The organism is Thermodesulforhabdaceae bacterium (assembly GCA_037482015.1).
Lineage (GTDB): Bacteria > Desulfobacterota > Syntrophobacteria > Syntrophobacterales > Thermodesulforhabdaceae > JAOACS01.
Window position 1 is genome coordinate 115,344 of record JBBFKT010000004.1, and the last position, 57,099, is coordinate 172,442.

The 57,099-nt window shown below is 43.1% G+C and carries 52 protein-coding genes and 1 tRNA gene (1 of these 53 cut by a window edge); 37 read left to right on the forward strand and 16 right to left on the reverse strand.

Annotated elements, in window-relative coordinates:
- The 4 genes in view from WHS38_07000 to WHS38_07015 are tightly spaced (at most 52 nt apart) and all read left to right on the forward strand, a layout consistent with a single transcriptional unit that may run on beyond the window.
- On the forward strand, positions 1-537 hold the final stretch of the coding sequence (locus tag WHS38_07000; GenBank protein MEJ5300719.1) for a 1-deoxy-D-xylulose-5-phosphate reductoisomerase. The gene continues 675 nt to the left of window position 1, outside the view; only the last 537 of its 1,212 coding nucleotides appear in the window; its start codon lies beyond the left edge, outside the window; the stop codon is at positions 535-537.
- Between the two features lie 52 nt (positions 538-589).
- Positions 590-1,702, forward strand: a complete 1,113-nt coding sequence (gene rseP, locus WHS38_07005) for an RIP metalloprotease RseP (protein ID MEJ5300720.1) — start codon at positions 590-592, stop codon at positions 1,700-1,702.
- Positions 1,699-2,403, forward strand: coding sequence for a tRNA (adenosine(37)-N6)-threonylcarbamoyltransferase complex dimerization subunit type 1 TsaB (tsaB, locus tag WHS38_07010; GenBank protein MEJ5300721.1), 705 nt, complete (start codon positions 1,699-1,701; stop codon positions 2,401-2,403). Before rseP ends, tsaB begins: the two co-directional genes overlap by 4 nt.
- A 12-nt stretch (positions 2,404-2,415) precedes the next feature.
- On the forward strand, positions 2,416-3,018 hold the full coding sequence (locus tag WHS38_07015; GenBank protein MEJ5300722.1) for a hypothetical protein: 603 nt from the start codon (positions 2,416-2,418) through the stop codon (positions 3,016-3,018).
- On the opposite strand, the gene WHS38_07020 is transcribed toward WHS38_07015, so the two are convergent.
- The 6 genes from WHS38_07020 to WHS38_07045 all read right to left on the reverse strand — a co-directional run bounded on the left by WHS38_07020 (position 2,947) and on the right by WHS38_07045 (position 10,259).
- The gene (locus WHS38_07020) at positions 2,947-3,996 is read right to left on the reverse strand and encodes a GDP-mannose 4,6-dehydratase (protein MEJ5300723.1); all 1,050 of its coding nucleotides are present in this window, start codon (positions 3,994-3,996) and stop codon (positions 2,947-2,949) included. The two genes, WHS38_07015 and WHS38_07020, sit on opposite strands and share 72 nt — an antisense overlap.
- A 63-nt stretch (positions 3,997-4,059) precedes the next feature.
- Positions 4,060-6,519 carry an endopeptidase La gene (gene lon, locus WHS38_07025; protein MEJ5300724.1) on the reverse strand — a complete coding sequence of 820 codons (2,460 nt, stop codon included), beginning with the start codon at positions 6,517-6,519 and terminating at the stop codon, positions 4,060-4,062.
- 22 nt (positions 6,520-6,541) lie between these two features.
- Positions 6,542-7,801, reverse strand: coding sequence for an ATP-dependent Clp protease ATP-binding subunit ClpX (gene clpX / locus WHS38_07030; protein MEJ5300725.1), 1,260 nt, complete (start codon positions 7,799-7,801; stop codon positions 6,542-6,544).
- 281 nt (positions 7,802-8,082) lie between these two features.
- A complete protein-coding gene (gene clpP, locus WHS38_07035) occupies positions 8,083-8,703 on the reverse strand; it encodes an ATP-dependent Clp endopeptidase proteolytic subunit ClpP (GenBank protein ID MEJ5300726.1) in 621 nt (206 codons plus the stop codon).
- A gap of 5 nt (positions 8,704-8,708) precedes the next feature.
- Positions 8,709-10,055: a trigger factor gene (gene tig / locus WHS38_07040; GenBank protein MEJ5300727.1), complete on the reverse strand. Its 1,347-nt coding sequence runs from the start codon at positions 10,053-10,055 to the stop codon at positions 8,709-8,711.
- A gap of 121 nt (positions 10,056-10,176) precedes the next feature.
- Positions 10,177-10,259: transfer RNA gene (locus WHS38_07045), tRNA-Leu, on the reverse strand.
- An 88-nt stretch (positions 10,260-10,347) separates the two neighbouring features.
- Here WHS38_07045 and WHS38_07050 point away from each other — a divergent pair.
- The 3 genes from WHS38_07050 (at position 10,348) to WHS38_07060 (ending at position 12,499) form a co-directional block, all read left to right on the forward strand.
- Positions 10,348-10,905, forward strand: a complete 558-nt coding sequence (locus WHS38_07050) for a shikimate kinase (GenBank protein MEJ5300728.1) — start codon at positions 10,348-10,350, stop codon at positions 10,903-10,905.
- A 162-nt stretch (positions 10,906-11,067) separates the two neighbouring features.
- Positions 11,068-12,291, forward strand: coding sequence for a TRC40/GET3/ArsA family transport-energizing ATPase (locus WHS38_07055; protein ID MEJ5300729.1), 1,224 nt, complete (start codon positions 11,068-11,070; stop codon positions 12,289-12,291).
- On the forward strand, positions 12,257-12,499 hold the full coding sequence (locus tag WHS38_07060; GenBank protein ID MEJ5300730.1) for a hypothetical protein: 243 nt from the start codon (positions 12,257-12,259) through the stop codon (positions 12,497-12,499). Before WHS38_07055 ends, WHS38_07060 begins: the two co-directional genes overlap by 35 nt.
- 242 nt (positions 12,500-12,741) lie before the next feature.
- Here WHS38_07060 and WHS38_07065 read toward each other — a convergent pair whose 3' ends face one another.
- The 3 genes from WHS38_07065 to aroQ all read right to left on the reverse strand — a co-directional run bounded on the left by WHS38_07065 (position 12,742) and on the right by aroQ (position 15,392).
- Complete coding sequence (locus WHS38_07065; protein ID MEJ5300731.1) at positions 12,742-13,578, reverse strand: hypothetical protein; 837 nt, start codon at positions 13,576-13,578, stop codon at positions 12,742-12,744.
- 65 nt (positions 13,579-13,643) lie between these two features.
- Positions 13,644-14,930 (reverse strand): AmpG family muropeptide MFS transporter, encoded by a 1,287-nt coding sequence (locus WHS38_07070; GenBank protein MEJ5300732.1) that lies wholly within the window; start codon positions 14,928-14,930, stop codon positions 13,644-13,646.
- Positions 14,931-14,954: 24 nt separating this feature from the next.
- Complete coding sequence (gene aroQ / locus WHS38_07075; protein MEJ5300733.1) at positions 14,955-15,392, reverse strand: type II 3-dehydroquinate dehydratase; 438 nt, start codon at positions 15,390-15,392, stop codon at positions 14,955-14,957.
- Positions 15,393-15,481: 89 nt separating this feature from the next.
- On the opposite strand from aroQ, the gene WHS38_07080 reads away from it, so the two are divergent.
- From WHS38_07080 to groL, 20 genes are all read left to right on the forward strand, one after another.
- Positions 15,482-16,357, forward strand: a complete 876-nt coding sequence (locus WHS38_07080; protein ID MEJ5300734.1) for a hydroxymethylglutaryl-CoA lyase — start codon at positions 15,482-15,484, stop codon at positions 16,355-16,357.
- A 48-nt stretch (positions 16,358-16,405) separates the two neighbouring features.
- Positions 16,406-16,606, forward strand: a complete 201-nt coding sequence (locus tag WHS38_07085; GenBank protein ID MEJ5300735.1) for a heavy metal-associated domain-containing protein — start codon at positions 16,406-16,408, stop codon at positions 16,604-16,606.
- 157 nt (positions 16,607-16,763) lie between these two features.
- On the forward strand, positions 16,764-17,171 hold the full coding sequence (locus WHS38_07090) for a CBS domain-containing protein (GenBank protein ID MEJ5300736.1): 408 nt from the start codon (positions 16,764-16,766) through the stop codon (positions 17,169-17,171).
- Entirely contained in the window at positions 17,164-17,790 is a 627-nt protein-coding gene (locus WHS38_07095) for a TIGR00153 family protein (GenBank protein ID MEJ5300737.1), read from the forward strand. The genes WHS38_07090 and WHS38_07095 overlap by 8 nt, the downstream gene beginning before the upstream one ends.
- A gap of 16 nt (positions 17,791-17,806) precedes the next feature.
- The gene (locus WHS38_07100) at positions 17,807-18,745 is read left to right on the forward strand and encodes an inorganic phosphate transporter (GenBank protein MEJ5300738.1); all 939 of its coding nucleotides are present in this window, start codon (positions 17,807-17,809) and stop codon (positions 18,743-18,745) included.
- Between the two features lie 15 nt (positions 18,746-18,760).
- On the forward strand, positions 18,761-19,681 hold the full coding sequence (locus WHS38_07105) for a sulfite exporter TauE/SafE family protein (GenBank protein ID MEJ5300739.1): 921 nt from the start codon (positions 18,761-18,763) through the stop codon (positions 19,679-19,681).
- Positions 19,682-19,935: 254 nt separating this feature from the next.
- Complete coding sequence (gene def / locus WHS38_07110; GenBank protein ID MEJ5300740.1) at positions 19,936-20,454, forward strand: peptide deformylase; 519 nt, start codon at positions 19,936-19,938, stop codon at positions 20,452-20,454.
- Positions 20,441-21,397 carry a methionyl-tRNA formyltransferase gene (gene fmt, locus WHS38_07115; GenBank protein ID MEJ5300741.1) on the forward strand — a complete coding sequence of 319 codons (957 nt, stop codon included), beginning with the start codon at positions 20,441-20,443 and terminating at the stop codon, positions 21,395-21,397. The genes def and fmt overlap by 14 nt, the downstream gene beginning before the upstream one ends.
- 2 nt (positions 21,398-21,399) lie before the next feature.
- Positions 21,400-22,347 (forward strand): DUF116 domain-containing protein, encoded by a 948-nt coding sequence (locus WHS38_07120; GenBank protein ID MEJ5300742.1) that lies wholly within the window; start codon positions 21,400-21,402, stop codon positions 22,345-22,347.
- The gene (rsmB, locus tag WHS38_07125; GenBank protein MEJ5300743.1) at positions 22,344-23,714 is read left to right on the forward strand and encodes a 16S rRNA (cytosine(967)-C(5))-methyltransferase RsmB; all 1,371 of its coding nucleotides are present in this window, start codon (positions 22,344-22,346) and stop codon (positions 23,712-23,714) included. The genes WHS38_07120 and rsmB overlap by 4 nt, the downstream gene beginning before the upstream one ends.
- 22 nt (positions 23,715-23,736) lie before the next feature.
- Positions 23,737-24,417 carry a ribulose-phosphate 3-epimerase gene (gene rpe, locus WHS38_07130; protein MEJ5300744.1) on the forward strand — a complete coding sequence of 227 codons (681 nt, stop codon included), beginning with the start codon at positions 23,737-23,739 and terminating at the stop codon, positions 24,415-24,417.
- A 152-nt stretch (positions 24,418-24,569) separates the two neighbouring features.
- On the forward strand, positions 24,570-25,121 hold the full coding sequence (nuoE, locus tag WHS38_07135; GenBank protein MEJ5300745.1) for an NADH-quinone oxidoreductase subunit NuoE: 552 nt from the start codon (positions 24,570-24,572) through the stop codon (positions 25,119-25,121).
- Between the two features lie 34 nt (positions 25,122-25,155).
- The gene (locus tag WHS38_07140; protein MEJ5300746.1) at positions 25,156-27,105 is read left to right on the forward strand and encodes an NADH-quinone oxidoreductase subunit NuoF; all 1,950 of its coding nucleotides are present in this window, start codon (positions 25,156-25,158) and stop codon (positions 27,103-27,105) included.
- Between the two features lie 5 nt (positions 27,106-27,110).
- Complete coding sequence (locus tag WHS38_07145; GenBank protein ID MEJ5300747.1) at positions 27,111-27,776, forward strand: 2Fe-2S iron-sulfur cluster-binding protein; 666 nt, start codon at positions 27,111-27,113, stop codon at positions 27,774-27,776.
- A 5-nt stretch (positions 27,777-27,781) separates the two neighbouring features.
- Positions 27,782-28,396 (forward strand): deaminase, encoded by a 615-nt coding sequence (locus WHS38_07150; GenBank protein MEJ5300748.1) that lies wholly within the window; start codon positions 27,782-27,784, stop codon positions 28,394-28,396.
- A 32-nt stretch (positions 28,397-28,428) separates the two neighbouring features.
- A complete protein-coding gene (locus WHS38_07155) occupies positions 28,429-29,928 on the forward strand; it encodes a thymidylate synthase (GenBank protein ID MEJ5300749.1) in 1,500 nt (499 codons plus the stop codon).
- 77 nt (positions 29,929-30,005) lie between these two features.
- The gene (locus WHS38_07160; GenBank protein MEJ5300750.1) at positions 30,006-30,680 is read left to right on the forward strand and encodes an HAD family hydrolase; all 675 of its coding nucleotides are present in this window, start codon (positions 30,006-30,008) and stop codon (positions 30,678-30,680) included.
- Positions 30,681-30,716: 36 nt separating this feature from the next.
- Positions 30,717-31,574, forward strand: coding sequence for an alpha/beta fold hydrolase (locus WHS38_07165; GenBank protein MEJ5300751.1), 858 nt, complete (start codon positions 30,717-30,719; stop codon positions 31,572-31,574).
- 219 nt (positions 31,575-31,793) lie between these two features.
- A complete protein-coding gene (gene groES / locus WHS38_07170; GenBank protein MEJ5300752.1) occupies positions 31,794-32,084 on the forward strand; it encodes a co-chaperone GroES in 291 nt (96 codons plus the stop codon).
- A 29-nt stretch (positions 32,085-32,113) separates the two neighbouring features.
- Positions 32,114-33,730 (forward strand): chaperonin GroEL, encoded by a 1,617-nt coding sequence (gene groL / locus WHS38_07175; protein ID MEJ5300753.1) that lies wholly within the window; start codon positions 32,114-32,116, stop codon positions 33,728-33,730.
- Between the two features lie 96 nt (positions 33,731-33,826).
- Here groL and WHS38_07180 read toward each other — a convergent pair whose 3' ends face one another.
- From WHS38_07180 to WHS38_07190, 3 genes are read right to left on the reverse strand one after another with little or no spacing between them, the layout of a single operon-like run.
- Positions 33,827-36,157 carry an FAD-dependent oxidoreductase gene (locus WHS38_07180; protein MEJ5300754.1) on the reverse strand — a complete coding sequence of 777 codons (2,331 nt, stop codon included), beginning with the start codon at positions 36,155-36,157 and terminating at the stop codon, positions 33,827-33,829.
- A 15-nt stretch (positions 36,158-36,172) separates the two neighbouring features.
- Positions 36,173-37,807, reverse strand: a complete 1,635-nt coding sequence (locus WHS38_07185) for a glutamate synthase-related protein (protein MEJ5300755.1) — start codon at positions 37,805-37,807, stop codon at positions 36,173-36,175.
- Positions 37,771-38,901 carry a glutamate synthase gene (locus tag WHS38_07190; GenBank protein ID MEJ5300756.1) on the reverse strand — a complete coding sequence of 377 codons (1,131 nt, stop codon included), beginning with the start codon at positions 38,899-38,901 and terminating at the stop codon, positions 37,771-37,773. Before WHS38_07190 ends, WHS38_07185 begins: the two co-directional genes overlap by 37 nt.
- A 474-nt stretch (positions 38,902-39,375) precedes the next feature.
- On the opposite strand from WHS38_07190, the gene glnA reads away from it, so the two are divergent.
- Positions 39,376-40,788, forward strand: coding sequence for a type I glutamate--ammonia ligase (glnA, locus tag WHS38_07195; protein ID MEJ5300757.1), 1,413 nt, complete (start codon positions 39,376-39,378; stop codon positions 40,786-40,788).
- A 268-nt stretch (positions 40,789-41,056) separates the two neighbouring features.
- On the opposite strand, the gene WHS38_07200 is transcribed toward glnA, so the two are convergent.
- Complete coding sequence (locus tag WHS38_07200) at positions 41,057-42,700, reverse strand: glutamate synthase-related protein (GenBank protein ID MEJ5300758.1); 1,644 nt, start codon at positions 42,698-42,700, stop codon at positions 41,057-41,059.
- A gap of 828 nt (positions 42,701-43,528) precedes the next feature.
- On the opposite strand from WHS38_07200, the gene WHS38_07205 reads away from it, so the two are divergent.
- From WHS38_07205 to WHS38_07215, 3 genes are all read left to right on the forward strand, one after another.
- Positions 43,529-46,789 carry a PAS domain S-box protein gene (locus WHS38_07205; protein MEJ5300759.1) on the forward strand — a complete coding sequence of 1,087 codons (3,261 nt, stop codon included), beginning with the start codon at positions 43,529-43,531 and terminating at the stop codon, positions 46,787-46,789.
- A 20-nt stretch (positions 46,790-46,809) separates the two neighbouring features.
- A complete protein-coding gene (locus WHS38_07210; protein ID MEJ5300760.1) occupies positions 46,810-47,001 on the forward strand; it encodes a hypothetical protein in 192 nt (63 codons plus the stop codon).
- A 283-nt stretch (positions 47,002-47,284) separates the two neighbouring features.
- Positions 47,285-47,581, forward strand: coding sequence for an antibiotic biosynthesis monooxygenase (locus WHS38_07215; protein ID MEJ5300761.1), 297 nt, complete (start codon positions 47,285-47,287; stop codon positions 47,579-47,581).
- A gap of 182 nt (positions 47,582-47,763) precedes the next feature.
- Here the strand turns inward: WHS38_07215 and WHS38_07220 are convergent, their stop codons facing one another.
- Complete coding sequence (locus tag WHS38_07220; protein MEJ5300762.1) at positions 47,764-48,372, reverse strand: TetR/AcrR family transcriptional regulator; 609 nt, start codon at positions 48,370-48,372, stop codon at positions 47,764-47,766.
- Positions 48,373-48,667: 295 nt separating this feature from the next.
- Here WHS38_07220 and WHS38_07225 point away from each other — a divergent pair, with 295 nt between their 5' ends.
- From WHS38_07225 to porB, 4 genes are read left to right on the forward strand one after another with little or no spacing between them, the layout of a single operon-like run.
- Positions 48,668-49,216, forward strand: coding sequence for a pyruvate ferredoxin oxidoreductase subunit gamma (locus tag WHS38_07225; GenBank protein ID MEJ5300763.1), 549 nt, complete (start codon positions 48,668-48,670; stop codon positions 49,214-49,216).
- 38 nt (positions 49,217-49,254) lie between these two features.
- Positions 49,255-49,548, forward strand: coding sequence for a 4Fe-4S binding protein (locus tag WHS38_07230; protein MEJ5300764.1), 294 nt, complete (start codon positions 49,255-49,257; stop codon positions 49,546-49,548).
- A complete protein-coding gene (porA, locus tag WHS38_07235) occupies positions 49,548-50,723 on the forward strand; it encodes a pyruvate ferredoxin oxidoreductase (GenBank protein ID MEJ5300765.1) in 1,176 nt (391 codons plus the stop codon). Before WHS38_07230 ends, porA begins: the two co-directional genes overlap by 1 nt.
- Positions 50,724-50,726: 3 nt before the next feature.
- Positions 50,727-51,716 carry a pyruvate synthase subunit PorB gene (gene porB, locus WHS38_07240; GenBank protein MEJ5300766.1) on the forward strand — a complete coding sequence of 330 codons (990 nt, stop codon included), beginning with the start codon at positions 50,727-50,729 and terminating at the stop codon, positions 51,714-51,716.
- Between the two features lie 66 nt (positions 51,717-51,782).
- On the opposite strand, the gene WHS38_07245 is transcribed toward porB, so the two are convergent.
- Positions 51,783-52,193 carry a threonyl-tRNA synthetase editing domain-containing protein gene (locus WHS38_07245; protein MEJ5300767.1) on the reverse strand — a complete coding sequence of 137 codons (411 nt, stop codon included), beginning with the start codon at positions 52,191-52,193 and terminating at the stop codon, positions 51,783-51,785.
- Positions 52,194-52,270: 77 nt separating this feature from the next.
- On the opposite strand from WHS38_07245, the gene WHS38_07250 reads away from it, so the two are divergent.
- Complete coding sequence (locus WHS38_07250; GenBank protein ID MEJ5300768.1) at positions 52,271-52,984, forward strand: TerC family protein; 714 nt, start codon at positions 52,271-52,273, stop codon at positions 52,982-52,984.
- A gap of 15 nt (positions 52,985-52,999) precedes the next feature.
- Positions 53,000-55,525, forward strand: a complete 2,526-nt coding sequence (locus tag WHS38_07255; protein MEJ5300769.1) for a mechanosensitive ion channel domain-containing protein — start codon at positions 53,000-53,002, stop codon at positions 55,523-55,525.
- On the opposite strand, the gene WHS38_07260 is transcribed toward WHS38_07255, so the two are convergent.
- Positions 55,504-56,748, reverse strand: coding sequence for an MFS transporter (locus WHS38_07260; protein MEJ5300770.1), 1,245 nt, complete (start codon positions 56,746-56,748; stop codon positions 55,504-55,506). The two genes, WHS38_07255 and WHS38_07260, sit on opposite strands and share 22 nt — an antisense overlap.
- Between the last annotated feature and the right edge of the window lie 351 nt (positions 56,749-57,099).

Consider the following 57,099-nt stretch of genomic DNA (forward strand, 5'->3'; position numbering starts at 1 on the left):
ACTCTCATGAATAAAGGCTTGGAACTGATTGAAGCTCATTGGCTTTTTAGACTACCACCAGATCGTATAGACATTCATATCCACCCGGAAAGCATTGTGCATTCTATGGTTGAATACATAGATGGCTCGGTTTTGGCTCATCTTGCAGTTCCGGATATGAGAATCCCAATAGCCTATGCCTTATCCTATCCTGATCGCCTTCCAATTCAGATCCCGAGATTGAATCTTTTTGAGGTCGGGAAGCTTACCTTTTTGCCACCAGACGAAACCAGGTTCCCATGTCTTGGTCTAGCCAAGGATGTTTGCAGGCAAAAGGGCACCTTACCGGCAGTGCTCAACGCAGCAAATGAAGTAGCGGTTGAAGCTTTTCTGGAAGGTCGTATAAGTTTTTATGGTATTCCCAAACTGATAGAACATGTCATGAATGAACATCTAAAGCTTCATGGAAATATCGAGCCTACAAGTCTAGATGCGATTTTGCAAGTAGATGCATGGGCAAGAAATGAAGCCAGATCGTATGTGGCCAGGAAGTTTTAGTGATATGAACGTAATAGACGTTAAAGTTACTTATTAAAAGGGGTGGTTTTAAATGATGGTAACAATTTTTTCCGCCATTGTAGTGATTGGCTTGTTAATATTGGTTCACGAACTTGGGCATTTTATTGTGGCAAAGAGGACAGGAGTTCTCGTAGAACGCTTCTCTATAGGTTTTGGGCCCGTTCTATTTGCTGTCAAGCGAGGCGAGACGGAATATTGTATTTCGGCTATTCCTTTTGGTGGTTACGTAAAGATGCTTGGGGAAGGAAATGTTGAAGAAGTCCATCCTTCCGAATATCACCGAAGCTTTGCTCACAAGCCCGTTTGGGTGCGTATGGCTATAGTAGCAGCGGGTCCCGTAGCTAACATTCTTTTAGCTTTTTTGTTTTTTTGGTGGGTTTATACAATTGCTGGTGTTCCTTACCTGCTTCCAGAAATTGGAGAAGTATCTCCTGGCTCCCCTGCCCAGCAGAGTGGAATCCAGAAGGGTGACTTGATACTTAAAGTCAACGGCAAAGACGTGAAGATCTGGAACGATGTGGCTGATAAAATTCAGTCGTGGCGTGAGGGTGAAGAGCCAATCGAGTTCATAATTCAGCGTGGTGATGAGCTTATTGCAGTAAAGGTTACACCTAGAATTCAAGAAACCAGCAATCTGTTCGGAGAAAAGGTTCTTAAACCGATGATTGGTGTGATGGCATCTGGTCGAGTTAACATTGAAAAAATAGGACCGTTCAGAGCATTAGGAAAAAGCGTGGAACAGATTGCAAATGTGACCTGGCTTTTCTTTGTGACTCTTGGAAAGCTTATTCAAGGCATATTGCCTTTTAATACCATAGGTGGTCCTATTCTTATCGCTCAAATGGCGGGACAACAGGCTCAGGCGGGACTTTTCCCCTTTCTTAACTTTATTGCTCTCCTCAGTCTTAACCTTGCTGTTATTAACTTGCTCCCATTCCCTGCTCTGGACGGAGGTTATATAGTGTTGTTCACGATTGAAGCCTTAATCAGGCGGAGAATCCATGAGAAAGTTGTAGAACGCATTCAGAAAATCGGGTTTGCCCTGCTTATTGTGCTTATGGTAGCTGTGTTCTACAACGATATTGTAAGAATATTTCCCTGGATTCCGGGATTTTTGGGTTTTACCGGGGGACAACCTAAATGAAGCTATTGGCAGTGGATACTTCCACATGGGTGGAAAGTGTGGCAGTGCTTGATAATGGCGATCTCCTCGCAGAGAAAGTGGTGTTAGTTAGGGAAACTCATAACCGGCGGCTTCTTGAAACCATAGACAAAACAATTTCCGATGCTGGAATTTCTCTCAAAGATATTGATCTTTTTGCCGTCGGTGTTGGTCCCGGGAGTTTTACAGGTATCCGTATTGGTATAACCACGGTAAAAGCTCTGGCGTGGAGTCTAAATAAGCCTATTATTGGTATTTCTTCACTTGATGCTCTCGCGACTCTCTTTAGTTTTGTCCAAGGTTACGTATGTCCTATGATAGATGCTCGTAAACGAGAAGTTTACTACGCCTTGTATGAAGCAGATGGATCAGGAAGACTTCGGAGGGAAAGTTTTTATAAAGTAGCAACCCCCAGGATCGTTGCACAGGAAATTACCGAAAAGGGCATAAAAAAGGTGTTTTTTTGCGGCGATGGATGGAGAATCTACAAAGATTATTTTCTCCAATTTCTGAATTGCACTATCATTGATCCACCTGGAGTTTTTAACTCCGTCAAGGCTTCTTTTATAGGGGCTTCTGCCTGGCAAAGTCTCGTATCTGGTGTTTCTCCCTCTTCTTCCTTTGAACTTGTTCCTATTTATGTCAGACCATCTGAAGCAGAATTGAAAAGAGGGACTTCATAGGGGAAATGATAGATGTCAGATGTCCTTTCGCTGTGCACTCCTATTTTGAGGGAATCTTCTGTAAGACGTTTTATCTTTAACCCTTTTTTTCCTCTGACTTTTTGGATTCTGAACCTACTTGAACTTGAAAAAAGGGGAGTTTTTGATAAAAAACCTACTAACTGGACGAGAAGTTTCATTGAACATCATATTAAAACTCGCATTTCCTGTTTTGCTACCATTTATAGACGGTTACATCCCGTGCTTATTGGTAAGATCACCGAAGGTTTTTCTCTTGATGAAACCACCGGAGGATATTGTAACCACTGCGGACAGTGCTGCTTTTTCTTTGGAGGTCTAGGTAATTTCCCCGAACCGTGGTTTTTTCCTAACCGGTGGAAACGGTTTTTTACAGATGGGCTTGGACGAAATCATCTATTTTGTGCTTTCCTATGGGAGTGGCGTCATACTGGAAAAAGTCTTTGCGCTATATACCCATGGCGTCCAATTGTATGCGACTTGTTTGGAAAAGAAGAATGTCAGTACTATCTGGAAGCACCGCATTTACCTTACGCCCACCTTGGCATAGCGAGGCATTACATCAGTTCCATACTCAGAGCCCACAGGTTTCATTGACTTTTCATACCACTCAATTAATGCTCGTATGCCTTTTTCTAATGGAGTATCGGGATTATAACCTAGAAGGCTAGCAGCTTTCTTTGTGTTTGCGAAAGTTTTTGGCATATCCGACAGAGGAGCTGGTGTTGGCTTTAAATAAGCTTTTTTTCCTGTAATAGCCTCTACCATTTTGACGAAATCGAGAAGTAAGATGGGTTCTCCACGTCCAAGGTTTACTATTTCGTAAGAAAAATCAGCCTTAAGCGATGCTGCTACTCCTTTGGTAATGTCTTCTACATAAGTCCAGTCACGATACATCATCCCTGCGTTGTAAAGGGGAACTTCCATACCCTGGTATATACTTTCAATAAGCTTATAAGCCATCATATCGGGGCGGTTTCTGGGGCCATAGACAGTAAAAAACCTTATTGCCAAAAAAGGAATGCCGTAAATATGGGAATATGTGTATCCGACTAGTTCAGAGCTTCGCTTTGAGGCAGGGTAGGGGGCAAGAGGAGTTGAACAGGGATCGTCTTCGATGAAAGGTATAATTGTCGTTTTTCCATAAACTGACGATGTGCTTGCAAAGATAAATTTTGGAGGTTTTGTCCTGGAGCGGGAAGAGCTGATTTTAGCGATTTCATCCAGCAATATGAGTGTTCCTCTCAAATTGACATCAAAGTATAATTCTGGCTGTTCAATAGATGTTCTGACACCAGGCATAGCTGCAAGATGAAAGATCGCTTCAAGATCATAGCTTGAAATAATATCCCTAACAAGATCTCGATCCCTTATGTCCCCTTCATAGATGTTAATATTGCTTCCGTAAGCAGATTGAAGCTCTTGAAGGTTTTTTCGCTTGATAAGCGGATCGTAATAGTCATTAAAGTTGTCAATGCCGACAACGAAATATTGACATTCGCAAAGCCGCTCAACCAATTGACTTCCGATGAAGCCTGCTGCTCCTGTTACTAGAATACACCGTTTAGCATTCATTTCCGTTTTTCTCTAGAATTTGTTAGTCTAAGTAGATGTTCACTTTTTGATTACTCCCTTAACCTAGCAAATTCTGTCAGTTACCACATTAGGTTCTTCCTTTGGTTCGTAAATTTGAGTTTTTTCTTCGTCACAAGAATCTGGCTTGGGGGCGAGTTGTTCCGGGGCAACGAGAGCGTGTTTTAGCACTTCTTCCATAATGGTTACAGGTTCTATATGAAGATCTTTTAGGATCTGATCCGGGATTTCCTTAAGATCCTTCACGTTTTCTTGAGGTATCAAAACGGTGGATATTTTTGCGCGATGCGCCGCAAGGATTTTTTCTTTTAGACCTCCGATAGGAAGGATTCTTCCACGGAGAGTGATTTCACCCGTCATAGCCACGTCATGTCTTACAGGAATGCCAGTGAGGGCAGATACTATAGCAGTTGCCATTGTTATGCCGGCTGAAGGCCCATCTTTTGGAATGGCTCCTTCTGGAACGTGGATATGAATGTCAAGATTTTCGTGGAAATCAGGGTTAATTCCAAAATCTCTAGATCTGGATCTGACATAGCTTATTGCAGCGTGAGCGGATTCTTGCATAACTTCGCCAAGCTTTCCGGTGATCGTTATTTTCCCTTTACCTGGCATGGTTACAACTTCGATACCAAGGATTTCTCCACCAAACTCTGTCCAGGCGAGTCCCATTGCTAACCCGATTTCATCCTGTTCTTCTGCATGTCCATAACGGTATCTGGGGACTCCAAGGTATGTCTGGATAAGTTCTCCATCCAGTTCAACTCTAACGGATCGTCCATTTTCTGCTACCTGTCGAGCAACTTTTCGGCATATTGAGGCTATCTCGCGTTCCAGGTTTCTAACGCCTGCTTCCTTTGTGTAGTGCCTTATGATGAAAAGTATTGCATCATCAGAAAAAACCACATTCTCCTCGGATATGCCGTGTTGAGCGCACTGCTTCTTTATTAGGAAATGACGAGCTATTTGTAGTTTTTCCCATTCGGTATAGCCTGGAATCCGAATGATTTCCATTCGATCCTGGAGTGGTAAAGGTATAGAGTGAAGCATATTGGCCGTGGTGATGAAAAAGACCTCGGATAAGTCGTAATCAAGGTCCAGGTAATGGTCATTGAAAGCGTAATTTTGTTCTGGGTCTAGCACTTCCAGCAAAGCTGCAGATGGGTCGCCTCTAAAATCAGAACTCAATTTATCTACTTCATCGAGACACATTACGGGATTTTTGGTTTTTGCTCGCTTCATGCTCTGGATGATTTTTCCAGGGAGTGCACCTATGTATGTCCGACGGTGACCTCTAATTTCAGCTTCGTCACGAACGCCTCCCAATGAAAGGCGGACAAAATTTCTGTTCATAGCTCGAGCTATAGATCGAGCAAGAGATGTTTTACCTACGCCGGGAGGTCCCACAAAGCACAAAATAGGCCCTTTCATTTTATCTACCAGAGCCTGAACAGCGAGATATTCCAGAATACGCTCTTTCGGTTTTTCCAGACCAAAATGGTCTTCCTCAAGCACCCTGGCCGCTTCCTTGATATCAACTTTATCTCTGGTCTTTTCAAACCACGGGACCGAAAGAATCCAGTCAATATAGTTCCTCACCACTGTTGCTTCTGCGCTCATTGGTGACATGAATTTGAGTTTTTTGAATTCGGCTCTAACTTTAGCTGCTGCTTCTTTGGGCAGTCGTTTCTTTTTGATACGTTTTTCTAGCTCTTCCAGTTCCGATCTAAAGTCATCCTTTTCCCCCATCTCTTTCTGAATGGCTTTCATCTGCTCATTTAGATAGTATTCTCGCTGGGTCTTTTCCATCTGTTTTTTGATGCGGTTTTTGATTCGTTCTTCCGTCTTCGCAATCTCTATTTCAGCACGGATGTAGCCCAGCACCAGCTCAAGACATTTGAGCAGATTTGGAGCCTCCAGGATGCTTTGTTTTGATTCAAGCTTGAAGGGTAGATAAGTAGCTGCCATTTCAACGAGACGGTAGGGATCGTCAACCGATTTAATGGACTCCACTACATCATTTGTTATCTTTTTATTGTATTTGGCGTATTCTTCAACAGCTTCAAGAATTCCCCGATAGAGAGCCTCCACATCAACGGCTTTATCTTCCGGGATTTCCTCTTCTTCAATAAGTTTTACTTCTACCATGAAACATTCTTGATCAGGTATGTATCTGGCAATCCGGCCTCTATACTCTCCTTCCACAAGCACCTTTACGGTTCCATCGGGAAGGCGAAGGATCTGCAGTATATTAGCCACCACACCCACTCTGTAGATGTCATCTTCCTTGGGAACATCGATCTTAGCTTGCTTTTGAGCCGCAAGAAAGATCTTTTTGTCCTTCCCGACAGCCCTTTCTAGTGCTCTTATGGATCGATCCCTACCCACGAAGAGAGGCATAGGAACGGAAGTAAAAACGACAATGTCTCTTAAAGGTAAAAGAGGCAGAGTCAGTGTTTGTGATTGTTCTTGGTCTCTCCCCTTGGGACGGATCAACTTAAACATATTTATTTCCCCTTTCTATTCCTTAGGCTATTTCTCTGCTTTGTCCTTCAAAGATAAGCATGGGTTTTTGAGCTCTCAAGACCACATCCTCATCCACAACGCATTCTTTTACGCCTCTAATGGATGGAATTTCATACATGACATCAAGCATTATGCTTTCCATTATGGCTCTTAGACCCCTTGCGCCCGACTTCCTTCTGAGAGCTTCTTTGGAGATGGCTCTTAAAGCAGATTCGGTAAACCTTAACTTAACGTTTTCCATCTCAAAGAGCTTCTGATACTGCCTGACAAGAGCGTTTTTCGGTTCTACTAGGATTCGAACCATCTCGTCTTCGGTGAGTTCATCGAGAGTAGCAATAACTGGAAGACGCCCCACGAATTCTGGGATCATGCCAAATTTTATTAAATCTTCTGGCTGGACTTCAGCGAGAATTTCACCAACTCGCCTTTCCTTTTTGCTGGTAACCTGTGCTCCAAATCCTAAACCTCGCACACCTATCCTTGCCTGGATGATATTTTCCAGATAATTGAAGGCTCCGCCACATATGAAGAGTATATTGGTGGTGTCTATCTTTATAAAATCCTGCTGGGGATGTTTACGTCCCCCCTTTGGTGGCACGTTAGAAATTGTCCCTTCTAGAATTTTGAGAAGAGCCTGTTGCACACCTTCACCTGAAACGTCTCGAGTGATTGACGGGCTGTCAGATTTCTTGGCGATTTTATCTATTTCGTCGATATAGACGATGCCCTTGGAGGCCCGTTCAATGTCGTAATCGGCCGCCTGGATTAAGTTAACCAGGATATTTTCTACGTCTTCCCCCACGTAGCCTGCCTCGGTAAGCGTTGTGGCGTCGGCTATAGTGAAGGGGACGTTTAGCATCTTTGCAAGGGTTTGAGCCAGTAGAGTTTTACCGCTTCCGGTAGGACCAATCATAAGGATGTTGCTTTTTTCAATCTCAACATCACCCTTGCGTTTGTCGATCTTGGTTTCAATGCGCTTATAGTGGTTGTAAACGGCCACAGAAAGAATCTTTTTGGCTGTTTCTTGACCAATTACATATTGATCGAGAAAGGCTTTAATTTCAGCTGGCTTAGGAAGTTTTGATGTTCGTTCTGCCTCTTCTTTTTCATTTTCTTCAGCAATGATGTCGTTACAGAGTTCAACGCATTCGTCGCAGATATACACTGCAGGTCCTGCGATGAGCTTCTTTACCTCATCCTGACTTTTTCCACAAAACGAACATCTTAACTCTCCCATGCGATCGTCTCTTCTTCGTGCCATTACGAATTCCTCCTTCTATACTTGGCGTGGTGTTGTCACGCACGCCCTTTTACTCAAATTTAATGCCCTCCCTTAAAAACATCCACTAATTCTCATAAAGCACCTGTGGGAAGGCTGCTAATGTAGTATAACCATTTTACTTGATTAAATCCAGCAAGAGATATTGGCAATTAACAAATCTCCCGAATTTTAGGAATAAAATAAAGGAGAGATAGGGTTGTTAACACCGTCCGCTATCTCTCCTTGATTTATCTAAGGCGGGAAATTTCTTGGGTGGAAGGTTATACATTTGTATCGGGAGCAGGTTTTTTCTTGGGATCTCTGGAGTATATGACTTCGTCTATGATACCGTATTCCTTTGCTTGTTCTCCGCCCATGTAAAAGTCACGTTCTGTATCTTTTGCTATTTGTTCAAGTGGCCGTCCTGTGTGAATCATCAGTATCCGGTTTAATTCTTCTCGTAGGCGAAGAATCTCTCGTGCTTGAATCTCCACATCTGTTGCCTGTCCTTGGAAACCACCCATGGGCTGGTGTAAAAGTATTCGGGAATGGGGAAGGGCGTAGCGCTTTCCTTTGACCCCTGCAGCAAGTAGCACTGCTGCCATGCTTGCTGCCTGTCCCATGCACAGAGTTGATACATCAGGCTTTATATATTGCATGGTGTCGTAGATTGCTAAGCCTGCGGTTACCAATCCCCCCGGGGAGTTGATGTAAAAATATATGTCTTTGTCCGGGTCTTCTGATTCCAGAAAGAGCATCTGTGCGATGATAACGTTAGCTACATCATCGGTTATGGGAGTTCCTAGAAAAATTATTCTATCCCGCAAAAGCCTGGAATAAATATCAAAAGCTCTCTCGCCTCGGCTGCTTTGTTCAATAACAATTGGTATTAGAGACGCCATAGGTTTCAATTTGCTCCTTCCTCCTTTTGAATATTGTCTTCAGCTTTTTCTTCTGTGGCGGAACCCTGCGAATTTTCAACTATTACAGCATTATCTATAATCCATTTCATGGTTTTATCATAGAGTCTTGCTTCTTTAAGTTTTTCGAAATAAGGATGGTTTTGGATTTGTTCTCGCACGTTTTCTCCGGCATCTCCGAGCATTTTGACCATCGAATCAACAATTTCCTGCTCTTCTTCCTCCGATAGGCTAATTCCTTCCTTTTGGGCAATTTTGTCCAGGATAAGATCTAGCTTTAGAGCCATTTCAGCTTCCGGCCTCATCCTTTCCTTGGATTCAGAAGTTCGAAAGACTCCATCGGGTAGTCGAATGCCCTGACGCTCAAATTGAAACCTCAGATTGGACAACTGTTCTTCAATTTTCCTTTGAATTGCCTTCTCAGGAAGTGGAAAATTATGGAGTTCCAGAAGCTTTTTCTGCACCTGAGCTTCCATAAAATATCTACGGTTATCTTCACGCGTTTTTTCTATGCGATCCCGGATAGCCTGTTTCAGTTCTTCAAAGGAGGAATAACCCACAGCCTTTGCGAGATTATCGTCCAGGTCCGGCAATTTTTTCTCAAGCACTTCTTTAAGACGAATTTCCAACTTTACTGTTTGGTTGCGCCATGCTTCAAGGGGAGCATTATCGTCGAAAGAGAATTCCAAAATCCAGGTTTCTCCCGGCTTCATACCGATTATTTGTCGCTCAACGTTCAGATTGAACTTTCCGTTACCTATCTCTATTTCTATATCTCGAAAATCCTCTATTTGAGACTGTTCTTTTGGTACATCTAACCTTAATATATCACAGATTGCAATCAAACCTTCTCTAAGGCTTTCATTTTTCAGAGATACAAACTCGGCTTGTTCGTGTCTGATAGTTTCTAATTGATCCTGTAAGGCTTCATCTATTGATCTAACTTCTTTGGGGGCTTCAAGTTCCATTCCCTTGTAACCGGTGACATCAAAGGATGGTGCCACCTCCACCACCGTCGTATATACAAGGCTACCGTCTTCAGTGTAATGAAAGTCCTCCAAATCAGCCTGTGAAAGTGGCTTGATCTGCTGTGATTCTACGGCTTCTTGAAAAGTTTCATTGATAAGATCCTGTGCAACTTCCCCTTCGATCGCCTTTCCGTAAAGGCTTTTGATCAAGCTAACCGGTGCCTTACCAGGTCGGAAACCCTTAATATGAGCTTTCCGTGCCACAGATCGGTATCGTTTTTCAATCTCTGGTTGCACCTTACTAGCGGGAATTTCAACCGTTACCTTTTTTTGAGTCTCCGTCCAATCGCTGACCTGTACCCTCATCTCTTCTATGACCTTTCCTAGTGAATAATTCCAATCTTTTTTATAACGTCCCCTCTAGAATTTGACTTCTGTGTGAACACCAAATTGCTAAATATTCACGCTCGTCCATTTCAGTAAACCGTGGTGCGAGAGGGGGGACTCGAACCCCCATGGTTTCCCACTGGATCCTAAGTCCAGCGCGTATGCCAATTTCGCCACTCTCGCACAAATCCTCGCCCTAAACGGTTGAAACCTTATTATTTTCAGGCTATCATTGTCAAGAGTCAAAACCCGTTATCAGGAGTTTGCCTGAATGTTATACCGAATTATTCGATCTGGCAAGTTCGAGTTTTTCTATTCACTTGCTTTGGTAGGTTACAGAGCAACAGGAAAAACCACAGTTGGGAAGATATTGGCCCATCGGCTGGGATGGAACTTTTTAGATATGGACGAACTGCTTGTAAAACGTTTTGGTATGACAATCAGTGATTGGGTAAGTCTTTACGGGTGGAATTCCTTTAGAGATGAAGAGATGAGACTCTTAAAAGATCTTGCTGTAGAAAAACAGGTAGTTTTAGCCACTGGTGGGGGAGTGGTAGAAAGAGCGGAAAATAGAGAACTTCTTAAAAAGAACTTCTTTGTTGTTTGGCTTAAATGCTCTTCGGAAGAGATATTGAACAGGCTTAAAAAGGACGAAAAGTCGTTTAAATATAGACCATCCCTTACCGAGCTTGGGCTTTTTAACGAGATAGTTCACGTTCTCTTGGTTCGTGAGCCTCTTTACCGAGAAGTCGCTCACGTTTCAGTGGATGTTAATGGAAAGAATCCTGAGATGGTTAGCGAAGAGATTATTAAGGCATTTTCATTTTGAATTTGAAAATATATGCGTTTTAGTTCGTTCCTACGCAAAATAAATTTTGAAATACTGGGCAGATGGCGTCTGTAATTTTTAAGTAATTAGTTAGACGTGATATAGATTGTGGTAACCAGTTTGGCAAGGTTTTGGGGTTTTTAACGAGGAGGTGAAAATGCAGTGAGAGTGCTCATGTTTGTTGGGAAGGGAGGAGTAGGGAAAACCAGCATGGCGGCTGCGACTGCTCTTAGAGCAGCAAGGCTTGGTTATCGAACTCTTATCCTCTCGCTTGATATTGCTCATAACCTCTCCGATATTTTCGACCTAGACCGATCTCTTTTCGACATGGCTGACGGAAAACCTGTTAAGGTTACAGATAATCTCTATATCCAAGAACTTGACATGCACCGTGAGCTGCAAAGGAACTGGAAAGAAGTGCACGACTATCTTTCTCTTCTTCTGAACACAGCAGGGTTTCATGATGTTCTTGCAGAAGAACTTGCCATTCTTCCTGGTATGGAAGAAGTGAGTGCCCTTCTCTGGATGAATGCTTATGTTAAAAATAAAAGTTTCGATGCAGTAATCTTGGATTGTGCACCTACAGGTGAATCACTTCGGTTTATAAGTATTCCTACCGCATTAGAGTGGTATATTAAAAAAATCTTTAAACTTGAAAGAAGTATTGCACGAATTGTAAGACCTATTGTGAAGCATGTTTCGGATGTGCCGATGCCGGAAGAATCGTATTTCAATGGCGTTGAGCGGTTGTTTAGCAAACTTCATGGATCGGCGGAAATTCTTACTGATCCGCAAATAACCAGCGTTCGACTTGTCACTAATCCCGAAAAGATCGTTCTCAAGGAAACTCTCAGAGCTTTCATGTATTTTGCTTTGTATAAAGTTAACGTGGATGCGATTATTTTGAACAGGCTCATTCCTCCCTCGGTTACTGATAGTTATTTTACCCACTGGAAGGAGATTCACGCCCGCTATGCTGCCAAGGCAAAAGAATATTTTGATCCGATTCCTATACTTACTGTCGACCTTTTTGATGGTGAGATAGTGGGTATAAGAAGTCTTGAAAGCCTGGGAGAAGTGCTTTACGGTGATCGCAACCCTTTAAGTGTTTTTTACTACGGAATTCCTTTTGAGTTTTCCAAGGATGGCGATTATACAGTGGTTAGAATTAACATACCCTTTGCTAATAAAAACGATGTTGAGGTTTACAGAGTTGGAGATGAACTGGTTGTCAGACTGGGCGCATGCAGAAGAAATATTCCTTTACCCAGGTCTTCACTTGGAGCAGGTGGAGAGATCAGGGCAAGGTTTAACAACGGGCGACTTGAAGTTTTAATAGGAGGTCAAAAAAATGGAGCAACGGGAAGAGAGGAAGGTTTCATGTAAGGAGGGAATTTATGCCTGTCCTGTGGGACAGTTCTTTTCGTTTGTTGAGAAAAGTCTGGGAATAACTAGCGAGTTTAAGAAACACATTTACAATTCGAAGATAGAGTTTCTCAAGGCGGTGAGATCGCTTATTGATGGTAGAATCAAAGACTTAGAGGATAGAATTAACGCTTCTACTAAACGAGCAGAGCGAGTGGAGATTGAATAGTCTACATAAACAGTCCGGATTTTTTGAGGTCGAGAATGTCCGAAAAAATGGCGGTTATAGTGTTTGCGGATGCTATATCAGAGGGGCATGGCATGCCATGCCCCTACCAGGCTATTTTCACAATGGTGTATTGATCTTATGCCCGCAGTGGATAGAAAGGCGCTGCTAGACATAAAAAGCTAGATGGGTTTATACATACCAACCGTAGTTAGTTGTAAGGTCTTTGTTGGAGAAGGTTTACTTCAAAAATCATAGGAGTAATAAAGGGCAATACCTTTTTCCTTGGCATAATCTTCGGCGTTGGGCTGGCTTACCATATAGGTTACAAGCACAGGGAAGACGTTAGCAAAAACTTTTTCGAGTATTTTAAGTTTCTTTCTTATGAAATTATCTATGTCCTTCCTTGATAACTGACTTTTGCTCTCGCCAATAATAGTCAGTAACTGACCGTCCTTTTCCGCTTCACCAATGATGTTTACTTCGATGTATTGGCCCTGCTGATCTTTAACGAACTTTCTTTTTAATCTGCCCCTTACAGTTAATCCATAATCTTGCTCGAGAAGCTTAGGTAGAGCTTTAAATGCTTCATCTTCCAAACGATAACCAACTGTGGCTGTAAGCCCTCCTAGTTGACGTCTAGTTTCAGCGTGTTCGGAAGTAAGCTTTTGAAGTTCTTCTTCGGTGCGTCTTTGAGCTTCGGCAAGTTCCTGAAGTGCTCGGTTAAGTCTTCCAACTTCCTTTTGGGTTTCTCTTTGAGCTTCAGCAAGTTCCTCCACTTTCTGTTCAGTGCGTCTTTGAGCTTCGGCAAGTTCCTGGAGTGCTCGGTCAAGTCTTCCAACTTCCTTTTGGGTTTCTCTTTGAGCTTCGGCAAGTTCCTCCATTTTCTGTTCAGTGCGTCTTTGAGCTTCGGCAAGCTCCCCTATTTTCAACCCTAAATCTCGCACAATTTCTTTTAGTTCATTGAAATCGCTGGTTTTTACCAGGTCGGTATAAGCTTCGTGAATCACCTGTGCCAGCACCGTGGCTTGTTCCGGGGGAAAAACTGCTTTTAGCTTGCTATGGATGTTTTCGTAGCGCATATTTTAGTATGGCTCGCCTATATGATACTTCTCCAGCAGAAGAATATCCCGGGTTTTGGCAGAATTCAAGATATTCTATATTCTTGTGTTTTAGATTCTAATTTCACCGAATTCCAGGGAACACAGATTGATAAGAGGATCAAGCCGGGAACGGATCCCACGATGGTTAGAACATAGTACATTGTCCAGCCAACTTTAGCAGCTATCAAGCCAGTTGGAACGCTCGCTACCACTCTTGTAACTGCCATTAGACTTGAAAAGAAAGCGTACTGTGTTGCTGAATGCTCCTTGTCGCAAAGGCTCATTAGAAAAGCCACGAAACCAGCTGTTCCCATCCCACCGGTGAAATTTTCTACTCCAACAGCGATAACCAGCAGATAATAAACCTTTCCTGCCATTGCAAGACATACAAAAACTAAATTAGATATAGATTGAAAAAAGGCGAAAATCCATAGAGACTTATTAAGCCCTATCCTTGCTACCACAGCCCCTCCTACAAGACTTCCCACAATGGTGCTTCCAAGCCCGAAAGCTTTGTTGACAAGCCCTACATCTGAACGGGAAAAACCGAGATCCAGCAGAAAAGGTGTGCTCATGGCTCCAGCCAATACATCACCGAGTTTGAAAAAGATAATAAAAAAAAGAATCAGCAATGCATTCCGCCTTGTGAAGTAGCTCCGAAGCGGGAATATCACGGCTTCCCCTAGACTCTTTGGCAATCTAGAAGGCGCTCCAGGCTCCTTTGAAAATGCTGTGGCAACCATGCATAAAATCATTATAAGCCCAAGAACTACAAATACTATACTCCATGGAACATGATCAGAAAGAACAAGTGCGAAGGCTCCAGACGTCATCATGGCAAGTCGGTATCCTAAAACTGTTGTTGCTGCGCCGGCTCCGCGTTCCTCTGGAGAAAGTATGTCTGCTCTATATGCATCTATTGCGATGTCTTGCGTGGCGCTCAGAAAAGCAATAGCAAGAGTTACAATGCCCACTGATGTAAGAAGTCTAGGTTCAATGTGAAATAGAGTTCCCTTTTGTTCGCTCAACCACGCCAGAATTCCTAGAGCAAACACAAGTGCGGTTAATCCCCCCTGAGTCGAAAAAATCCAGCCTCGCCTTCTTCCCAGAAAAGGAATTACGTAGTAATCAACAAGAGGAGCCCAGAATATCTTAATACTGTAAGGAAGCCCAACTAGAGAAAAAAAGCCGATCGTCTTTAAATCAACACCTTCAGAAAAGAGCCAAGCTTGAAGGGTAGAGCTGGTAAGAGGTAGGGGAAGGCCGGAAGAAAACCCCAAAGCAGTCATGATAATTACGTTGTAGCGAAGATAGACGCTCCATTTATTCACGAATGTTTCCGCTAATCCCAATATTTATATAAGTTCGACCGCTGCCCTTAATCCCAGGAGATAGCTATGAATTCCAAAACCGCTGATCTGTCCTGAAGCTACAGGGGCAATGACGGATCGGTGTCTAAAATCCTCCCTGGCATGAATGTTGGACATGTGAACCTCCACAATGGGAACATTTAAAATCTCGAGAGCATCTCTTATGGCGTAGCTATAATGAGTCCAGGCTCCTGGGTTTATCACTACGGCTGCGTATTCTTCCAGATAGGCACGATGAATTTTCTCAACCATTTCACCTTCACTATTTGTCTGAAAGCATTCTACTTCAACATCCAGTTCCTTCCCTAATTCTTGCAGAGCTTTGTTAATTTCTTCCAAAGTCCAACTTCCATAGTGATCTGATCTACGCATTCCAAGCATGTTTAGGTTTACTCCATGAAGGACGAGAATTTTTTTCTTCATTAGGTGACTCCTTATAAGCTAAACTATTTTCCCGTTGCCTGAGTAGGGCTTTAATTTATCGAAGAAGGCTTAAAGATGGAAAGAGCAAAATGAACATCGAAAAATTGGTTCTGGAAGATCAAACTCTCAGGGATGGAATACAAAGAGAAAATACTATTCTTTCTACCGATGAGAAGCTTGATCTTATAAAAGAGATGATTTCCTGTGGGTTGAAGCGTTTTCAAATTACATCTTTTGTAAATCCTAAAAAAGTTCCCCAGATGGCTGATGCAGAAGAGCTAATTTCTAGGGTTCAGGCTTTTACTGATATATCCTTTTTTGCCCTTATTTTGAACACTAAGGGGTTGGAAAGAGCACTGAAGGCTGGCTGTTCCAATGTGGAAATTTCCATTTCGGCGAGCCATTCTCACGGGTTGAAAAATGTCGGTATGGGATTTTCCGATACCATAGATGAGTTCGATAACATGCTTCGTCTGGCGAGAAAGGCTAAGGCTTATATAAAGGTAAGCATCCAATGTGCCTTTGGCTGTCAATATGAAGGCGCCATATCTGAAAAAGTTGTCGTGGATCTTGTTATGCAAGGGTTAGACGGGGGCGCTCACGAAGTTTCTCTTGCCGACACAACCGGTATGGCTTTTCCTGAACTGGTTATGGATAGAGTGGCTAAAATTAAGGAAATGATTTCTTCTACGCCGCTTTTTCTCCATCTGCATGATACAGACGGAAAAGGTATTTCTAATGTTGTGGCAGGGATAAAAGCTGGAGTCCGCCATTTTGACGCTACCCTTGGGGGAACGGGAGGATGTCCTTTTATTCCTAATGCTCATCCAAACGTGGCTCTGGAATCTCTCGTTGAAGTGGCTCATCAGATGGGCTTTGAGACTGGCATTGATAAGGGTGGACTCGATCGTGTCAGGGAAAAGCTTATTTATAAACTTAAAAGGGTTTGTTCTGTGTTGTCTTAGATATTCACGTAAATTCACGTAGATGATCACGAGAAGGGGGATAGGAAAATGGAACAAATTTTTAAAGTAAAGGGCATGTCCTGCCAGCATTGTGTAAAGGCTGTAACAAAAGCTCTTCAAGTTTTAGAAGGCGTAAAAAGAGTTGAAGTAAGTCTCGAAAAAGGCGAAGCAAGGATAGAAACTGAAAAACCCCTAGATACTGAAACCATAGCCCAAACGCTCAAAAAGGCTGGATATGAAATAGGCTAGGGGAGAAGTTAGGGAAGGGGCAGAATTTTATCTTTTTGTAACTTACCTGAACAAAATCTAAATTTTTGTTGATAACAAAAACTTGCAGAGTCATAATGACTTTGTGAAAAGATGTATTTACTCTCTCGACAATGGATTAGCTCAAGGAGACAGAAATATGAAAGTATGGGAATTCATGACCAAAAAGATCGAATGGATAAGTGCTGACGACTTCGTCTATGATGCAATAGAGCGGATGGTGAACAAGCGAATTCGATCTCTTGCTGTTTTTTATCCGGAAGATCCTGATCAGAGAGGAGTAATTACGGCACGAGACGTAGTTTTTAAAGTGCTAGGAGAGGGTAAAGATCCCAGAAAGACCAAAATTCGAGATATCGCTTGTAAGCCCATGATTTGCATTTCAAAAGATGAGGACATGGAAAAAGTGCTCGAAATAATGAAGGAACTTAATATTGCTCGAGTCTTTGTTTGTGGTGGTGAAGAAATTATAGGGGTTGTGGCGCTGATGGATGTTATGTATGCGACTTTGATTGAGCGAGCGAGGTCAAATCATAACAATGTTTAAAAAATTCTTTTCTTCAGAAAAGCACGAGCAAATTGCTCTGCAGGAGATGAGAAAGCATTTGGAACTCCTGGAGCGAGCTTCCAAGTGTTTGGTGGATTTTTTGAAAGAGGGCAATAGAGATCTTATTGATGAGATTGTTGACATAGAACGAGAGGGAGACATCGTCCGAAGAGACATCCTCACCGTGCTTTACAAAGGGGCATTCCTTCCTTACCTTCGCCCGAGCCTTTATCGTTTTGTAGAAATTGTTGATGAAACGCTTGATTTAGTTGAGGATGCCGCACGCCTTCTGGAATTCGTTCCACTTGCTTCGTCTCTTCGTGATGATGCTTTGCAAATCGCCGTTCTGAACACCGAAATGATACAAATGCTTATTATAGCCTTCGATACTTTCGTTGTAGGGGATGATTTGAGAGAAAAGATTCTGGCAATAAGACTTTACGAAAAACGAATTGATGATCTGTATCACGATTTATCCCTACGTCTTGTTGATATTCCTATTGAAAGCTTTTGGCATGGAAAAGGAATCGCCGATTTTTTTTCCTTTCTCGTCAGAATTAGCGACTTCGTGGAAGATGCTGCTGACGTGCTTTCGCTTCTTCACCTCAGTTTAAGTTAGAGCGGAGAAAGCTCCTATGGCTAAAGAATGGCTTCTTTCTAGCGGGCTTCTTATGGGATGGAGCCTTGGGGCAAACGATTCGGCGAACATATTTGGAACTGGTGTTGCTAGCGGCTTAATTCGCTACCGCACAGCGATACTTGTCACGGCTTTTTTTGTCATGCTTGGAGCAGTTCTCGAAGGACAAAAATGTCTTAATTCCCTTGGTAGCTTATCCAGTCTTTCTCATTTTGAAGCCTTTGTTGCTCTCTTAACCTCGGCTTTAACCATGACCCTGCTTACTTTCCTTGCTCTTCCCGCTTCAACTTCTCAAGCAATCGTCGGAGCCCTTATGGGCGTGGCGATGTATCACGGAAATCCAGACTTTTCAGTCCTCAGCAAGATTGTAATATGCTGGGTCTTAACCCCGATTGGTGGAATAGTTTGTTCCGTAGTTCTTTATAAGCCGTTCAGAACATTGCTGGTTGACAGAATAAAATCTCTGGTTGCTAGAAACCGCCTTTTTTTTATCGGCATACTTGTTACTGGTTCGTATGGAGCCTATTCCTTGGGTTCTAACAACGTTGCAAACGTTACCGGAGTGTATGTAATTTCCGGACTTCTTTCTCCTACTCTGGCTGTGGTGTTTGGAGGATTAAGTATTGCTCTGGGAGTTCTTACATACAGCAAGAAAACTATGATGACCGTGGGAAAATCTATTGTGCCTCTGGATCCCTTTTCCGCTCTGCTGGCAGTTCTTTCAGAAGCTATAGTGCTTCACGTTTTTACTCAAATTGGAGTTCCTGTATCGTCTTCACAGGCTATTGTTGGAGGAGTTCTTGGTGTCGGTGTGGTTCGAGACTTTCGCACCGTTAATTTTCGTATTTTTGCAAAAATCATCGTTGGATGGGTTATGACCCCCATTATTTCCGGTTTCTTGACCTGGGGATTTTTATTGTCCCGCTCGTTTTTATAAAGCAGGAGGATTATTATGTTCGACTTTTTATGGTATCGATTCCCAACATCAGGCGTTGAAACCTACCTTTTTGTTCCACCCCTTGTGATGTTTATAGCCGCTTCTATTACGGCAACGGGTGGAATATCAGGGGCTTTTTTGCTTCTGCCCTTTCAGGTGAGTGTGTTGCATTACACTTCGCCCGGGGCAAGTGCTACGAATTTTATTTACAACATTGTAGCTATTCCTGGTGGGGTCTATCGCTATATTCGCGATGGAAAATTCTCCTGGACGCTCTTCCTTTCGCTCATGATAGGAACTCTCCCCGGGGTTTTCTTTGGTTACTGGATGCGAATTGTCTATCTTCCAGATCCCAAACGCTTCAAATTCTTTGTTGGTTGCGTGCTTCTATATCTTGGACTTAGAACTATCTGGAGTGCTCTGGGAGAATTTCGTAAAGGAGGCGTTAGACCAACCCAGGTTAAAGGTCGCATATCAAAAGAAATGTTTGGTTTGAGAAGTTATGTGGAATTTGAAAATCGCGGATATGAGTTTTCAAGCCTTGGAGTTATGATTGTTGCTCTTTTCGTAGGGGTAATTGGTGGAGCTTATGGGATTGGAGGCGGAGCGCTTATGGCTCCTTACCTTATTTCGGTTCTCGAACTGCCTGTCTATATCGTTTCAGGGGCAGCTCTCTGTTCTACCTGGGTTACTTCCATACTCGGTGCTGTAATTTATGCTGTTGGTCCTCTTTCAACCCCGTCCACCCAGACGTCTCCTGATTGGTTGTTGGGTGCTCTTTTTGGGGTTGGTGGATTTTTAGGAACTTATTTCGGTGCCTGGCTACAAAAGTATCTTCCTTCTTCCTGGATAAAAGCGGTGCTTGGAATAATCATAGTTTACATCGCTATTCGATATGTTTCGCCCATGGTGGTAAGCACTCTTTCTTCGAAATAGTTCCACTTCCTTGAACAAATTACACGTTCTTGTTCCCCCTCTCTGGAGGGGGTTTTATTTCTGTAGTCAGCTTGGGATAGTTTTAGAAGCTTACCAAACTTTGTCGTGTTTTTAAGTGAGTTGGATTGAATATCTTTTCCAGGTGTATTATAGTCAGTAGGGTAGGAAGCCACTCGACACATGAGATTTTCTGATTTCTTATGTGAGTGGCACCAAAAGTTTTAAGGATTTTTTCGAAAGGAGAAGATTATATCATGGCTATTCTTCGCATATGCACCTATCCAGACCCGGTGCTTCGAGAGAAAGCGCAACCTATAAATCAGATAGATCGAGCTATAAGAAAGCTTGCTGATGATATGGCAGAAACGATGTATGCTGCCCCCGGCATTGGACTTGCCGCCAACCAAGTGGGCATTCCCAGAAGGCTTATTGTGCTAGACTTGCAGGAGAGAGATGGGCATAGTGGGCTCATTGTGCTGGTCAATCCTGAAATTGTGCAGGCGTCCGGATCTATCAGACATGAAGAAGGATGCCTCAGTGTGCCGGGGTTTTATGCTAAAGTAACTCGCTTCGGGCGAGTTCTGGTTCGAGGACTTAATCTGGATGGGAAAACGGTTGAAATAGACGCTCAAGGGTTACTTGCAGTGGCTCTCCAACACGAAATAGATCACCTTGATGGACGCCTTTTCGTAGATCATCTTGGTCCTGTGGGAAGAGAACTTTTTAAGAGAAAGTGGAAAAAACGTCAGGAATCTGAACATGCAGTTTCATAAGCATCCTTCAGTTGTTTTCTTTGGCACTCCGGAATTTGCTCTCCCGACTCTTGAATCTCTAGTTGAGGCGGGATGTTATATTCCTCTCGTGGTCACCGCTCCCGATCGCCCTAAAGGAAGAGGGCTGCGCCTTACCCCACCACCAGTTAAAACTCTTGCCCTTTCTCTTGGTCTCAGAGTCTTTCAACCAGAAAAGCTAAAAAACTCGGAAACGATTAGCGCTATTCTCGACTGTAAGCCTGATGTTTTGGTAGTCGTAGCTTACGGAAAACTTATTCCACCGGAACTTTTTCAAGCTGTGCCGTTTGGAGCGTTGAATGTTCATCCTTCGCTTCTACCGAAATATCGAGGTCCTGCGCCTATTCAGCGAGCTGTTCTCGCCGGTGAAAACATAACGGGTGTTACCATTATGCTTATAGATGAAGGACTCGATTCAGGGCCTATTTTGGCGTCCAGGTCTATCCCTGTTAAGCCTTTCGAAACCGCAGGAGAATTATCAGAAAGACTTGCCTGCGAGGGAGCAAGCCTTCTCGTGGAAACTCTTGATAAATGGCTAGGAAAAGAGATAACCCCACAACCTCAGAATCACGATGAAGCTACCTTTGCTCCCGCTATCCAAAAAGAGGAAACCAAAATTTATTGGGAGCAGCCTGGGCAAAATATTGTCAATGTTTGCAGGGCCTTCGATCCTACACCTGGAGCATATACAATCTTCAAAGGAAGGCGGATTAAATGTTTTAGTGCAAAGATAGCTTCGATGAAGTTTCCAAAGGCAGTGCCAGGAGAAGTGGTAGGTTTTAACGAAGAAGGGCTTCTTGTCTGCACGGGCGATGGTGATATAGTGGTGATGGGGGAGTTACAGATTGAGGGGAAAAAACGCCTTCCTGCTAAGGAATTTGTAAAAGGTGTGCCTGATATTGTCGGTTCTAAACTGGGTGAATAATCGTGGAAGAAATAAAAAAGGCAATTTCTCAAAATAACGCCACGACGTCTGATAAGAGACTGTTTCTTTTGCTTGTTTTCTTTACGGCTTTTCTGATTCTATCCATCTTGGGCTTTTCCTACTTTGTGCCAAGCGTTGGTCTGTCGGCTCTTCCCGACCTAGTTCGCTGGGCTTTTTTAGGAATAATCGTTGCCGCTGGTTGCTTTTTTGTTGTGATTTTCGGTTTTCTCATAGCGGTTATTGTTCTTGGAAGAGATGTTTCGATTCCATACGCAAAAAAACTCCGGTCGATTGCTATCAAGTATTTTCTCCCCATTTTTATCGTGGTGGGACGTTTATTGGGGATTCCAAAAGAAAGAATCCAGCATGCCTTTGTGACTATAAACAACGAACTTGTGCTTTCAGCTTGCCGTAATGGTCGCGTGCCCGAGCGAATTTTGCTTCTGATGCCCCATTGCCTTCAGTATAGCGAATGCTCGGTGAAAGTAACCTATCGAGCTGAGAATTGCAAAAGATGTGGTAAGTGTCCAATAAAACGTCTTCTTGAACTTGCCGAAGAGTATGGAGCGACTCTTTCGGTAGCAACAGGTGGAACTATTGCCCGCAGAGTGGTTAAAGAAACTAAGCCAGATCTTATTATCGCTGTTGCCTGCGAGCGAGATCTTACAAGCGGCATTCAGGATACGGTGCCTCTACCTGTGTATGGTATATTCAATAGACGACCTCATGGTCCCTGTTTTAACACTCAGGTGGATTTGGAAGCTGTTGATGCGGTGCTTAAGGAAATTCGAAGCATTAAAAGTAAAAGTCATCAATTAGAATCAAAAATTAGCCCTCTTATTTATCAAAGCAAAAAATTGGATAATTTCGCTGAAGGTCTTCCTTCTTCCAACCCTTTGCTTACCGAGAATATGGATAAGGAAAATCAGGAAAGTTCCGAGGCAAAATGACGGCTCGAATGGCAGCCTATCAGATCCTTCTTCAGCTAGAGAAGCGCAGAGTTCATCCTGACGAACTTCTTCGCACAACTCTTTCCCGTTACGGACATTTGACCCAGACTGACAAAGCACTTGCAACGGAACTTCTTTATGGAACTATACGCTGGCAGGGAAGGTTGGACTGGTATATCAAGCAGCTAAGCCGGGTGTCGATGGAAAAAATGGAGTCTTCTGTAAAGATTCTACTTAGGCTGGGGCTTTACCAGTTGTTTTTTTTGGATAGAATTCCTTCCTATGCCGCGGTTAACGAAACCGTAAAGATAGCGAGAGCTACTCACCCACGACACCTTGTATCTTTCGTGAACGCAATTTTAAGAAAAGCCTCAGAGCGGTCTCCTGATGACTGGGAATTACCGGATGTTGGCATAGAGCCAGTTAAATATCTTGCTGTGATGACCTCTCACCCTGAATGGGTTATAGAAAAACTTTTGAAAACGATGAATTACGATGAAGTGGCGGCTTTTTGTGAAGCTAACAATAGAGTAGCTCCACTGGTCATCAGAGTTCAGCCCGGCAAAGGAATGAGCCGAGATGAAGTTATAAGTTGGTTTAAGGAAAACTGTCCCGATGTGACAGAGGTCTCACCAGCACGATATGCTCCTCTTGGTGTGATTGTGAGAGGCTTAAGAAGCGACATATCTGAAACGGAGCTTTACAAGGCCGGCATTGTCAATGTGCAGGACGAGGCGTCTCAACTTATTGCTTATCTGGTGAACCCAAAGCCAGGCGAACGGGTGCTCGACCTCTGCTGTGGCTTTGGAGTTAAATCAGCTCAACTTGCTTCCCTTATGGGAAATGATGGAGAAATTATCGCTGTGGATGTCTCAGCCTGGAAGCTCGAAGCTCTCGAAAAAAACATGGTAAGGCTTGGTATCTCCATTGTAAAACCGCTTGCCGGAGATATTCTGGAACTTAATCCTGAAAAAATTGGACTTTTCGATCGAGTCCTTATAGATGCTCCTTGCACAGGCTGGGGTACTGTGAGACGAAATCCTGATATTAAATGGAAGACTCACCCCAGAGATCCCTGGCGAATGGGAAAGTTACAGAAGGAGTTGCTCATTAAAGCAGCACAGTTTGTTCGACCTGGTGGCACTCTAACATATTCGACCTGTTCTATTTTCCCGGACGAAAACGACCAGGTTGCCGCAAGCTTTGAAGAAGCTTTTCCATGGGAAGAAATCCCGGCACATAAGCTTCTGGAAAAAGCCTCTGTTAAGGATGCGGATGTTCTTACGGATGGGAAATTTTTAAGAACACTACCCCATATTCACGAAATAGACGGTTTTTTTGGTGTAACGTGGCTTAGACCTGATTAATTACGGCGGGAGATGAAAACCAATGCGATCGCTTAGACATGTTATTGCTCCATCTATTCTGTCTGCTGATTTTGCAAGACTTGGAGAAGAAGTTGCCCTTCTTGAGGCGGCTGGAGCGGACTGGATCCATATAGACGTAATGGATGGCATTTTTGTTCCAAACATTACCATTGGACCCGACGTGGTAAAAGCTATCAGACCTTATTCTAAACTTCCTTTTGACGTTCATTTGATGATAGAGTCACCGGAACGGTATGTTAAGGCTTTTGCAGACGCAGGAGCAAGTTTGATTACAGTTCACGTTGAAGCAACCAGACATCTTCATCGAGTTATTCAGCAGATTAGGACTGCGGGAGCTAGGCCCGGAGTTTCAATCAATCCTGGCACCCCGGTTTGTGCGCTCGATGGTATTCTTGAGGAAGTGGACATGGTGCTGGTGATGTCTGTAAATCCTGGCTTTGGTGGACAGGCTTTCATTCCATCGGTTATTCCTAAGATTAAGGCTCTGAGAGATCGCCTCATATCCCTTGGTCGTCCTGTTTTGATAGAGGTTGATGGCGGAATTAATGCTGACAATATTGATAAGTTGGCTGCAGCGGGGGTGGATATTTTTGTGGCGGGAACGGCTGTGTTTTCTGGCGGTAAATACCGAGAAAATATCGAGCTTCTCAGGAAAAAAGCCCGCGCAGCCGTGGAATCCTGATGTTGCGAAATGAATATATGTTTGTTGATGATGATTATACCAGGAAAATGGATGGTTGACTTTGGTTTTGTGTTGGCTATGCTTAACCATGAGTGAGTAATTTTCATAGCGGTTTTTGTGTTAGATAACCTGACAATCTGGAGTAATAATCAATGGAAGCTGGAAAGCATAATGCGAACCAACTGGTAACAGAGGAAGAAGAACGAGCTATTGCAGAAAAACTACCGGCTATTTTTAGAGAATTTTCTCAAGAAAGAACCAATCTTCTTCCTATCCTTCAACGCATCCAGGAAACCTTTAAGTTTCTTTCGCCTGGGGCGATGCGAGCCGTAGCTAATTACATCGGCATTTCCACAAGCGAAGTTTATGGTGTGGCTACTTTTTACAATCAGTTCAGGTTTCATCCGCCGGGAAGGCATGAGATTAAAGTCTGCATGGGCACTGCTTGTCATGTCAAGGGAGGAGATATTATTCTGGAAAACTTTGAGCGAAAGCTCGGTATCAAGGAGGGGGAAACAACGCCAGATCGGGAATATAGCATTGAAAGAGTTGCCTGTGTTGGGTGTTGTGCTTTGGCTCCCGTCGCTGTAGTTGATGACAAAGTGATAGGTTACATGCAGCCGAGCAAGGTTGAAGGGCTGTTTTTGCAGTTTGAAATTCAGCGAAAGATTCGTGAAGGTCAAATCAAGGCAGAAGCCTCCTAAAGAGGAAACTACCTAGGCAAGAAGGAGTTCCAAAGTGGGGGAAGGTAGAAAGGACATTGAAGATCGTTATAAAGCACTGAAAAATAAGGTTCAGGAAGAACTTGAAAAAGAGAAAGGAGACGGAATCCCCACAATTCGAGTAACTATGTCCACCTGTGCAAGAGCCGCTGGAGCAGAGGAAACTCAAAAAGTCATAGAAGATACCGTAGCTTCTCTCGATGTTACCGCTAGAGTAATCCCTGTGGGATGCCTTGGTCACTGCTATGCTGAACCACTCATCATAGTGGAACATCCTCAAACAGGATTTCCACCTATATGCTATCACAGTGTTAATGCCGGTAAAGCTCGTCTTATCGTTCAATCCTACATCAAAGACGCTGATCCAGCCTTTGAATATGTAATGGGCGCGATGGAAGATAACGAACTGATTCCACCCGTTACCACCTTTCCAAGGTTTGGATTTGAAGAGCGAATTGTGATGGCTCACTGTGGACGTATTAATCCGTGGGACATAAGGGAATATATTGCTCTTGGAGGTTACAGCGCTTTAGTCAAGGCTTTAACTCTGGAACCAGAAGTTATTATTGATGAAGTAGAGCGATCTGGTCTTAGAGGACGAGGTGGCGCGGGGTTTCCAGCAGGTCGTAAATGGCGCCTTGGAAGAACTCAAAAGGCTGACCGGAAAGTGGTAATTTGCAACGCCGACGAAGGCGATCCGGGAGCTTATATGGATCGCACTATTATTGAGAGCAATCCTCATCAGCTTCTTGAAGGGATCGCCATTTGTGCTTATGCCGTAGGAGCCGATACCGCAATTATTTATGTAAGAGCTGAATATCCTCTGGCGGTTAAAACAATAGGACATGCAATAAAGGAAGCAGAAACTTACGGGTTTCTTGGGAACAATATACTGGGAAGTGATTTTTCACTTAGCGTAAGGATCTTTCAAGGATCCGGAGCGTTTGTTTGCGGGGAAGAGACGGCTCTTATCCAATCCATAGAGGGAAGGCGTGGAATGCCCCAGCATCGTCCACCCTACCCGGTTGAACGGGGGGTTTGGGGACGTCCCACCATCGTAAACAACGTTAAAACTCTTTCATACGTTCCTTCCATTATAAACCAAGGTGCTGATTGGTTCAGATCCATTGGCACTGAAAAAAGCCCGGGAACAGCGATCTTTTCCATTGTTGGAAACGTAAAACATCCGGGTCTTGTTGAAATTGCCATGGGAACGACTCTAAGAACGCTTATTTTCGATATCTGTGGAGGTATTGCTAATAAGAAAGCTTTCAAAGCGGTTCAGATAGGAGGACCATCCGGAGGATGCCTCTCTGATGCTTTTCTCGATACCCCTATAGATTTCGATTCCCTTACTCAAGCGGGCGCTATGATGGGGTCGGGTGGTATGGTGGTAATGGATGAAGACAGTTGTATGGTTGATGTGGCTAGATATTTCCTCGATTTTACCCAAAAAGAGTCCTGTGGGAAATGCACCTTCTGTCGTATAGGCACAAAGCATCTTCTTGATATACTTGACAGAATCACAAAAGGTGAAGGTCAAGAAGAAGACCTGACCATTCTTGAGAACCTTGCTCGAGACATCAAACAGGGTTCTTTGTGTGGTCTTGGTAAAACGGCTCCTAATCCTGTAATTACTTCTCTTCGATATTTCTTCGATGAATATGTGGCCCATGTAAGGGAAAAGCGCTGCCCTGCTTTGAAATGTCGATCTCTCACCGCCTATTACATAGATTTGGATAAGTGCGCTCGAGGTTGTGAAGCCTGCGTTGGATCCTGCCCTGTAGAAGCGATCTTTACCACCAAAGGAAGAAAGAAAGCCATCGACCAGAGTAAATGTGTCAAATGTGGCGAATGCATGACGGCATGCCCGAAAGAGTATGATGCAGTGCGAAAAGTTTCGCCGCCGAGTCTAGCGCCCATTATTGAGCGTCCACATGAAGAAAAGGTCAAAGAAGGAGCATAGGGGTCATGGTAAAGATTACGGTAGATGATAGGGAACTGGAAGTCGAAGAACACCTCACCGTTTTAGAAGCTTGTATTCAAAACGGAATATTTATCCCTAATCTATGTTTTCTTAAAACTCGCCATCACCCTCACGCTTCCTGCAGGCTTTGTTTTGTGAGCATCGAAGGCTATGATAGGCCTGTTACATCATGCACAGAAAGAGTTCGAGATGGAATGGTTGTAAAAACCAATACCCCTGAAGTGCGAGCCTTACAAAAATCTGCTTTTAAACTCCTTATGTCTCTCCATCCCTGCCATCCTAAGATCTGTCCTACCGAGAAACCCTGTCTTCTTATGCGAATTGCTAAACATATAGGTGTGGGATTAAATCCCAAGCCCTTAGAACATATCGATAGAGGTTTGCCAGACCTTGTTGATTTTGGACCGCTTTATTATGTGCCAAACCGCTGTGTGCTATGCGCAAAGTGCATTCATACCTGTAGAACCATTAACCAGATGCCTCTTCTAACTTTTGCCAAACGTGGTATTATGACTATGGTTGCCTATTTTGACGGTGAGCAGAACACCAGCATCTGTGCAAATTGTAATGCCTGTGTGGATGTTTGCCCAGTGGCTGCCTTGCTTCCTAAAAGTGCTTTTACATCATCGGTGGAAAGCAGGAAGGCTTAGCGATCATGAATAAGAGACCAAGCTGGCACGAATATTTCATGCTAATTGCTAAAATTGTCAGCACTAGATCAACCTGTAATTCCAGGCGAGTTGGAGCTGTGATTGTTAAAGAGAATCATATCTTGGCAACTGGTTATAACGGTGCTATGCCGGGAGCCCCTCAATGCATAGACGAACCTGATCTGAATGGGGAACCCTTTTGCTATAGACGAGTTCTTAAAGTTCCTGATATAGACAAATACAACTTCTGCCGGGCTTCCCATGCTGAAGCCAACGCCATTGCTCAAGCAGCTCGCTATGGCATTTCCGTAGAAGGTGCTACTCTTTACACTACTCTTGCTCCATGCTACGTCTGTCTTAAACTTATTGCCATGGCGCGTGTTAAGAGAATTTATTACGAACATCCCTATGAATCATCTTCGCCTGAGCGTGATGCATTCTGGCGGCAAGCTGTAAAGGAAGCAGGTATTGAAATCTTTGAGCAGCTTACAATCTCGCAGGAAACTTATGACTACATCCTGTCCGATATAAAAGAGCTTACATCCAGGCGAAGACTAGCTCCTACCCCTATGAGTCTTGATTTTGATCTGGACGACAATATTTATAGCCATGGGCAATAGAGAGAATATTTACTTATTGCATGAAGTTGTTAATGATGGAAAAGCTTAGATTTGAACCTATTTACTGTGCCGATAAGCTTAGAATTGTGAATCCCTACGGGACAGTAGGGATCATCACTTTGTGGTCTGGTGTTGATTATATAGAACGACTCCTTAAGAAGGCGGGAATAAATCTCGATTCGAATACATCCCCTATCGCTGTCATCGGAACCCTTTACGGCAACGGTCTTAGAGATCTTCTCAGGAATTTGCTTTACAATCCCCAAATAGATTCTCTTGTTCTTTTTGGTCGTAACCGATCGGGGTCTGCTGAGGATCTCATCGCTTTTTTTGAAAATGGTGTTGAGCCAATTGCAAATAGCCTGCGCTTGCCGTCATGCTCCTTTGAAGGGGCAGAACCGGTGGTTATTAAAGGAAGGAATCGTATAATTGATAACCTTGTGACGCCAGAAATGTTTCATAGAAAACCCGAGATTTTCTTTGCCGGGGAACCCCAGAGTAGAGGTGCTCTTGAAAAAATCCGCAGTTTTTTTCAAAACTACCGGCCTAACGGTCTGCCAACATATAGCGAGAGAATAGCGGTTCCACTTCCTGATTTTTCCGTAAGCCATTATCCCAGCAATCCTAGAACCCACACAATCTGGGCTGATGATCCACTTACAGCATGGAAAGATCTTATACACTGCCTGTTCTTTTTCGGAAATCCTGTTGAACTGCGTAAAGGCAAGCGTAGGGAGCTTCAGAATGTTAAGGTTGTTGTTGAACATCCAGAACCAGTGCCAGATTCTGATCTTGTTTGTTACGGTTTTGACCCGGTCTATGTGCGTCAATACGAGGATGAGTTTCTGTCAGGAAAGCTTTTGGAAGATACGTCTTATACCTATGGTCACAGGATGCGAAGTTATTTTGGAAAAGATCAAATTGAAGATGTTATAGCTCGACTCAGAAATGATCCGGAAGATCGCCGAAGTTATATTGTGCTTTGGGATCCTCGACGAGACCTTGTGCGAGTGGAGATGGAATCTATCACTTCTGAAGAAAGCGCTCCTTGTCTTGTATCCGTTTTTTTCAGACGCTACGGTGGCAAATTAACTCTGACGGCAACCTTCCGGACTCACAACGCCCTCGATGCCTGGCTAGTAAATTTTCACGGGCTCATGGCTCTTCAACGTTATGTGTCTTCGTCTGTAGGGATGCCGCCTGGAGCTATAACGGTTATCAGCCATTCTATAAGCATTGATGATGGAGAACTGGACAGAGCGGCACGGATTGCGTCAGAAAAAGAATTCCGCTACCGCCTCGATCCCATGGGATATTTCAGGATTTCTATAGATGGGGATGCTATCCTTGTGGAATATTGTCATGAGGACGTAGTGCTCAAAACTTATCGTTCCGATAAAGCGGCACGACTTCAACATGAAATTGCACGTGATGGAATTGTATCGGAAATAAGTCACGCAATATATTTAGGCAGACAACTTGAACGAGCAGAGCGGTGCCTTAAAGAAGGAAAGGAATTTATTCAGGATTGAGACTGTTATAGACGTTTCCTGATTTGCCCAGCTCATAATGCGTGAGCGGGTTTTAACCCCACCCATCCAGAGGAACAATGAGAAGAGTGATATTTTTTGATATTGGTCACACGCTGGCAACCGGAGGGGAAATGTCCCCACGGCGCTTAGTTGGCTATCGGCTTGGTCTCTCAGAAAGGGATATGCAGTATCTTGGGAAGTTTATTATGACCACACCAATAAAAACTAAAGAAGAGTTTTTTGTAGCTGTTGAGCCTTTCTTAAAACACGTTGGTTCTTCAACTTTGCGGAAAATCGTTGATGAAGTCTGGGAAGAGCAGAAAGCCTGCGTAGAACTTATGCCGGGTGTAGAAGATGTAATCCAGACTCTAGCTAGCAGAGGTTACGAACTGGGGATAATTTCCAATATATGGCATCCTTTCTACGAAGGAGTAAGAGAAAAGGGTGCTCATGTATGGCATTGTTTTCGGTATGAAGTTTTGAGTTATAGAGAAGGTGTTAAAAAACCGAGTCCAGAAATTTATCGTTTAGCTATGGCTAAAGTTCAGGCAGACGAATACTGGATGATTGGCGACACATACGAGATGGATATAATGCCTGCAAAGTCCGAAGGTTTCAAAACAGTATGGTTTCTTATAAGACCGGAGAGGGAACGTGAAGTATTAGCTAAGATTCTTAGAGGAGAACTCGTCCGCCCAGATTTTGCCGTGGCAGATCTTAGAGAACTTGTTAGAAGCGGTGGTGTGTTTTAGATCCAGAATAATTTAGCATCTTAGGGGAGATAAAACATGGGAGTTGTGTTGCTTGTCCTGGCATTATGGGTGTTAATACCCGCTTTAACTTACGTGTTTTACTGGTATGAAGTCTCCACACCTTCCTGTGCTCACGAAGGAGCAAAAAGCGAGAAAGAAATTCTGGAACGGTTACTTGACCACAAGTTAAAGAGAAGTGTTTTGCTGAGCTTATTCTCGTCTATTTTGGTTCTGCCTGTAATTCTTGTTACTTACCCTTTTGGTTTGGTGAAAAAGTGGTGGAGTGCTAAGGCGACACCGTCAAAGGGAACAATTGTATTCATTCACGGACTTTTCCATAATCCAAGTGCAGCTCTTTTGCTTAAGAGAGCTTTTGCTAAACGAGGATTTTCCTTCATTTCGCTCCAACATCATTGCTGGGAAGGCTCCATTTGGGATGTGTTTAATAGGCTGGATAAAGAACTGGAAGATATTCTGGGAGAAGCTTCACAGCAAGAACCTGTAATTGTGATTGGACATAGTCTGGGTGGACTTTTAGCTGGTCTATTAGGTCGTAGTCTCAGCGAAAAAGGCTACATGGTCAAAGGAGTTATTTCTCTGGGAACACCATTTTACGGAAGTCGGCTTGCTTCGTTGAGTTGCGGTCGGCTCGCTCGCTCTGTGAGATTTGGCAACGAAGAACTTGCTGATGTAAGGATGCGCCTTGATTCTCCTCCCTTTAAGGCAATTCAATTCTGGAGCCCTACCGACAATATGGTTCTTCCCCTATCTTCTCTTTACCAGATACCCAAAGGATGGGATCGTATTACTCTGCCCCCTGTTTGCCACACCTTTGTTCTATTCTGGCCTGGTGTGATCAATCGGGTAGTTAAGACCGTCGAAGAATTGGTTTAATTTTTAATAAGGGGCGGATTGAAGTCCGCCCCCAACAGGAACATAATTTTCCTTCCTTTCTTGCTTTTTTGAAATTTGCCTTCCTCGGTGATGGTTTTTCTCTAAAAAATTTTTCGAAAGGGGTCTTGACGATTTTCAAAGTCTTTTTATTTTTATTAGCGCTCAATCAATGAGAGTGCTAATAAAAATAAACTTGGTTTAGAAGGAGGGAGAAAGCTTATGAAGCTGAGACCTTTGCATGATCGAGTCATCGTCCAGCGCATAGAAGAAGAAAACAAAACACCTGGTGGAATCATTATCCCCGATACTGCAAAGGAAAAGCCTCAGCAAGGTAAGGTCATTGCTGTTGGTAAAGGAAAAGTTCTGGAAAACGGTAAAGAAATCCCCCTTACTGTTAAAGAAGGTGATAGGGTTCTCTTCTCTAAATATGCTGGGACAGAAGTGAAAATTGAAGGTCAGGAATATTTGATTATGAGGGAAGACGATATATTGGCAATTGTTGAAGGTTAAGCCAGTAAAGAAGGGAGGAGGTGTCGAGTATGCCGGCCAAAATGATTCAGTATAGTGCTGCTGCTCGAGAAAAGATTCTTCGAGGAGTAGACATTCTTGCCGATGCAGTAAAAGTTACTCTTGGTCCCAAAGGTCGTAACGTTCTTATCGAAAAAACCTTCGGTTCCCCTCTCGTCACCAAAGACGGTGTAACCGTCGCCAAAGAGATCGAACTTGAAGATAAATTCGAAAATATGGGCGCTCAAATGGTCAAAGAAGTTGCCAGCAAGACAAGCGATGTTGCTGGCGACGGAACCACCACAGCTACTATTCTTGCCCAGTCTATTTTCAGGGAAGGTTCAAAGCTTGTCGCTGCTGGACATAACCCCATGGCTCTTAAGCGAGGGATAGACAAGGCTGTTGCTAAGGTTGTTGAAGCTCTCAAGGCTCAGAGCAAGGAAATCAAAGATCAGAAAGAAATCGCTCAGGTCGGAACCATTTCCGCTAATAACGATCCCGAAATCGGCAACATTATTGCCGAAGCTATGAGCAAAGTTGGAAAGGAAGGGGTCATCACGGTCGAAGAAGCCAAGAGCATGGAAACTACTCTCGAAGTAGTGGAAGGAATGCAGTTTGACCGCGGTTATGTCTCGCCCTATTTCATTACCGACCCCGAAAAGATGGAAGTAGTTCTCGAGGATGCTTACGTCCTTTGCCATGAAAAGAAGATCAGCAGCATGAAGGATCTCCTTCCACTGCTTGAACAGATAGCTCGCATGAACAAACCTCTGCTCATCATTGCCGAAGATGTAGAAGGTGAAGCTCTGGCTACCCTTGTGGTTAACAAACTCCGCGGGACACTGAAAGTCTGTGCTGTTAAGGCTCCCGGTTTTGGCGAACGTCGTAAAGCTATGCTCCAGGACATTGCAATTCTTACCGGTGGTCAGGTGGTATCCGAAGATCTCGGCGTGAAGCTTGAAAATGTAACCGTTAATGACCTTGGAACTGCTAAGAGGATAATCGTTGACAAGGATTACACCACGATCGTTGATGGTGGTGGATCCAAAGATCAGATTCAAGCTCGAGTCAAACAGATTCGCACTCAGATTGAAGAAACCACCAGCGACTATGACCGTGAAAAACTTCAGGAGCGACTTGCTAAACTGGTTGGCGGTGTTGCTGTGATTCGAGTTGGTGCGGCAACAGAAACCGAGCTTAAAGAAAAGAAGGCTCGCGTTGAGGACGCCCTTAACGCAACTCGAGCTGCCGTTGAAGAAGGTATTGTGCCTGGCGGTGGTGTAGCTCTGCTCCGTTGCCAGAAAGCCCTCGAAGAACTCCAGCTTGATGGCGAAGAAAGATTCGGTAAAGAGATCATTTACAAGGCTCTCGAAGTTCCTCTCAGATGCATTGCTGATAACGCTGGTTACGAAGGCTCTGTTGTGGTTGAAAAAGTCAAGGCTGGAAATGGTGGCTTCGGCTTCAACGCTCAGACCGAAACTTATGAGGATCTTATCGAAGCCGGAGTTATTGACCCAACCAAGGTTGTTCGGTTTGCTCTGCAGAACGCCGCAAGCGTTGCATCGCTACTTCTCACCACAGAAGCTCTTGTAGCGGAAAAACCTGAGGAAAAGAAGCAAACCACCCCAGCTATGCCGCCTGAATACTAAGAAAAAAACAAAGGTGCGGTAATATAAGAATATCCCGCACCTTTTTAAGAAGAAATTTGCCCTCGGAGTCAGTTCCGAGGGCTTTTGTTTTATAGCCTATTCAATAGGATCGTTTTCTACCAGATTCCATATGCCACAGGGACAGGCTCCAGCACAGAAACCACAGCCTATACATTTGTCTCCATCAACTACCATTTCAAATCGTCCATTTGGTTCTTCTTGTTTCGATATTGCACCTTGAGGACAAATGGTGATGCAGATTCCACAATCTCTACAGGAACCGCAAGAGGCACAGGCATTAGCGCACTTTTCCAGTGGGACACCGGGAATAAGTCGTGGATCAAAGTATTCCGCTTTTACTCTATTCTTACTTATTACCATTTTGGTGTCACGTCGTGGTCTTTTGCCTTTTAGCATTTCGTCTATCGTCTCGGCAGCAATTCTACCTGCTCCAATCGCTTCCGTGAGGATTCCTAACTTTACAACATCGCCAATAGCGAAGATCTTTGGATCCGTTGTTTGGTAATATTCGTTGACTTTTATAAACCCCCGCTCAGTCATAACCGTTTCCGGAATGCCTTCAAGATCCGGTTGATCACCGATAGCTATAACAACTGTATCGGCAGGAAGGATTTCTCCGGATGTAAGTTCCACACCTTTTTCTGTAATTGCTTTTGTGAAGACTGGCCAACGGAATTTTGCTCCCACTGCTTCCGCAGCTTTTCGCTCTTTACCGAAGGAAGCCGGTTCCTGAATATCAATGAGAGTTATGTCACTGGCTCCAAGACGTGAGGCTTCTGTAGCTACATCACAGCCAACATTACCCGCTCCGATAACGATAACTCGATCACCTGGAGTAATCTCATTCTGTCGGCTGCGGCGCAGAAATTCTCTTGCCGTTATGGCTCGTTCTCCTCCTGGCACAGGAAGAGTGCGAGGCTTTTGAGCTCCAGTAGCAAGCACGATAAAATCATAGTCCATTTTTAGTCGTTCGTAGTCTTCTTTTGTGAGCTTTTGCTGTAAGTGTATCCTGGGAATCAATTTTTTAATGCGATCCAATTCCGCTGTTAAGACCTCTTGAGGAATTCTAGAAGGCGGTATTACCTCTGTGAGCTTTCCTCCCACTTCCTGCCTCATATCGTAAACAACAGCCTCATGCCCTTTTAGCCGGAGTTGCCATGCTACCGAAAGTCCAGCAGGTCCTGCTCCTATGACGGCAATTTTACCACCTGTCATGGGAGGAAGTTCAGGAGGACGAGCTGAAATGCTGGCTTTTCCCAAAACGGTGGTATCAATGGGAGTAGCTCCCTGAGCCGCTCTTGTGCATCCTTGCATGCACAAATTTGGACAGAGATATCCGCACACCGTTGCGGGAAAAGGAGTGTAAGCTAGAGCAAGATCCACAGCTTCATCGATACGACCTTCTCGAATAAGTTGCCAGCGATCCCGAACAGGAATTCCCGTTGGACAACTCGCTTCACAGGGAGCAAGATACTTTCTGTTTTCCCAGACTGGAACGTAGCGTCTTAGAAATCCGGTTGTTATTACAGGTATGGGGCTTCGATCTAAAGTAACCAAATCTCCAATCAACCCACCTTTGCCCAGTTCTTTTTCCCATACAGATATGCGAAATTCATGTATTGATTTTCTCGAGAGAGTAGCCTTTTCCATTGGGCTTCTTGCTGCCAGGAGTTGCCAGTCAGGACGTTGAGCCAGAGCATCGAAAAGATCTTCACGACCTATTTTTTTTAGGAACACACGAAGGTTTGCTGTAAGCCATTCCCAGGTAGGATCGTCAATTGGCACTAGTTTTACATCGGGGTGACTGTATCCTTTGTGGGGACCTCGGAAGAAAATCTTTCCCCCAACCATACCAACGCACGGTCTATAACCCAAAACGTTTTCTGGGTCTTGAGGCTGATAGCCGCAAATTACGGCAATGCCTCCCGCCATAAATTCGGCAAAATAATCTCCAACGGAGCCGAGCACCCAGAGTTCTGGAGGATCGAATCGTGGATTATGTTTTGTCATGGTCATACCGCGAGCGCCGATATTGCCGGCAATGTAGATTTTACCCTGAGCCATAGCGTTGCCGGTGCCATTTGTTGCATTTCCATGAACAATAATTTCGGCGCCGGTATTGAGCCATCCGACATCGTCCGATGCTGGTCCCATTACTTCAATGGTAGTATTGGGAAACCCCATGGCCCCCACTCGCTGACCGGGGGCTCCGGTGATTCGAATGTAAACTCTTTCGCTGCCTGCTTTCCAGAGCCTTCCACCTATTCCATGTTGTCCAGCGGCTTGAACTTCTATGAACCTTGCTCCAGATGCAACAGCTTGCTGGATGTGTTCTTCGAGTATTCTAGAATCGACCCGATGGCCGTTAATAACGCCGGGTATTTTCACCCACTGTTCGCTTTCCATGCTTGTTACCCCCTTCTACACCACGTGTTTAATTTGAAGTCGTTCAGCTACGTGGTAATCGTCTATTCCTATAGCATCCGACATACCGATAGGAAGGGATGTGGAGCGACCAAGTGGAGCCACGATCTTCTTAAGTTCCGTGTCAAAGCTCAAAAAGACGTCCACTACTCGTTCGGCGACTTTTTCTGGATCCAGCCGTCTGTAAAGTCGCGGATCCTGAGAAGTGATGCCCTTAGGGCAGAGTCCGATGTTACATATGTTGCATCGGTCAGATTCAGAACCTACACATCCTGCAGCAGCCTGCATGATGTATTTCCCGATTTGAACTCCACTGGCTCCAAGCATAATAAGAGCTGCGGCATTGGCAGCAAGATTTCCTCCTTTTCCTATTCCTCCTGCGGCGAAAAGAGGAATTTCATTTTGCTTTCCCACCTTCACCAGATTCAGGTAGCAGTCTCTGATATTACTCGCTATAGGATGCCCCATGTGATTCATGGAGACATTGTAAGCAGCACCTGTTCCTCCATCCTCGCCGTCAATAGCAAGAGCTGCTGCGTAGGGATTCCTGGTAAGGTTGTTGAGGACAGCAAGGGCTGTCGATGTGCCGGAGATTTTAGGATAGACCGGCACTCTAAATCCCCAGCCCATAGAAACAGATTGAATCATTTTTGCCACCGCTTCCTCTATAGAGTAGAGAGTCTGGTGAGTTGGAGGGCTAGGAAGACTAACGCCTGGTGGGACTCCACGAATAGCTGCAATGAGTTTATTTACTTTATGCCACATGAGAAGTCCGCCATCACCTGGCTTTGCTCCTTGACCGTATTTTATTTCTACAGCACAGGGATCTTCCTTCATTTCAGGAATGGCTCTTATGATCTCGTCCCAGCCGAAATATCCACTGGCGATTTGTAGAATAACATATTTTATAAAACGAGACTTAAGAAGCCTTGGAGGGCAGCCTCCTTCCCCCGTGCACATTCTTACGGGCATGCCAAGTTCTTCGTTTAGATATGCAACCCCCATCTGAAGTCCTTCCCACATGTTGGGGGAAAGGGCTCCAAAAGACATTGAACCGATTATGAGAGGATAGATTTCCCTAACGGGTGGAGTCCATTCTTCCTCTTTGTAGAGTTTTATAGCTTCTTCGGGTGGGAGGACTCTACCCAGTGTGGTTCTGAGTTCAAACTCATGCCGCCCCGCATCAAGAGCCGGGTCGGTCAGCATGGATATTCTTACGAACTTAATACGATCCAGGATGCCTTCTGGGACATTTCTACGTCCGCCCCTTCGCCTTGGCTGTCCGCCTCTGTTTATGTGAAAGCGAAGTTTATCGATTTCATCGTTTCTTACTGGCATGATACAGTCGTTTGGACACACCAGAGTGCAAGTGCCGCAACCGATACAGGCATAGGCTGGATCAGTTTTCTGTCGGATACCGTAGAAAACCTGATAGACATTAGATGGCTGAGTCTCCACGCCTGGAGTTACCTGAACCAACCGCTTTCTGAAAACTCCCAACTCGATCGAATGAACGGGGCAAGCTGCTGTGCATCGTCCGCACAAAGCACAACGTTCTTTGTCCCATACGATCTGCCAGAGCAGATCTTTACGGCTTAAAGTGGAAGGGGTAATTGTTCCGATTGACGCCATATTTTTGTCTCCTTTCGATCTGGTGGCACGATGACCGTGTCCAGATACATGGGCTGAAAGTCCTTTTTTCGGTCACGATCGGGAAGAGCAAATTCAAGGGCACATGCTTCTGATGAAAAAGCGAAAACACCTTCTTTTCCACCAACTATCCCGGGTCTTAACTTTTTCCTATCCTGGACCATAAACATGGTCTTATCGGGAAGCACACCTATGACACAGTTCGGACCGTCTATGGTTAGCCGTCGGCATGTTTCTTTCAAAATTTTGAGAAACTTTCCTTGAGGATGATGAACAAGATCTTCATCCTGAAGAGGTGTGATAACGTGTTTGTAGTATTCAATTCCCAGACCAAGCTTTTTGTATATGTAATGAAGAATGTGGGTAAAAACTTCGGAATCTGACTGATAACCAATATAGCCCGGAAAACCGCGAGACATGAGAAATTCTCGAATGGGCACGAAAGCTGTATTTTCACCATTGGTCATGGTGGCAATTCCCTGGATAAAGAAGGGATGGCATGCATAGAGATTTATAGCGTAATTAGTATTTTGACGCCCTTGAGCCATTATAATTCGAGCGGAAAGTTCTTTGCGATCGAGTTGAAGATATTCTGCTACATCCACGGGGTCGCCTATTTCTTTAATCATTATCACGTCAGGCCAAAAGCTAAAAACAACCATATCACCGGATTCTTCGCCCATCTGGCGTAAAGTAAGTCGAACGGTCATTAGGCGGTGTTCTTTTTCTTCCTGGCTGAGACTTTCCCACGACTCAGGATATTCATACGCTCGCACCAGATAGACATCTCTTTTTGGGACTCCAGGGGGCGGAGTTTTAGGTGGTTTTATAGAAAGTTTGTATTTAGTCATAAATCCCAGTTCCATCATAAATTGATCGAGTCTTTTAATACCGGCGTGAGAAAAGATACCCGAAAGTATTGGAGCATCCTTGATTTCTTCAAAAGGTCCGCTAAGATCGGTCAATAACAGACCAATTCCAGATCCGTCGTAACCTTCTTTCATAACTTCCAGGGCTTTTATTGCCATCATGGGTGAAACAGGTTCATTACTTGTTATTGCGAAAAGGCGACACACGTTTTTCCCTCCTTTTAGGACCTTGTAAAATTTCTGGGCAAAACTTCTAGTTGAGCAATAAATATGCCATTCTCTGATACTATGGAAAGACAGGGCTTTTAAGATAGCGATATGCACATTATTGTCAAATATAATGCTTTCTAAACGAATATTGCACAATATTGTGCAGATTTCCGGAGTTTTAGGTATATGAAACTTCTTGATTGAGCCGGTTTGCTGTGAGAGTATATAACCTGATGGAGAAAAGGTCCTTTGGCTAGCTTAATGAGCAGAGAAGTAAAGGCCCATTTTTATGGGCGTGCCCGAAGTATAAGATTGAAAAGTGATAGCGCTTTAGAATGTATCTATTGCTGGGCGGACGAAGAAACTTTGGGTTTTCGCTTTTTCAAAATTTGTGTCTGGCATAAAAGTTGCCTTAAAAACTTTTTGCTGGAGTAAGGCCTTTAGAGTTTCACCATAAGGAGAGGAGATTTTATGACACCGAAAGAAGTGTTAGAGTTTGCAAAGGCTAATGGAGTTAAGATGGTAGATTTGAAGTTTCTTGATCTTCCAGGAATGTGGCAACATTTTTCTGTCCCCATAGGTGAGCTTGATGAATCGTCCTTTGAGGACGGTTTTGGTTTTGATGCATCAAGCATCCGAGGGTGGCAGCCCATAAACGCAAGTGATATGTTAGTCATTCCCGATCCGGATACGGCAACCCTGGATCCTTTTATGGAGGTGCCGACTCTTTCGCTGATCTGTAACATTGTGGATCCTATTACTCGAGAACGTTATACTCGTGATCCGCGCTATATTGCTCAAAAAGCCGAAGAATATCTTAGGTTTACCGGTATTGCCGATACAGCTTATTTTGGTCCGGAAGCGGAATTTTTCATCTTTGACGACATCCGATATGACTCGGGATCTAACTACGGCTACTATTTTATCGACTCTGATGAGGGAATATGGAACAGTGGTAGAGAAGAGGCTCCCAACCTCGGTTATAAGCTTCGCCACAAAGAGGGTTACTTCCCTGTTCCACCTTCAGATACTCTGCATGACGTTCGCACTGAAATGGCTCTAGTTATGGAACAGGTTGGAATTAAGGTTGAGTGTCAGCATCATGAAGTGGCAACAGCTGGCCAGGCTGAAATAGATATGCGTTTTGCTCCCCTTGTAAAGATGGGCGATCAACTCATGTGGTTCAAATACATAATTAAAAATGTTGCTCGCCGCCATGGTAAAACCGTAACCTTCATGCCCAAACCTCTTTATGGCGATAATGGCTCTGGAATGCATACCCACGTAAGTCTCTGGAAAGATGGGAAACCACTTTTTGCCGGCGATAAATATGCGGGTCTGAGCGAAGTGGCTCTTTATGCCATTGGTGGCATTTTGAAACACGCACCAGCTCTATGTGCCTTTACAAACCCCACCACTAATTCTTATAAACGTCTTGTGCCAGGCTATGAAGCTCCAGTTAATCTGGCATATTCAAGCCGAAACCGTAGTGCTGCTATTCGCATACCCATGTATTCTGCTTCACCAAAGGCTAAGCGTCTTGAATTCAGGACACCAGATCCATCCTGTAACGGATATCTAGCCTTTAGCGCTATTCTCATGGCTGTTCTGGACGGAATAGAAAACCGAATGGATCCAGGAGAACCACTGGATAAAGATATTTACGCCCTATCACCCGAGGAACTTAAGAATGTCCCTTCAACTCCGGGATCTCTTGAAGAAGCTCTTGGTGCCCTGGAAAAAGATCATGAATTCCTTCTCAAAGGCGGCGTTTTTACTCAAGACGTGATAGACATGTGGATTGAATACAAGAGACATCGGGAAGTAGATCCCGTAAAGCTAAGACCCCATCCTTACGAATTCCATCTTTACTTCGATATTTAGTGAATTCGACCAAGGCTGTTCGGAAGCTTCTCTTGTGGGATGGTAAAGTAATATAAACTACAGAAAACAGGCGGAAATGGGCTCAACTTGAAAGACCTTTCCAGAGGTAGGTGGTTAAGAAACGTCTCAAAATGTGATTAGCCAGCTAAATGTAGGGGCGACGCATGCGTCGCCCCTAAGACCATTGCAAGCCTATTAACGAAAATCGACCTTGATAAAGAGGGTAATTAGGGGCGAGATGTTTTTCGCCCCTATTTTATTTCAGACATTATGAATTAAGAATTTTCTTTGCCGCTTCATCATTGGCATCGCAAATGTAGGTAATGCCAGTTTCTTGGGCAGTTTCGCGGTTTGCAGCAACAAGGTCGCTTCGAGAGATAGCTTTGAGGGAGAATTTGCGAGCACCCGCCATAAGTTGCTGGAGACCACAGGCAAGTTTATCGGAAAGAGTCCAGAAGGCAATAGCTCCTAAGGGGATATTTTTCATTTCGTCTTTCCCGACTTTCTTTTCTACTTCGAAATAGCAAGCGAAGATCTGTTCTGGGCTTGTTCCTATTTCTGAGACGGTTTTTGGTAGGCTATCCCAATTTCCATTAAGGGCTGCCTTTCTCTCAGGTCTTAGAACTCCTTCAATGTTGGATCCCAAGAAGGAAGGAATCATAAGAGCTCGTCCCATGCAGATTATTTTCACGTAGGGAGCACCCAGAGCAATTCCTTTGAATATGCTGTCTTCTAGAGCGAAACCACCGGCAAAGGAAAGATCCACAACTCGTTTTCCTCTGGCTGCCAGTATGGAAGCGTATTCGTAGGCTTTTGCATGAAGCAGAATTGAAGGCACACCCCAGCTCTGCATCATGTTCCATGGGCTCATACCGGTGCCGCCGCCGGATCCATCAATTGTTAAAAGATCAAGGCCGGCGTCGCTTGCGAATTTTATAGCCATTGCAAGATCTTCCATTCCGTAGGATCCAGTTTTAAGAGAGATACGTTTGTAGCCGATTTTTCTTAAATATTCTATCTGATTTGTAAAGGCTTCCTGAACTAGATCCCATCGACTGAGGTTTGTATTACCAAGGCGACTATGTCGAGCAAAAGATCGGATTGCTCCGCTCTTGAAAGCTGCCTGAACCTCAGGAAGTTCTGGATCAGGATCTATGAGGTAACCACGCTTTTTCAAGAAGATTGCATAGTCAAGACTGGTTACCTGAATTTCTCCACCTATATTCTTGGCTCCCTGACCCCATTTGAGTTCGATGATGCATTTGTCGCCGTATTTTTCGATTACATATTCAGCCACACCATTTCGAGTGTCTTCAACATTCATCTGCACGATGATGGCTCCATAACCATCGTAGTAGCGCAAATAAGTTTCAATTCGACGATCTAATTCTGGAGCCTTGACAACACGACCATTTTTGAATTCGGCGGCTTTATCCACTCCGACCACATTTTCGCCAACAACTATGGGGACACCGACCAGAGCGCCACCAACTGCAATGGGTTCCCAGTATTTTGCCGCAATGGGGGTTGATCCCAGAGCTCCCGTCATTATTGGAACTCGTGCTTTGGTTTTTACTTCGTTACCGAATTCGGTGGAAATGTCCACATTGGGGAAAATGCAATCATCGGGGGAGTTTGAAAGAGACTCAGGCAAGCCATGAGCTCCGTAAGCGTATCCCTGGATACGAAGAGAATTATAGGATACTCCTACGTGAGTTGTATTATTCGCTCCTGCGGTGACCATACCAAAATCGCGGGGATACAAAAGCTTTCTACCTATCAGGCTTGCGAGCCATGTTTCGCATTTGCCTTGACAATCTGCTCTACATAGTGTGCATAAACTTGATTCCGTGGGGTTACCACGGTTTACTGTGCCGAGCACGTCATTGTTTTTGGAGAATCTCATGTCCATCCTGATTATACCTCCATTAGTGAATAAAGTACTCAACCTACTAAAACCCAGCCACGCCCTGACATTTTAAGTATTACTTAATTAGTAAAGTTAAAAATTAGTGTCAAGAAATTATGGGGGGCTGTTATAAAACTTCCGCTATGGGATAGTAATGCAAACTGAAAACACAGGGATGGAACATAACTTTGAAGACCCTTCCAGGTCTGGATAGCTGAAAGATGATTCAATATGTGATTCGCCATAAATGTATGGGTGGCACATGCGTTGTCTCTACATTTTGTGTGCCCGGAATGAACGCACTCCTGCGTTTTGGGAGGGACGGCTTCCTCGCCGTCCGTTCTTTGGATGCGCCTGGCATGGACGTGCTTTTAGAGTTGAAAGTCCTCCCATGAGTTGATCACAGCGAGCGAAGAGAAGCGCAACTGCCATATTGCTGATAGCCACAGGGAACCGCAAAATTTGCAATGCATCGATCGCAGAGGACGGCGACCCTCCCAATATCCTAACGCTTCTCTAACCGCTTAGACTTAAAAATAAGATGTGTGATGTCATGGAGAATTATGAGTGCTTTCTCTCATAGTGTTTAGTCAAGTGTGTCTGTAGGGGAAGAGGCTTTCCTGAACTTAGAAATGGCTTCTTTGAACCCTGGTAAACCTCTCTTCATTTGTCTACCTTGGATTCCAAATTTAGTGATTCCTGTTTAAACAATGGTAAATTAAGGTTTATTCGATGTGATTTAGTAACTTCAATAATTTTTGAAAATGGGTTACAGTTACAATGCATTCGAAGTTGTTTTTATCAAGTTTTTCTGTATGTAGGAGTATTATTATGATCTTTTCAGATAACGATCAAAAAGGCAGGGGTATTAAGTTTGAAGAAGTCCAGATTCCTGGAATTGAAGGATCTGTTCTGGATCTTAATACCATATTGAAGGAAGCAGGTTTAACCGTTATTGTAACCTATTTGTCAGGTAAAATAATCCATGTTTTTGGAAATTTTGAAGAGATTTTTGGAAAGACCTCTGAAGAGATAATAGCCACTGGAAGTATTCAAAATCTACTGGGAGACCTTATAATCGACCTGGAGAACCTACCTTTATTAAAAGACGAGATTAGAAACATTGAAAGGGAAATTAAGGACGTTTTCGGTAGATCCCGTCTTTTGATGATCTATGTTAAAAAGGTAAATACTGGCGGAGAAAAGCTTATTTACACCATCGGGGATTATACAGAGCTAAAAGAGAATGAAAATAGGCTGAATCTAACTCTAGAAGAGTTAAGTGCTATTTATACCCATGCCCCGATTGCTATAATGGTTTTGGATAATTATAGACGGATTGTCAGTGCCAATGACTTATCAGCAGAAATTTCTGGTAGAGAAAAAAGAGATATAATTGGTATTAGTATTGGGGAAGCTATTTCGTGTATTCATCAGTTAGACAATAAAGAAGGCTGTGGGTTTGGTAAATTTTGTTCTGAATGTAAGATTAATGTTGCTATATCTGAGACATTTAAAAACCAGAGGGGCCAAAAAAATATCGATGCATGGGTTTATTTTGAAAAATCTGGTGAGAAAAAAGGAAAATGTCTATCTCTATCGACAGCTTATATCAAGTATTTTGATAAAAACTTAGTTCTTATATGTTTCCAGGATGTAACCGAGCAGAAAAAGTCATCATTTGAATTCCAGTCAGCCGGGGATTTTGTTTTGTTAAAGCGAAAGGATCTAAATGAACTTCTAGATATCTCTGCTCTTATACATCAGGATCTTGGATTCGATGTGGTTGCTAAGAAGATATTTGATGTCTTAAAAAATCTTATCGGTTCAAGTTCTGGCTATGTTGGCCTTTTCAATAAAGAAATCGACGGATTTGATATTGTTTACCTGGATTATGGGGGATTTGAGTGTTTAGTAGATCCCAATATTCCAATGCCATTGAGAGGATTAAGGGCAGAGGCTTACAAATCTGGAAAGTTTGTTATTGAGAACGATTTTGAAAATAGTAAATGGATGGACTTAATACCAAAAGGTCACTTAAGGCTAAAAAATGTCTTGTTTGCTCCAATGAAAATAGAGGGCAAAATAGTTGGACTTTTAGGCTTTGGAAACAAAGAAGGCGGGTTTACTCAAATAGATGGAGAACTCGCTCAATTATTTGGGAATTGGGCTGCAATAGCTCTTAAAAACGCCATGGAGGCGGAAAAAAGGAATATTACGGAAAAGGCTTTGAGATTGAGTGAGCAAAGGTATAGGGAACTGTTTGACAATCCTTTTACAGGAATTGCTGTTTACGAAGCTGTCGATGATGGTTCAGACTTTGTGTTCCTGGATTTTAATAAAGCAGCCGAAAGGATGACTCATACAAGTAAAGACCAGGTGCTGGGTAAAAGAGTCACAAGTGCCTTTCCCGGGATTAAGGAGATGGGACTTCTTAGGATATTTCAAGAGGTATACAAAACTGGTCAGCCCCAAGTTTATCCCACAAGTGCTTATGTCTTTGAGGAAGGAGCCGTTCGGTATTATGAAAACTATGTCTATAAACTGCCATCTGGCGAGATAGTTGCAATTTTTATAGATGAGATGAAAAGAAAGAATGCAGAAAATGCCTTAATAAATGAGCACGAGGAGCTTTTAGCTCTTTTCGATGCCATTGATCAGGTAATATATGTCTCCGATCCTTATACCCATGAAATCCTTTTTGTGAATCGTTACTTTAGAGAACTTTTGGGACGAGATGTGGTAGGTGAACTCTGTTACAAAGCATTTCAAGGGATGGATCGTCCCTGTGAATTCTGCACTAATGATATGATATTAAGGGAAAGACCAAAACCGTATACTTGGGAATACCGTAACCCTATATTGGGCAGAGACTATTGGATAACAGACAGGATTATCCAGTGGCCTGATGGCAGAGCTGTAAGATTTGAGATAGCTGTTGATATAACGGAGAGAAAAAAAGCAGAGGTCATGTTACAAGAGGCAGAGGAAAAATATAGACTTTTTTTTGAAAATGTTAACGATATCTTATATTCCGTTGATAGGGAGTTTAGAATAGTAGATATAACTCCTTCTGTTAAAAATATATTGGGATACGCCCCTCAGGAACTCATAGGAAAAACTATTCAAGAATTAAACATATTGGATTCCAGATATATAGAAGAAGTATTATCAGACATAAATGTAGCCTTTCAAGGGAAAATTATCCCCATCAAAGAATATCCCCTGTTAACAAAAGATGGAACTTTAAAGTATTTAGAAGTTGGTCGAGCTCCTCTTTATAAAGATAATCAAATAGTAAATGTTCTATGCATTGCAAGAGATGTTACAGCCCGAAGGATGGCAGAAGAGGAGAAGAAAAATTTGGAAGCTCAACTCCAACACGCTCAAAAAATGGAATCTATTGGACGCCTTGCAGGTGGCATTGCTCACGACTTTAACAATATGCTTGGGGTTATTCTGGGGTATGGTGAACTCATTTTAAATGGTCTAAAAGATACAGACCCTTTAAAAAAACATGTGGAAATGATTGTAGAGGCCGCTAAGAAATCCGCAGGTCTCACCCAACAACTATTGGCCTTCAGCCGAAAACAGCCATTACGGCCCAAGGTCAAAAACCTGAACAATGTAATCATGAATATGCATGATATCATAAAAAGACTTATAGGTGAGGATATAGAACTTATTCTAGATCTTTCTCATGAAATAGGTCATGTATTAATAGATCAGGCTCAAATGGAGCAAGTGATTATGAACCTTGTGGTAAACGCAAGGGATGCAATGCCCAAGGGAGGAAGGCTTTTGATTGAAACAATGGAAATCTTTTTGGATGATAATTATGCAAGGTCCCATCATCAAGTGAAACCAGGACAATATATAATGATGGCCCTTAGTGATACCGGATGTGGAATTCCTCCGGAGATTATGGATAAGATTTTTGATCCTTTCTTTACCACCAGGGAAAAAGGCAGGGGAACAGGACTTGGACTTTCCATGGTTTATGGAATAGTAAAGCAATTTAATGGGCATATCTGGGTCTATTCGGAGCCTGGAAAGGGCAGCACGTTCAAAATATACCTTATCTACTCTTAACTGATGTGGTGATGCCGCATATGAATGGAAGGGATTTAGCAGATAGACTCCGACGCACCTTACCAGACCTTAAGGTCCTTTTTATGTCTGGTTATACTGACAACATCATTGCCCATCATGGAATATTGATTCCCGGCATTGCCTTTATACAAAAACCTTTTGGGGTAAAGGAAATATTTAAAAAGATAGAGGAAGTTCTTGAGCAATCATAAGCTCTAGGATTGTATATTCTTTCCACAGGGCGAGATTTTAGGGCACTTCTAGCCCATCTTATTGATAAGGCTATCCATTAGAAGATTATTTTTACTTTTCGTCTTGCTGGATAACAATAAGACGTGCATTAAAATTATAAATAAGTTCGTCTGTTTTTAGACACACGCTGTCACGATATAAACATTAAACAGTCCCCTTGGTCTTTTCTAAATTCTTTTAAGAGATATAATAAGTTAAGTAAAGGTATTGAATGTTCAACCATCAACGGTCAGGAGGTGCGCTATGGCTGTTAAAGTTTTTATCGAAAGGGAGATTGAGGAAGGTAGAGAACTCGATATTTACAATTCTCTCATTAAGCTGAGAGCGAGAGCAATGAGAGCTCATGGTTACATTTCAGGAGAAACCCTTGTTTCTTACGACAATCCTCAAAGATACTTGGTGATCAGTACTTGGAATAGCTTGGAAGATTGGAATCGATGGGAAGAGAGCGATGAGCGTAAGGCTATTGAGGCTGAAATCAGTCATTATTTAAAAAGTCCCCCAAAGATTAGCATTTATCGCTATGAGATTGGATCGTAATCGTCAAAAACTTATACCGTAGGGAAGTCATCCTTTGGAGTCCCCGTTTTTGGTAAAGTGCTGATGATCTAACAAAGCCGCTAAAGCAATTTTTTCACATCGGGGCACATTGAAATAGCTTGTGCCCCGATCGTTGAAGCCTGGAAAGATCCTTTGGTTTTTCTAAGAATTGAACGTAGTTATTAAGAAATTGTTTCCGGATTTTTTAGCCCTTGGAGAAATAGATCTGCCATTTGTTCCGCTATTTCGGTTAAAGAAAGTGATCCTGCTGGCTTATACCAAAAATAAAGCCAGTGAAGAGAACCAATAAGAGAAAAAGTAACAACTGTAGAATTAAGTTTCCTGAAACTTCCTTGAGCCATCAAGTTTTCTATAAACTTTCGGAGTTGGTGAACATTTTCCTTTTCTTTCTGGTATATTATCTGTTTTTTGTCTTCAGGGAGGTATTCAATGTCGTGGAGCAGTATCTTATTGAAATTTTCATTTTTCATGTAGGTTCTGGCATACTCAACCAGCACATCGGTCAATTGTTCTTTTAGGGGCTTCCCTGATTGGGCATTTCGCTCAATAGCCTGTCTCATGTTGTTTACTAATTCGTCTGCTGCTTGAAGGCAAATTCGGAAAAGAATTTCTTCTTTGTTCTTAAAATGGTGATACAGAGCGGCTTTGCTTATCCCTACTTTCTTGGAAATTTCGCGAGTGCTGGCATTTTCATAGCCCTTTATATAAAAAAGCTCCTTCGCCGCTTTAAGTATTTCCTCTGCTGTTTCTCTCCCTCGTGTTCTTGGCATAAACTTTTTGCCTTAACCCTTTTATTTAGTTTGCTAAAATTGCAGATTGGCAACCACAACTCTACACAAAAAAACTTTTCCCGTAAACACCTTGATATAGTAAAGTCTCTGCGTCATCGATTTAGCTTGACTGAATTGATCAATCTTCGATATGAGTAAACTTCGTTGAAGTAAACTAACCTTTTGTGAAAATAAGTTTGTAACTTTTTTCAGCTTTTTTTGTGGTGTAGGATTTATTCAAATTATGCTATGAACTTTGGGGTTACTAAACGATGGAGACTGGAGGTTTTTGACAATGAATGAGATCAGAATACATGGTCGTGGAGGTCAGGGAGCCGTAACCTCTGCGGAATTGATGGCTCTTGCAGCCATCGCTATAGGTAAATACGCTCAAGCCTTTCCCAGTTTTGGTCCCGAACGCCGCGGGGCTCCGGTGATGGCTTTCCTTCGGATAAGCGATGAACCTGTGAGAACGCGAGAAAAAATTTATAATCCAAACTTGGTGGTTGTGCTTGACGCAAGTCTTATTCCTATTTCTAATGTGGAAGCTGGTATTGCTGACAACGGTATTGTGATTGTCAATACTCAAATGTCTCCTTCTGAGTTGAAAAAAAGCTTCAACCTTAAATCTCGTGTAGCAACAGTTGATGCTACTTCAATAGCCAGAGAAATTCTTAAAGTTCCTATAACAAATACAACTATGATGGGTGCTATCGTCAGAGTGTCTCAAACTGTGCCTCTGGAGAGCCTGGAAAAACCCATCATGGAAAGATTTGGTCCTTCTCTGGGTGGGAAAAATTTTGCCGCTTGCAAGAAAGCTTACGATGATACGATACTGGAATAATAACTTTGTTAATCATAAATAGATTGGAGGAAAAGCTCGTGGCAAAGGAACTAGGACTTCATAGCTGGCGCGAACTGGCTCTGGGAGCCGCCATCCTTAAACCTGGTAGTGCTTCAGAGCTTAAGACGGGGGATTGGCGTTCTAGCCGTCCTGTGGTGGATTATGAGAAATGTGTAAAATGCGGCAGATGCTACATCCTGTGCCCCGATATGGTTTATAGCCTGAAAGAAGATGGATATTATGAGCTAAACTACTACTACTGCAAAGGATGCGGCATCTGTGCTCATGAATGTCCGAAAGATGCGATAGAAATGATAGAGGAGGGGAGCTAATGGGAAGGCGAGTAGGAATGGAAGTTTCAATTGCGGCGGCGGAAGCAGTCGCCCTTATAGATGTTGATGTTGTGGCGGCATATCCCATTACACCCCAGACTCATATTGTGGAGCATCTTTCGGAGCTTGTTGCTAATGGACATCTGGACGCTGAATTTGTTCCAGTGGAATCTGAACATTCGGCCATGAGCGTATGTGTGGGAGCTGCGGCCGCTGGAGCTCGCACCTTTACTTCTACAAGTGCTCAGGGATATGCTCTGATGGTTGAAATTTGTTATATAGCCTCAAGCATGAGGCTACCAATAGTAATGGTTATGGCAAATCGAGCTATGAGCGCTCCTATAAGTATCTGGAATGATCACGCAGATATGATGCTTGCTAGAGATACAGGATGGATTCAGACCGTTGCTGAAAATGGACAGGAAGTGGTTGATTTGCTAATCCATGCTTACCGTGTGGCGGAAGATCATCGAGTCCTTCTCCCCGTTATAGTTAACTTAGATGGCTTCATTCTTTCCCATGTTATTGAACCAATAGAACTTCCGTCAAAAGAAGAAGTCCAGAAATATCTGCCACCTTATAAGCCTGCTCTAAGGCTTGATCCGAAAAATCCTGTAACTATGGGACCCGTTGGTGTTCCTGAAATTTACACCGAGGCAAAGAAGGCTCAGGACGAGGCTTTAAAGAATTCCAAAAAGGTTATCATAGAAGCATGGGAAGAATTTGCTAAGCATTTCGGAAGAACCTATAGACCGGTGGAAACTTATAAGTGTGAGGATGCAGAGGTTATTCTTCTTCTTATGGGAAGTATTGCCGAGACAGCAATGAGAGCCGTAGATGCGATGAGAGCCAGAGGTAAAAAAGTGGGGCTTGCTCGAATAAGGCTTTTCAGACCTTTCCCTGTGGAAGAGCTTGTTTCTACCCTGAAGAATGCTCGAACTGTTGCCGTCATAGACAGAGCTCTGGGATTTAATGGACATGTAGGACCTGTTTGTGCCGAAGTGAAATCTATGCTTTTTGATCATGGACTTACGCCTTATGTGTGGAACTATATTGCCGGTCTTGGTGGGCGGGATGTTACAGTAGAAAATTTCATTGAAATGGTTGATATGGTCGAAGCCAAAGCAGCTAAGAAGGAACCGATGGGATATGAGATTATTAATGTGAGGGAATAATCCATGGGAATAGCAAGCGAAGCGTTAAAAGATTTTAAAGGCTTTACGATGAAAAACATCCCTTCAGTGGAACCCCTTTCACCGGGGCATAGGGCCTGTCAGGGATGTGTTGAAATTTTAGCTCTGAGGCTTGCTCTCAAGGCTATCGGCACGAATGTAATCGTTGCAAGTGCTACTGGATGCATGGAGATCGTCACATCGCCCTATCCTCAAACAGCCTGGCGAGTGCCGTGGATCCATGTTGCCTTTGAAAATGCGGCAGCAGTCATAAGCGGCGTTGAATCGGCTTATAAAGTGCTTGCGCGAAAGGGAAGAATAAGCCCTGAAGATAAAGTGGTTTTTTTGGGGTATGGTGGTGATGGTGGGACGGCTGATATTGGGCTTCAGGCTTTGAGCGGGGCTTTAGAACGTGGACATGATATTGTTTACATCTGTCTCGACAATGAAGCTTACATGAATACAGGAATCCAGAGATCATCTTCGACTCCATATGGTGCTATGACAACTACTTCTCCGCCGGGGAAAAAGAGCATAGGACAGACGACCTGGAAGAAAAATGTTCCTGCCATCGCAGCAGCTCATGATATTCCCTATGTTGCGACGGCATCCCCTGCCTATCCACTTGATCTTATGAATAAAGTGAAAAAAGCCGCTATGGTGCCGGGACCCGCTTATGTTCATATCTTTTCGGTTTGTCCTACCGGATGGAGACATCCGACAAATATAGCTATAGAAGTTGCGAAGATGGCTGTAGCAACTAATGTGTTCCCGCTTTATGAGGTGATCGATGGTAAATGGATCCTTTCTCGCAAAAATCCTAAGCCAAAGCCGGTGGTGGATTACTTGAAAATGCAGCGCCGGTTTGCTCATCTTACAGAAGAAGAGATTGAAAAGATTCAGGCTAGAGTGAATGCTGAGTGGGAAGCTTTACTGGAAAGATGTGGAGAAAAGAAAGAACCGGCTCCTGAAGGTGCTGAACCCTCCGGAGAATAGCAAATAAGTCAAAAAGCAATATGCTGAAATTAACAGGGGGACGTTTATGAAAAGCGTCCCCTATTTTTATATTTCTTTGAAAACCTTTGCGAGAGAGTCCCCCGCTACGTGCATTTTCCATTCGTTTTGATAACCAAAAGGAGTTTCTAGGACGGTATATCCGGCATTTTCTAGTTTGCGCTTAACTTCGGAAATGATCGATAAGGCTACATCCGGAGATGCCTTTTCTGAGCCGAGGTGATTGAAGGAGTGAAGAATAACGGTTTTAGTCTGAAATTTTCCGGCAAGCCATTTGGCATTTTTTACAAATTTGGTAATCACGTTTCCACTTCGTTGTTCATCAGTTGGTTCTGCGTGATAGAAGATGATAACAGCTTGAGACGCCTCAATAGTTTTTTCTTGATCAGGCACGTCAGGTATTGTCTTTTCTCTGGGCGTAAGCCAAAATTCGTGAGCGAAAAACATTAGAAGCTTCATAGCGCTTTGCTCCTTGCCAGGTGATATTGATTGTTTATTAACCAGACTGTTTCTAGTTAAAAAAAATGGAGGACGCAATGATTTACAACTTTTTCTCTTTGGAAAACCTCACAGCCCTTATTACTCTAACTGCTATGGAACTAGTTCTGGGCATTGATAACATTGTCTTTATAGCAGTGGTTACTTCAAGGCTCCCTGCTAGGTCTCAATCTTCTGCTAGACGTGTCGGTTTGGCTCTAGCTTTGATTTTTCGCATAGCTCTTCTTTCTCTCTTGTTTGTTATGACTCATTTTACAAAACCTTTAGTAACTATTTTGGGGAACGAGTTTTCTGTGCGTGATGTGATCCTTATTGCAGGTGGGCTTTTTCTTATCGCTAAGGCTACCCATGAAATCCACGTTAAGCTTGAAGGGGTAAAGGAAGATAAAAGCAAAAAATCTAAGGCGATCTCTAGTTTCTCGGGGGCTATAATCCAGATTGCCATTATAGATATTGTCTTTTCGTTAGATTCTATTATCACCGCTATTGGTATGGCAAGACATATTGGGGTTATGATCCTAGCAGTGGTTCTTGCTGTTGTTTTTATGATGTTTTTCAGTGGAGTTGTCTCGGCTTTCATAGAACGTCATCCCACCCTTAAAATGCTCGCTTTAAGTTTCCTACTTTTAGTTGGTGTTGCCCTAGTAGCTGATGGCTTTGGAAAACACATAGAACGAGGATACATCTATTTTGCCATGGGCTTTTCGGTTTTTGTTGAATGGCTTAACATAAAGGCTCAAGCGAGAAAATAAGGGGGAGATTGGTAGATGAAGAAGTTGATATTGATCTCTGTGGTCATTTCGATTTTCTTAGGAGGATTTACCAGTATTGTTTTGTCCGAACAGGAAACTTCTACTTCTCCAGCTTTAGATCCGGAACAGTTGGACAAGTTGTCTCAATCCCTAACTCAGGCGATCCAGGAGGAAAAGATAGCTCTAGATAGTATAGCAAATCGGATGGCAGAGTTTAAGCGTATTCAAAATATTTTTGTTGTGGAACTGGATTCTCTTAACTTGCTTCTCTCCACCTATGTTAACATTGCTAATCTTTCCAGTATAGGACTGGATGACTTGGAAAAAGTGAGTAGTAATCTAAAAGGGAGTCTAGCAAGAATCTCCGAGCGAATGAAAGAAATAGAAGAGAAAGAAGAAGAACTTTCAGAACTTATAAATAAAACGGTTGAACAGAGGAACGTAAATGAGCAACAGTTAAAAGATCTTAAAGCTCGCGAATTATCCACTCCCGCAGCTCAGACGGTTATTAAATCTCTTGGACAGCTTACGGAATTGCTTAAGAAAAAGGAGAAGGAATTTAGAAAACTGCATGCCTCTTACCGCGCTTTAATTGATCAAGCTAAAACAAGTATAAACAACGGGTCAGTTCTTCTTGAAAAAGTTGATGAACACATTACCAAGAAGAAACGAGAGGAGCTTTTTCAGAGAAAGCAGTCAATCTTTACAATGCTTTCTCGGGAAAGTTTCGTTCAAGAATTGACCCAATTCTGGACTGCTGTTACCAATCTTGCTTCAAAACAATTCTGGATTAGTCAATGGCAGGTGCTGGCAAGAACAACATTTGTTTTTGTGGTGGTTTTTCTCGCATTACTTGTGGGTGTTGAACATGTTCTAAAACGAATCAGTGGCTTCTTGTCTAGAACATGGTTTCTTGACCGAGTAAGTAAGCTAAAACCTTTCCTGTTTGCTCATATTCAACTGATCTTGTCATCTATAGGATTGTTGGGAGCAGTTGTTTTTGCTCAAATATATTTCCGTATAAACGGGCTGTATGATGCCTCTACACCCGTTAGGTTTTTTGTTTTAGCCATAACCGTATGGCTTTTTACGAGATGGATCCTTGATTTTCTTAAGATTTATAAGGAAGTGGTCGGCATTCTGAGAGATAAGGTCTTTCAAACTTATCTTAAAGTCTATGTCCATATTGCAAGATGGCTAATTCTATTATACCTGTTTATAAAAGAATTTGTTGGCTTTGGAAGCTTTTTTATCTCTTATAGATTGGCTATGGAGTTAGCATTTCTTGGAATGTTGGGTTTTTTCTGGAAAGAATGTCGTTCCATATTATTGCCGATTTTAGAATCCAAAAAAGCAAAAATAATCTTTTTTGGGTTGGTAAGTTTTTCATATCTCGTTTTCGGCGGATCTGTTCTGATGGAACTTCTTGGATATACGCTTTTTGTCTCATTATGGCTTGCAAGCTGGGCTTATACTTTTGTTTTTTCCCTTTGGGTTTGGATGATTGCTCAGGATCTTATTGAATGGGAACGAACCCTTAAAGGAGTTGTCTCTTATCTGCCGGAAGATTCGAGAGAATACCAAGAATCGCTTAGTTGGCTTTTGCTGAGGCTTTTTTGGGTGGCCTTTGTGCTTGGTTCCATAATTGTTCTGTTAATTGTCTGGGGTGCTAAACGGGAAGTTCTACTGACCACTATAAAATTGCTTCATACCCCCATACCTATTGGTAACATGAGCTTTAGGCTCATATCGCTCGTTTATGCAACTATAATTATCACTGTTACGCGTTTAGTAACTCGCAAAATAAGACACTTTATGAAAGAAGGGCTTTTTAAATACAGCGGGCTCGATCACGGTGTTCAAGAATCTATAATAACTATAACGACTTACATTGCCTGGCTTTTGGGGATAATGCTGGCACTCAATGTAATTGGTTTCAGTTCTACATCTTTTACTGTCTTGTTTGGCGCTCTAGGTGTTGGTCTTGGTTTTGGACTTCAGCAAATTTTTAACAATTTTGTAAGCGGCGTTATTATGCTTATTGAACGTCCGATACAGGTTGGAGATGTGGTTGAAATTGGGGGAATTCGTGGAGTGGTCAAAAAGGTTAATGTAAGAGCTACTGTTGTTCAAACTTTTGATAATGCATCGTTCATTATTCCTAACTCCGAGTTTATCAGTGGGAGAATAATAAACTGGAGTTTCCAGGATCCCACAATAAGGAACTCCATAACCGTTGGGGTAGCCTACGGGTCGGATATCAATCTAGTCAAGGATACCCTTATGGAAGCGGCGATAAATCATCCTAAGGTTATTAAAGATCCCCCGCCAGATGTTCTTTTTAAGGACTTTGGAGATAGCGCTCTGGTGTTTAGCCTTCGTTTTTTCACTCATGCAAAGGATGCAATTTTAACTGAAACAGAACTTAGGTCTGCGATCTATAAACTGTTTGTTGAGCGAGGCATAGAGATTCCGTTTCCCCAGCGTGATGTTCATATCAAATCGGGGGTGATCCAGTATCAGGGAATAGAAAGTTCCTGATGAAATTTTTTCAGGAGATAATAACGCTTCATCATAACGAGAAAAGTTGCTGTTAAAAGTAGTGTTAAGCATGCCGCAATCTCGAATGCCAGGCGGTAACCCCATTTTTCGATAATTGGCCCCATAGTTAAAGATGCGCTCATGATACCAAAGTAAATAGCGGTGTTATAGCCGCCCATAGCGATTCCTCTAGTCTCAGATGATGTAACCTCTGTTATTATTGCTCCAATGGATGGAAAGGCTAAAGCCATGCCACCGCCGAGAAAAAAGGCGTTTAAAACGAAATTGGTAAGACTTTTAGAAAAGGCGAAGCCCAAGATGGCAATCATGACAGCAAAGATACCAACCATAACTAGTTTGTTTCTATTTGTGACTTTATCGCTAAGCCATCCAAAAGGAGCTCGAGATAAGGCGTTCGTTAGCCCTTGAGTGAAGAAAATAAGTCCTATGTGACTAAGAGCTATACCTGCATCGTGAGCATGCAATGGTATAAATGTAACAAACATGCCTAGAGCAAAACATCCTCCAAAGGTAATAATCCAGCAAGCTACAAGAGCGCTATTAATTGTCTGAATAACTTTTAATGACTTACCAGGCTGGTGCGGTGGATTTGTTGGTGTTTTTGTAGTCTTTCTTTTTGGTAGAGCAAAAAACATTATAACAAAGAGTAGTAAAGTAAGTCCTCCAGATATGAGGAAAACCGATCCATAGTCTAATTTTTCTGCAGTCCAGCTACCAAGAGCAGGTCCTATACTCATGCCAAGGTAGAGAGATGTTGTGTACCACCCGTAGGCTCGACCTATGTGGCTTGATGGAGTTATATCAGCGACGAAAGACATCATCGTAGGACCATAAGTTGATAAACCAACCCCGAATAGAAAATAGATGACCAAAATTTGCAAAGGAGACGTGGTAAAATAGAGAGCAAAACAAGTGAAGCTCAGGATGATAAGCCCTACACAGGCAATGATCTTTCTTCCGAATCGATCAGAAAGAAAACCCATAGGAAATGACAGTGCACCAGCGGTGAAGAAAAATGCGGAGTTTATCATGCCAACCATTTTCGTGGATGCTCCAAGGTTTTTTGCATATATGGGCACTATAGGTATTCTCATATACGATGCCACATAGCATCCTAGAGTTATGAAACAAACTATAATGAGGATATAATAGTTTTTCCAAATGTTGGATAAAACAACCACAGTCCTACGCTCCGAAGACATCAACTCTAACCTCCACTTTAAGCATGAGGTTATTTAGAATTTGTTCCATCCATAACCAGTTTTTTTGAAATTTAACCCGCCAAATTAGCTATCGTCAAACAATTGTTCGTTGTACCCAATGCTTTAGGATTGGATAAAAATGATGGCGTTTGAAAATTTCTCTTATGGGATGGCTAAGTAACATAAACTGTAGAAAACGCAGGGATGGGGCTCAACTTGGAAGACCTGTCCAAATGTAGGGGCACGGCATGCCGTGCCCCTACAATCGGTGCGCCCGGCATGGGCGTGCTCCCGGAGGTGAAAGTCCTCCCGTGAGTTGATCACAGCGAGCGAAGGGAAGCGCAACTGCAC

Bases quoted from the DNA above. Each gene is read 5' to 3' on its own strand.
- rseP (MEJ5300720.1), top strand. From the start codon at position 590: ATGATGGTAACAATTTTTTCCGCCATTGTAGTGATTGGCTTGTTAATA.
- tsaB (MEJ5300721.1), top strand. From the start codon at position 1,699: ATGAAGCTATTGGCAGTGGATACTTCCACATGGGTGGAAAGTGTGGCA.
- WHS38_07015 (MEJ5300722.1), top strand. From the start codon at position 2,416: ATGTCAGATGTCCTTTCGCTGTGCACTCCTATTTTGAGGGAATCTTCT.
- WHS38_07020 (MEJ5300723.1), bottom strand. From the start codon at position 3,996: ATGAATGCTAAACGGTGTATTCTAGTAACAGGAGCAGCAGGCTTCATC.
- lon (MEJ5300724.1), bottom strand. From the start codon at position 6,519: ATGTTTAAGTTGATCCGTCCCAAGGGGAGAGACCAAGAACAATCACAA.
- clpX (MEJ5300725.1), bottom strand. From the start codon at position 7,801: ATGGCACGAAGAAGAGACGATCGCATGGGAGAGTTAAGATGTTCGTTT.
- clpP (MEJ5300726.1), bottom strand. From the start codon at position 8,703: ATGGCGTCTCTAATACCAATTGTTATTGAACAAAGCAGCCGAGGCGAG.
- tig (MEJ5300727.1), bottom strand. From the start codon at position 10,055: ATGAGGGTACAGGTCAGCGATTGGACGGAGACTCAAAAAAAGGTAACG.
- WHS38_07050 (MEJ5300728.1), top strand. From the start codon at position 10,348: ATGTTATACCGAATTATTCGATCTGGCAAGTTCGAGTTTTTCTATTCA.
- WHS38_07060 (MEJ5300730.1), top strand. From the start codon at position 12,257: ATGGAGCAACGGGAAGAGAGGAAGGTTTCATGTAAGGAGGGAATTTAT.
- WHS38_07065 (MEJ5300731.1), bottom strand. From the start codon at position 13,578: ATGCGCTACGAAAACATCCATAGCAAGCTAAAAGCAGTTTTTCCCCCG.
- aroQ (MEJ5300733.1), bottom strand. From the start codon at position 15,392: ATGAAGAAAAAAATTCTCGTCCTTCATGGAGTAAACCTAAACATGCTT.
- WHS38_07080 (MEJ5300734.1), top strand. From the start codon at position 15,482: ATGAACATCGAAAAATTGGTTCTGGAAGATCAAACTCTCAGGGATGGA.
- WHS38_07085 (MEJ5300735.1), top strand. From the start codon at position 16,406: ATGGAACAAATTTTTAAAGTAAAGGGCATGTCCTGCCAGCATTGTGTA.
- WHS38_07090 (MEJ5300736.1), top strand. From the start codon at position 16,764: ATGAAAGTATGGGAATTCATGACCAAAAAGATCGAATGGATAAGTGCT.
- WHS38_07095 (MEJ5300737.1), top strand. From the start codon at position 17,164: ATGTTTAAAAAATTCTTTTCTTCAGAAAAGCACGAGCAAATTGCTCTG.
- WHS38_07100 (MEJ5300738.1), top strand. From the start codon at position 17,807: ATGGCTAAAGAATGGCTTCTTTCTAGCGGGCTTCTTATGGGATGGAGC.
- WHS38_07105 (MEJ5300739.1), top strand. From the start codon at position 18,761: ATGTTCGACTTTTTATGGTATCGATTCCCAACATCAGGCGTTGAAACC.
- def (MEJ5300740.1), top strand. From the start codon at position 19,936: ATGGCTATTCTTCGCATATGCACCTATCCAGACCCGGTGCTTCGAGAG.
- fmt (MEJ5300741.1), top strand. From the start codon at position 20,441: ATGCAGTTTCATAAGCATCCTTCAGTTGTTTTCTTTGGCACTCCGGAA.
- rsmB (MEJ5300743.1), top strand. From the start codon at position 22,344: ATGACGGCTCGAATGGCAGCCTATCAGATCCTTCTTCAGCTAGAGAAG.
- rpe (MEJ5300744.1), top strand. From the start codon at position 23,737: ATGCGATCGCTTAGACATGTTATTGCTCCATCTATTCTGTCTGCTGAT.
- nuoE (MEJ5300745.1), top strand. From the start codon at position 24,570: ATGGAAGCTGGAAAGCATAATGCGAACCAACTGGTAACAGAGGAAGAA.
- WHS38_07145 (MEJ5300747.1), top strand. From the start codon at position 27,111: ATGGTAAAGATTACGGTAGATGATAGGGAACTGGAAGTCGAAGAACAC.
- WHS38_07150 (MEJ5300748.1), top strand. From the start codon at position 27,782: ATGAATAAGAGACCAAGCTGGCACGAATATTTCATGCTAATTGCTAAA.
- WHS38_07155 (MEJ5300749.1), top strand. From the start codon at position 28,429: ATGATGGAAAAGCTTAGATTTGAACCTATTTACTGTGCCGATAAGCTT.
- WHS38_07160 (MEJ5300750.1), top strand. From the start codon at position 30,006: ATGAGAAGAGTGATATTTTTTGATATTGGTCACACGCTGGCAACCGGA.
- WHS38_07165 (MEJ5300751.1), top strand. From the start codon at position 30,717: ATGGGAGTTGTGTTGCTTGTCCTGGCATTATGGGTGTTAATACCCGCT.
- groES (MEJ5300752.1), top strand. From the start codon at position 31,794: ATGAAGCTGAGACCTTTGCATGATCGAGTCATCGTCCAGCGCATAGAA.
- groL (MEJ5300753.1), top strand. From the start codon at position 32,114: ATGCCGGCCAAAATGATTCAGTATAGTGCTGCTGCTCGAGAAAAGATT.
- WHS38_07180 (MEJ5300754.1), bottom strand. From the start codon at position 36,157: ATGGAAAGCGAACAGTGGGTGAAAATACCCGGCGTTATTAACGGCCAT.
- WHS38_07185 (MEJ5300755.1), bottom strand. From the start codon at position 37,807: ATGGCGTCAATCGGAACAATTACCCCTTCCACTTTAAGCCGTAAAGAT.
- glnA (MEJ5300757.1), top strand. From the start codon at position 39,376: ATGACACCGAAAGAAGTGTTAGAGTTTGCAAAGGCTAATGGAGTTAAG.
- WHS38_07200 (MEJ5300758.1), bottom strand. From the start codon at position 42,700: ATGGACATGAGATTCTCCAAAAACAATGACGTGCTCGGCACAGTAAAC.
- WHS38_07205 (MEJ5300759.1), top strand. From the start codon at position 43,529: ATGATCTTTTCAGATAACGATCAAAAAGGCAGGGGTATTAAGTTTGAA.
- WHS38_07210 (MEJ5300760.1), top strand. From the start codon at position 46,810: ATGAATGGAAGGGATTTAGCAGATAGACTCCGACGCACCTTACCAGAC.
- WHS38_07215 (MEJ5300761.1), top strand. From the start codon at position 47,285: ATGGCTGTTAAAGTTTTTATCGAAAGGGAGATTGAGGAAGGTAGAGAA.
- WHS38_07220 (MEJ5300762.1), bottom strand. From the start codon at position 48,372: ATGCCAAGAACACGAGGGAGAGAAACAGCAGAGGAAATACTTAAAGCG.
- WHS38_07225 (MEJ5300763.1), top strand. From the start codon at position 48,668: ATGAATGAGATCAGAATACATGGTCGTGGAGGTCAGGGAGCCGTAACC.
- porA (MEJ5300765.1), top strand. From the start codon at position 49,548: ATGGGAAGGCGAGTAGGAATGGAAGTTTCAATTGCGGCGGCGGAAGCA.
- porB (MEJ5300766.1), top strand. From the start codon at position 50,727: ATGGGAATAGCAAGCGAAGCGTTAAAAGATTTTAAAGGCTTTACGATG.
- WHS38_07245 (MEJ5300767.1), bottom strand. From the start codon at position 52,193: ATGAAGCTTCTAATGTTTTTCGCTCACGAATTTTGGCTTACGCCCAGA.
- WHS38_07250 (MEJ5300768.1), top strand. From the start codon at position 52,271: ATGATTTACAACTTTTTCTCTTTGGAAAACCTCACAGCCCTTATTACT.
- WHS38_07255 (MEJ5300769.1), top strand. From the start codon at position 53,000: ATGAAGAAGTTGATATTGATCTCTGTGGTCATTTCGATTTTCTTAGGA.
- WHS38_07260 (MEJ5300770.1), bottom strand. From the start codon at position 56,748: ATGTCTTCGGAGCGTAGGACTGTGGTTGTTTTATCCAACATTTGGAAA.